Below are 56,996 nucleotides of genomic sequence, written 5' to 3' on the forward strand. Positions count from 1 at the left end.
CCCGCGCGGTAGCGGGCGAACGCGCGCAGCCGCTGGACCAGAAGGCCGAGCCGCTCGTCGTGCACCTGGGCCCGGCCGACGTGGATCGCGACGATGTCGGGATCGTCCCCGAGGTCGCCGTCCGGAAGTGGTCCGAGTTTGTCGACGGAATCGCGGAGTCGTGCGCAGCTGCGGCTGATCTCGGCGACCTCGGCGTCGAGGTCGACCCGAATCATCTTGTCGTCGAAGATGTCGTGGCGCCAGGAAGCACTCTGCTCGATGGCGGTTGCGGTCGAACAGGCGAAGTAGGCCAGTTTGCCGATCGGGTGTGCGCGCATCTCGTCGATCGTCGTCTGGTCGTCGTGGGACAGATGTGATTGGCGCAGCTGTCGCCGCAGCGTGCGCGGATAGTGGCCCTCGTCGCTGCGGACGGCCCAGTCGTCGACCTGGCCCGCGTTGCGATCCAGCAGGTCGGTGAGGTCGATGCGCCCGGGGTCGCCGCGCCAGGTGTCCACCGCGATGAACGCGAACCGGATGCTGGTCGCCTCACCGGGCCGCGGCCCACCGAGATGATTGATCCAGTAAGGTGTGTTGGTCGTTTTCGCCAGACCGGTCAGCCCGACCTCGGGTACCGGCCCGCGCTGCGGGTCGGGATCGTCGGACTCCGGCTCCGATCCAGACCGTGTCCCGACGCCGGTGTCGGCGCGGGGAAGTGCTGCTCTCCGGAATACTGCCGACCAGTCGATCGACCTGATCCACTCGGTGCCGACGAAGGCGAGCGCGGTCGTGGCGAAGAGCACCACAAAGCCGACGATCGCTGAGACGTACACCATCTTCCCCATTATCCCGATCGCGGAGACCGCGTGCCGAGAGTCGGCGCGACCGGACGGGATCGGGTGGTCAGCTGGTGGGTTGGTCGGCGTCGGTCTTGCCGGCGCGCGAACCGAGCATCGTCGCGGCCAGCGGAAGCAGCAGGACCGTGAGCGCGCCCGCCGTCACCAGGACCGATGCGTTGCCCTCCGACATGTGTCCGGCGGAGACCGCAACACCGGTGACCGCGACGATGATCGGCAATCCGGTCGCCGAGTACAGCGCTATCTGGACTCGCTTGCCGGTGGTAAACGGGGGCTCGTCGCCCGAGTTGCCGCGATCCCATCGGGTGGAGATGAACACCGGGAGACCGCGAACGATCAGGATCATCAGGATGAATGCGATGAGGAGTCCGGGTTTGCCCGCCACGGCGGAGACGTCGATCGCCATCCCCGAGGTGATGAAGAAGATCGGGATCAGTAGTCCGAACGCGAGACCGTCGAGCTTGTGTTCGAAGATCTCGTCGCCGTCGGGAAGGATGCGTCGCAGGATGAATCCGGCGGCGAACGCGCCGAGGATGGTGTCCAGGTCGAACGCGTAGGCCAGTGCCATCAGCCCGACGAGCAGCAACATGGTGATCCGCACGGTGGTCTGCGCGGTGGTCTGCGAACCCGCTGAGACCAGGGTCATCAGCCAGCGTTGGCGCTGAAGAAGTTTTTCGGTCAGGAGCCAGACCGACACCGCGGCAATTGCGAAGACGGCGAGCACGATTGCCGATTTCAACGATCCGCGGGCGCCCAGCAGTACTGCCATGGCGATCACCGGACCGAGTTCGCCGAATGCGCCGTGGTTCAGGACCGTCTGGCCCAGTCTCTGGTTCAACATCCCGGTGTCGCGCAGGATGGGCAGCAACGTGCCCAGAGCGGTCGAACACATGGCAATCGCCACCGCGCTTTCCGCAGTGACCAGGGTGGTCATGCCGATGCCGAACGTCACCGCGAAGGCCAGGGCCAGACAGCAGATCCACGTGTACAGCGCCCGGCGTCCTTCCTTGCCGGCGACCTCCGAGGTCTTGATCTCGTAGCCGGCGAGCAGGAAGAGCAAGCCGAGGCCGAGTTCGCGGAGCAGGTCGATCGCCGACCCGTCGGTGGCGAAATCGAGTACGTGGGGCCCGAGGAGGATGCCGCCCACCAGCAGGATGACAACCTCGGGGATGCGCTTTCCGGGGATGAGACCGGCGATCAGCGGGGCCAGCACCGCGATGAGCAGAATCCAGAACAGCGACGTGGCCACGGTCGCGGTCACATCAGCTCCCGGTCCGGCCGGTGGTCAACGTCTGCACCGCGGTGCGGATCCCGGCGGGGATGGCCACCGGTAAACGATCGTCCCGGTCGACGTACACGTGCACGAATCGGCCGGTGGCAGCGGGTTTGAGGCTGCCGTCGGCCTGCTCGGAGAAGATGGCCAGCGCGTAGACGACGCTGCGGTTGCCGAGTCGCTCGATCGAGATGCCGACCTGGAGCAGCTCCGGAAAGGTGAGCTCGCTCAGGAACTTGCACGATGTCTCGGCGACGATCCCGATCGCGGGCAGCTGCCGAATGTCGGTGCCGGTGGCCGACATCAACCACGCGTTCACCGCGGTGTCGAAGTACGAGTAGTACGTGACGTTGTTGACATGGCCGTAGTGGTCGTTGTCGTCCCAGCGGGTCGGCATCGGCCAGAGCACGGGATAGTCCTCGGGTACCGGGGTTCCGGGTGCGCTCACTGTTCAGCCTCTCTCGCGGCGAATGCCTCATCAGAGACTACGAGGTGCATAGTGGTGGGGTGCAGATGGTTCGGGGTTTTCGGAACGAGAAGGCGATGACTTGTTGATCCGGGGAGCGGTGCTCGAGGAGATCGGTCGACCAAGGCCGTATGCGGAATCGACCCCCATCGTCATCCGCGAGCTCGACCTGGACTCGCCGGGTCCGACCGAGCTGCTCGTGCAGATCGAGGCGGCCGGTGTCTGCCACTCGGATCTGAGTGTGGTGGACGGTAATCGCGTCCGACCCGTGCCGATGCTCCTCGGTCATGAAGCCGCGGGCATCGTCCGTCAGGTCGGCACCGACGTCACCGATTTTGCGGTCGGCCAAAGGGTCGTGATGTCTTTTCTTCCTCGCTGCGAGGACTGTGCGGGTTGCGCGGCCGACGGCCGATTGCCCTGCGGGCCCGGCAGTGCGGCGAACAACGCCGGTGAACTGCTCGGCGGCGGACGGCGGGTCAGCGACCACGGCCGGCCGGTGCACCATCATCTCGGGGTGTCCGGCTTTGCCGACCACGCTGTCGTGGACGCGGCGTCGGCAGTCGTTGTCGGGAACGATGTTCCACCCGATGTCGCGGCTGTGCTGGGTTGCGCGGTCCTGACGGGCGGTGGTGCGGTCCTCAATGCCGCCGATCCGGCCGAAGATGATTCGATCATGATCGTCGGACTCGGCGGGGTCGGGATGGCGGCACTGATCACCGCTGTTGCGCAACGCGTTTCGCGGATCATCGCCGTGGACATGTTGGACGAGAAATTGGAGTACGCCCGCAGGCTGGGCGCGCACGAATCGTATACGCCGCAAGCGGTCGCGGAGTCGGGGATCAAGGCGACGTACGTCATCGAATGTGCCGGCAGCGCGCGGGCCTTCGAAACCGCGTTCACCGCAACGGCACCCGGCGGGACCACGGTGACCGTCGGTCTGCCCGCGCCCGACGCCAGGTCGAGTATTTCGCCACTGACTCTCACAGCCGAGGCACGCACGGTGGTCGGGAGCTATCTGGGCTCGGCCGTTCCACGCCGGGACATCCCCAGGTATGCGCAGATGTGGCGCGACGGACTGCTGCCGGTGGAAGCGCTGATCTCTTCCCGGATCACCTTGTCGGACATCAACTCCGCGATGGATCAACTGGCCGACGGCAAGACCATCCGGCAGGTCATCCTCTTCGATTGACGTGGCCTCACCGTCGTCGGAACAGTTCGGCAGGCCGGCCGGTCTCTGCCGACGAGCGCTGTCCGGTGCCCTCGAGTTGGCTGATGAACCGGCGGCGGAAGGTGTCCTTGGGGAAGGTCTCGGAGAAGATCGTCTCGTACAGTCGCCGTAGCTCCAGCAGGGTGAACTGATCGGGCAGCAGGTGGTCGGGGTCGGGTCGCGGCGAATAGCGTTGTCGCAGATCGGCCACCGCGCGGGTGACCATCTCGCCGTGGTCGAAGGCCAACGGTTCGTCGGCCACACCGTCGGTGACCGTGACCAGCGCGGCGGTGGCCGGCAGCCGGTCGTGGGCGATGGCCGCGCTGTGCGCCATCGACAGAACCCATCCCCGGTCGTCACGGGACGGGGCGTCGTACATCCCGAGCTGGTGAAACGCGAGGTCGGTGATGCCGGCCTTGGTCTGCAGGGCCCGCGCGGCGGCATCCCGGAGCGTCTCGCCGGGGTGGAGGAAGGTGCCGGGCAGTGACAATCCGCGTTCGGAGTCCACGGTCACCACGCAGAGTTGGTCGTCCCGCACGGTCAGAACCGCCACATCGACCGCCACCGAAGGCCGTGGGTAGTCGTCCAGGGTCTTGCCCTCTGAATCTCGCCACGCCATGTCTTGCACATTAGCGCATCTGTGCGCTAATCTTTAGCTCAATGTTGAGCTAAGCAGAGGGCGAGGATCTGATGACGCGGATCGAACAACACCTGACCGAAGCGCAGCGGGATCGTGCCGCCGGCGTCCTCGCGGGGACCGCCGCCGGTGACGCCCTCGGTGCCGGCTACGAGTTCACCTATCCGACAGCGGATACACCGATATTCATGAAGGGCGGCGGGACATTCGACTGGGCGCCGGGGGAGTGGACGGACGACACGTCCATGGCGCTCTGCGTCGCCGAGGGGCTCTCGTTCGGGCACGCCGACCTCGACGCCATCGCTGCCGGATTCATGCGCTGGTATCGGTCGAATCCCCCGGACATCGGCAACCAGACGCGTACCGTCCTCTCGGCGCGTGCCACCGACGCTGCGGAGATGGCCGCCGCGGCCGCGAAGCTGTCCGGGCGCACCGGTGGCAACGGATCGCTGATGCGGACCGCGCCGGTGGCACTGGCTTTCCTCGATGACCTCGAGGCCTGCGTCGAAGCCGCCGGTGCCATCAGTGACCTCACGCATTGTGATGTCCGGGCCCGGGAGGCATGTCAGATGTGGAGTGCCGGCATCCGCGAGGCCGTCCTCACCGGCTCGGTCGGTGGCGTCCGCACGTTCCTGGACACCTCCCCGACATCGACCAGGGACTACTGGTCGCCCCTGCTGGACCTGGCCGAAACCGGCTCGCCCGCAGACTTTCCCAACAACGGCTGGGTCGTCCACGCCCTGCAGACGGCCTGGTGGGCGATCAATGCGGCCGATGGCGACCTGCCGCAGACCCTCGAACTATGTGTCCGGGCCGGTGATGACACCGACACCACCGCCGCGATCGCGGGCGGATTGGTCGGTGCCTGTGGTGGTATCTCCTCGATCCCCGCCGAATGGCTGGACCTGCTGCACGGGTACCCCGGGGCCAGGGCCGCGGATCTGCGCGCACTCACCGACCGGATCATCGACACGAACTCCCAGGAGGCAACACAATGACCGTCATCGACGTCACCCAGGGTGACATCACGAAAACCCGCGCGGACGCCATCGTCAACGCCGCGAACTCCTCGCTGCTCGGCGGTGGGGGTGTGGATGGCGCCATCCACCGCGCCGGTGGACCCGGGATTCTCGAGGAGTGCCGGTTCCTGCGCTCGACCACGCTGCCGAATGGTCTCGACGTCGGAGCCGTGGTGGCAACCGGTGCGGGGAACCTGCCCGCGCGGTGGGTGATCCACACCGTCGGGCCGCGATATTCCGCGAGTGAAGACCGATCGGCGCAATTGCGAAGTTGCTACCAGCGCAGCCTGCTGCTGGCCCGGTCGTTGGGGGCGTCGTCGATCGCGTTCCCGTTGATTTCGGGCGGGGCCTACGGATGGCCCGTCGCCGATGCGGTGGCCCAGCAGGTCCAAGCGGTGAAGACGGCCGATGTCAGCGTCGGCATCGTCACGCTCGTCGCGTTCTCCCGGGAGATCGCCGAACTCACCAGGCGGCTCGTCGGCTGAAGGTGAGGGGGGTCGACCGATCGCCCGCTCGGGTCCGGTACGGTCGGATGTGCGCTGCGTCACACGCGCGAAGTTCGAGGTGGCCGGTGTCGGACGGTCAGAGAAGGGGAGCCCACATGAAGCGATATGCAGTGCGCAAGAAGACCGATGAACTCGATCCCGAGCGGGATTTCGAGCAGATCAACCGGCTCTTGGCGACGGTCGAGTTTCCCTGGGATATCAACCACTCTCTGAGCTTTGCGCTGTTCCGCACCTACGCCGTGCCGTCGGTCGGTCAGTTGTTGTTCGACACCGGAGAGTTCACCGAACGGGTCCAGAAGCGTTACGACGACACCACGCTGCTGCTCGATGCGGTGCTCGAACACGGCTTCGACAGTGTGGAGGGGCGCAACGGAATTCGTCGGGTGAACCAGATGCACGGCAATTACGACATCTCCAACGACGACATGCGGTACGTCTTGGCGACTTTCGTGGTGACGCCGGTGCGGTGGATCGAACAGTATGGCCGGCGACGGCTGACCCACAACGAGGTGGTCGGTGCGACCAACTACTACCGCCGCCTGGGAAGGTTGATGGGGATCAAGGACGTTCCCGCCAACTACACCGAGTTCGCCCGGTTCCTCGACGAGTACGAGGCCACCCACTTCGCGTACAACGAGGGTGCCCGCAAGGTCGCTGATTCGACCCTGGATCTGATGACCACCTTCCCGCCGAATGACAGGGCGCCGAAGTGGTTGATCAACATCTTCGCCCGCTCGTTGATGGACGATCCGCTGCTCGACGCGTTCGGCTACCGGCATCCACCGCGTCCGGTCCGGGCGATCTCCCGGGCGGCGCTGAGAGCGCGCGGCCGTCTGGTGCGGTTCTTCCCGGTTCGCAAACAGCCGATCCACGCCCGCGACCTGCCCAACATCCGGTCGTATCCGGGTGGCTACCAACTCGCCGACCTGGGTACGTTCCCGCGCGGATGCCCGGTGGCACACAGTGATCCGGCCGAGGCGGTGTCGGCCGGTCAGTGACCCTCCAGGCCGTCGAATACCGGGCTGCCGAGGGCTATCAGCCCTCGGTGCCCGGTTATTTGACAGTTTTCAGGGACGTCAGACGAAGCCGGCGACCCGATGGGGCTGGTATGGCTCCTCGAGGTAGTCGACCTCGGCCTCGTCGAGAGTCAGATCCAATGCGCTCACCGCGTCGATGAGATGTGTGGGCCTGGTGACTCCCACGATCGGTGAGGTGGTGCGATCGGCCACCCAGGACAAGGCGACGGCGGCGGGGGCAACGCCGCGGGTGGCGGCGATCTCCAGTACGCGTTCCACGATCACCTTGTCGTCCTCGGAATACAGGGATGCACCGAATTCGTCGGTGGCGGTGCGGGCGGTTCGTTCGTCCCACGGCCGGGTCAGACGACCTCTGGCCAATGGGCTCCACGGAATCACGCCGATGCCCTCATCGGCGCAGAGGGGCAACATCTCTCGCTCTTCCTCGCGGTAGATGAGGTTGTAGTGGTCTTGCATGGAGACGAACCGAGTCCATCCGCCGCGTTCGGCGGTGTGCAGTGCTTTCGCGAATTGCCAGGCGTACATCGAGGACGCGCCGATGTAGCGGGCCTTGCCGGACTTCACCAGATCGTGCAGTGCTTCCATGGTCTCTTCGATCGGGGTCTGGTAGTCCCAGCGGTGAATCTGGTAGAGGTCGATGTAGTCGGTTCCCAGGCGGCGCAGGCTGTTGTCGACCTCGGCGAGAATTGCCTTGCGGGACAACCCGGCTCCGTAGGGTCCGGGGCGCATTCGGTTGAAGACCTTGGTCGCGACCACCACGTCTTCCCGTGATGCGAAGTCGGCCAGGGCCCTGCCGAGAATCTCCTCGCTGCTGCCGAGGGAGTACATGTTTGCGGTGTCGAACGTGGTGATCCCGGCCTCGAGGGCTGCCCTGATGATGCCGCGGCTCGCGTCTTCGTCGAGCGTCCAGGCGTGCGTGCCCTGGCCGGAGGCTCCAAAACTCATGCAGCCCAATGTCAGAGCCGAGATCGTGAGGCCGGAATTGCCGAGGTTCATGTACTCCATCAGGCCATTGTCCTGGATCGGGTCAGGGAACGCTGAGAAGTCCGTGCAATGCCACTCGGGCAAACCCTTCGGCCTGCGCTGCGTCGAACGGTGCCGACCCGGTGATCAGGCGCAATGCCATCGGGCCGAACAGGACGTCTGAAACCATTTGGATGTCGGTGCCGGGATGCACTTCTCCACGTTCGACTGCGCGCTCCCACAGCCTGGCGGTCAGCGCTCGCCGGCCGTCGAGGTAGTACCGCTTGAAGTAGTCCGCTCCGGCCTCGTCGTCGACACAGGCGGCCAGGAGCTGGGTGAACACCTTGCCCCTGGGGGTGGCGTAGAACATGCTGACGTTGCGTACATGCTCGGTGAGATCGTCGACGATGTTGCCCGTGTCCGGTGTGGGCAGGGCATCGCGGACCGAGAGGCTGAACGCCTCGGCGGCCACCGCGATCCGGCTGGGCCAATGCTTGTAGATCGTGGCCTTGCTGACCGTCGACCGTTCGGAGATCGCGTCGATGGTGGCGGCGTGAAGGCCGCCCTCGGCGAGCAATTCCTGGGTTGCGGCAAGCACATCGTTGTGGCATTTGATGCTGCGGGCGCTGGTCAGGGCCGTAGACCCGGTGGGGGTGCCCACTTCAGTACTACTCGACATCTTTCCCTGCTCCTTAAGGATCCAAAACTGAACTGAACTCGTAGTTCACCACGCGGATGCTCATTTTGTATACCAGAAATAGGGCGATGTGGTGCAGTTCTCAGAGGTGGCGGGCCCTTTTTGGAGGCTGCGCGCGCTAGCGGGTCATCTTGGAATCTTTGGCGGCCACAAGTGCTGATCCGCTGAGGGGGATCAGTGCCAGTGCCAGCACCGCCATCGACAGCGTCCAGGAACCGGTGATGTCGTGCAATGCGCCGATCGCCAGCGGGCCGACGGCGGCCAGGCAGTAGCCGACCGATTGGGCCATCCCGGAGACCTGGCTGGTCTGTACGGTGCTCGAACTCCGCAGCACCATGAACAGCAGGACCAGGCTGATGGCGGCGCCGGGGCCGCTGGCGATGAGCATCACCCAGAGAATGGTGAGCTCATCGGTGGTCACCAGACCGATGAATCCGATGGCGCAGACGGCGCAGAACGCCAGTGTCAGCACCCGCTGGTCACGGAATCGAACGGCGATGATCGGCGCGACGAGCGCCATCAGCAAGGCAGCAGTCTGGGCCAGGGCCAGCATGCCGCCGGCGGCGGCCTTGGAGGTCCCCCGGTCCATCAGGTACTCGGGCAGCCACGCGGTGAAGGTGTAGAAGATCAGTGATTGGGACGCCATGAAAACGGTTATGGCCCAGGCGATCTTGTTGCGCCACAGGGACGCGGGCAGGGGTGTGGTGCTGATCCGGTGGATGCGGGACAGCTGCGGGATCCACAACACCAGGCCGAGTGCGGCCAGGAGCGCCCAGCTGCCCAGCGCAACCCGCCAGTTCTCGTCGACGGCGGTGTAGATCGGCACCGTCAGGCCCGCCGCCAGCGCCGCGCCGCCGGACAGCGTCATCGAATACAGGCCGGTCATCAGGCCCGAGCGATGGGAGAAATCACGTTTGATCAGCGCCGGGAGTACGACGTTGCAGATGCCGATGGCAACACCGGCCAGCGCGGAGCCGACGAACAGCGCGAACATGTTGGGGACCATGCGCGCCACGATGGCGACGCAGAGCAGGGCCATGGCCGCGAAGATCGTGCGCTCGATGCCGAACCGCGCGGCGATCCGCGGTGCGATCGGCGCTACCAGGCCGAAGCAGAGCACGGGCAAGGTGGTGAGCAGTCCGGCCGCGGCGCTACCGAAGCCCTCCGACACCTTGATGTCGTCGATGAGTGGTCCGACGGCGACCACTGCCGGCCGTAGATTTGCCGAGACCACCATGATGCCCAGTGCCGTGAAGATCGCCGCGGTTCGCCGCGTCGAGCCGGCCTTGGGGGTTCGGTCCGAGCCGAGTGTCGTTGAGGGTGTGGATGTCATGACAGCACTTCGATCGATCGGTTGAGGTAGTGCTCGACGGCGGCGAGAGCGGCATTCGCGTCGCCCTTGCTGATCGCCTCGACCACCTCTGCGTGTCCGGTGGGGTGGGGATGGGCGTCGACGTCGGCGGCGATCAGCGTCGCGTGTGTCCTTCCCATGACCTCGGCCAGCCCGGCATACAACTCGGAGAGCAGTGAATTGCCCGCAGCGGCAACCAAAGCGGTGTGGAACGCGATGTCGGCGTCGATGTACCGCTGTAAGTTGTTGTCCTCAAAGGCCGTCCGCATCTCGACGAGGAGATCGCGGAGCGCCTGCACCTGATCGTCGGTGCGATTGTGCGCGGCCGACTGTACGGCCTCCCGCTCGAGTGCGCGGCGCACCTGCAACAACTCGAGGACCTCGCTGCTCGACACACAGCGGCCGATCGCGGCGGCCAGCAGATTTCGGCTGCGGACGTAGGTTCCGTCGCCGCGCCGGGGCTCGAGGAATCCGGCGTGCTCCAAGGCGCGAACGGCTTCCCGGATGGTGTTGCGTCCGACGCCGAGTTGCTCTACCAGTTCGGGTTCGGAGGGGATGCGCGACCCGACCGGCCAATCGCCGGTGCGGATGAGTTCCTGCATGCGCTCGACCACGACCTCACTGGTGCGGCGGGGACGCTCGATCTGCGTGGACATGGAAAGAACCTAACATCCCATGTTTCCGCACTCCGATGATGTGGGGTTATGGCGGCGTCCACCTGGGGAAATGGTCGCCAAAAGGGCACATCATCGGGGTGCGGAGGTGGGGCGTCAGTCGCCTTCGACGTTGCTGTCGAGGGAAAACATCGACAGGGCGGTGAAGATCGTGAGCCGGCGGTCGGGTTCATTCATGAACGGACCGGTGATCGCCTCGATCCGGGCGATCCGGCTGCGCAACGTGTTCGGATGCACGAACAGTTCGCGGGCGGATTCGGCGATGTTGCAATCGGTGGCCCGCAGGACCCGCAGGATGCGGCGCTGGTCGAGGCCATCCGGTGTCTCGTCGGCGACCGAGCCCAGGGTCTCGCCGACAAACTGCCGCCGGGCGTGCTCGGGGAGTTGATAGAGCACGCCGAGGACCCCGAGATCGCGGTAACCCGTGACGCGGTTGATCGCACCGATGCGACGGCCGACGGCCACCGCCCGGACCGCCTGCCGGAACGCCCCGGGGTAACTGCGCGCGTTGTCCACCGGTTCGCCGGCCCCGATCGCCAGCGGAACCTGCACCCCGCGGTACAGGGCCCGGGACAACGCATCGAAATCTGTTGTCGCCTTGATCATCACGACCAGCACGCCCTCGTTGACGATGGTGATCGCGTCGGCGTCGAACCGGGTGGCCACCGGCGCCAGAGCGGACTTCAGGTCGTGCAGGCCGCTCATGTCCACCGCGACACCGAAGGGCTCGATGGCCAGACAGACCACCGGATGGCGGGGGAACAGGGCAAGGCGGCGGCCTTTGCGGAGTCCGGCTTCACGCAGGACCAGGTCCTCACCGAGGATGTTCTTCAGATTGCGGGCGATTTCGATGGCGGCGTCATCGGATTCGGAGTTCCGCAGCTTGATGTGCAGGCGGACGACGGGCAACAGGGCTTCCAGCATCGCGGTCTCGCCGCGGGTGAGGGCGGTGTCCCTGGTGATCTCCAGCGCCGGGTTGTGCCCGGGTATGCCCGCCAGTGGGAACACGGCGAGCGGCGCCGCCGGACGGGGCAGCCCGGTGGACGACTCGCTCAGGCGGACCGTGGCGTGCAGTCGCACCCCGATCTCGGCGAGTAGGCCGTCGAGGTTGTCGGCGTGATGCAGGATCTGCAGCAGGTCGGATGCGGCCACCACCACCTCGTCGTTGATCGGCGCAGGCGGCTGGGGCACCAGCAGCCGTTGCAGGTGCGATGCCACGTCGACGCCGTTGTCGGGCACCGTGTTCCAGAGCAGACACACCTGCGCCCGGTCGGCCAGCGTGACCGCCCGCCTGGGGGGATTGACCTGCCGGGCCGGGTTCACCAGGATCGCGGCCGGCTTCCTCGCCACCAGCGGTTCGAGGACGGCCGGAAGGTCGGGGAGCGGATCACTCGGCCGCGCCGGTTTCCAATCGACAATGACCAGCACGCCGTCGAGCGAGATCAGTTCGCGGGCGGCCTCCGCGTCGACCACCGACGTCACCACGGCTTCCCATCGAGACGGTGGCGTCGCGATCTGGACGCCGGTCGCGACCGCCAATTCGGCGACCGTGGCCATCGGGCTCGACACGACTTTCCTCCTCCGTGGGCCAGGAACCTGGCTGTGAGGCAGAGTAGTCGGGTGCTCTCCATTCCGTCCGTCGACCTTTCCGAGGCCGCCCGTGGTTCCCGGTCGCGGGCCCGTCAGATCGAACTGCTGGACACGGCTTGTGCGCGCAGTGGTCACGCCTACCTGGTCGGCCACCAGATCCCGACGGCGCTGCTCTCCGACATGTACTCGGTGACCCGTCAGTTCTTCCTGCAGCCCGAGCTGGTGAAGGGGGCCGTGGCGCAACCGGCTCCGGATCAGGTGCGCGGCTGGTCGGGTTCGGGATCGGAGGGCATGACGTATTCCATCGGCGAGGAATCGCACGGCGACCTCAAGGAGAAAATGGACATCGGGGCTGTCGACGCCCCGGTGGTGGGTGAACCGGGGGCCGGACCGATGGCGTACCCGAACCTGTGGCCGACGGCGCCGGCAGGTTTCCGGCCGGTCTGGGAGCAGTACTACCGGCACATGCAGCGGGTCAGCGGCGAACTGATGTCGATGGCCGCGGAGGCTTTCGGCTTGTCGCCCGAACATTTCGTCCCCCGGTTCGACACCGAGCTGAGCATGCTGCGGGCCCTGTACTACCCGGCTCAGGCCGAACCCCCGCTGCCGCATCAGTCGCGGGCCGGGATCCACACCGACTACGGTGCGTTCACGGTCCTGTCCGGCGAATCGACACCGGGCGGCCTGGAGGTGCTCGGCCCGCACGGTGAGTGGCTCGAGGTGTCGACGACGCCGGCCACGCTGGTGGTCCTGGTGGGCGACCTGCTGGCGGAATGGACGGACGATCATTGGCCCGCCACGCTCAACCGGACGGCCAACCCGCCGCGGTCGGTGGCGCTGGACAGCGCTCGACTGGAGTTCGCGTTCTATCAGCATCCCAACGCCGACGTCGCGGTGTCGCCGCTGCGGGGCGGTGATCAGCAGATCACCGACGCGTTGATCGCCGGCCGTCATCTCACCGACAAGTACACGAGGCAGACGACCTTCGGCCGACGCACCCGTCGGTGACCCGGGCGCCGAGCTTTGTTACCGGAACGATCACGCGTGAGTCGGTTGCGTAATCGAGTGTTACGCAGATGTTTCCCTTGACCGCAGGTGACATCGACGCCGCGGATCTGTGAGCACCCGGAGCTCTTGTTGGTCGTCCCCACCGCGCCCCAGACTTGAGGGGAGACGACGACAGGGAGCGAGAACACATGTCTGTGGTGCCGGTGATCGACATTTCTGCGCTGTACGGCGACGACAACGAGGCGAAGGCGGCGGTGGCCGCCGAACTCGACCGCGCCTGCCGCGAGATCGGGTTCTTCCAGATCAAGAACCATGGGATCGCGCCGGACATCATCGACGCGATGTACCAGAGCGCCGACACCTTCTTCGGTCTGCCCGAGGACGAGAAGCGTCGGGTCGCGCAACCCAGCCCGGATACGGTCCGCGGGTACTCATCGATCGGTGAGCAGGCGTTCTCGTACAGCGAGGACGTCCATCAGCCGCGGGATCTGCACGAGAAGTTCGACGTGGGACCCGTCGACTTCGACAGTTCCGATCCGTATTTCTCGAAAGAGAACGCCGGACCCCACTTTCTACCCAACCAGTGGCCCGAGAAACCCGCGGACATGGAGCAGGCCTGGACCACCTACTTCCGCGCGATGAATGAACTGTCGCGCAAGCTGATGAGTGCCTTCGCGCTCGGACTCGGCCTGAACCCCGACTTCTTCGTCGACACCATCGACAAGGACATCTCGATGCTCCGCGCCATCAACTACCCACACCTGACCACACCCCCGCAGCCGGGCCAGATGCGGGCCGGCGCGCACTCCGACTACGGCAGCCTGACCATCGTCCGGCAGGAGGAGGCGCCCGGCGGGCTGGAGGTCTTCACCAAGGACGGCGACTGGATCCCGGTGCCGGTGGTGCCCGACGCACTGGTGGTCAACATCGGAGACCTGATGGCGCAGTGGACCAATGATCTGTGGACCTCCACCCGGCACCGGGTCCGGACCCCGCATCCCGACGCCGAGGGCAACACCCGCCGGATGTCGCTGGTGTTCTTCCACCAGCCCAACTACGACGCCATGATCGAATGCCTGCCCACCTGTGTCGCCGAGGGTGAGCAGCCGCGATACGCACCGATCAGCTCCGGTGATCACCTCACCGCGAAGTTCGCCAAAACGATTGTGCTGAGCCCGTCCTGATGTCCGCCGGTGCGGTTGGGCCGTTCGAGATCGAGCTCCGCCGGACGGGTGCGGTGGTGAGGGTACCGCCCGATCGCACCGCGCTGGCCGTGGTGCGGGAGGCGGTGCCGACCGCCGAGTTCCACTGCCTGCAAGGGGAGTGCGGTGCCTGCGTGGCCACCGTGCTGGACGGGGTTCCCGACCATCGGGACACCGTGCTCTCCGAACGGGCCAGATCGGCCGGAAAACGAATCATCCTGTGTGTCAGCAGGTCGCAGACACCGCGCCTGGTGCTCGACCTCTAGAGAAGTGAGTAGCCCTATGACAGTTGGTCTGTCTTTCGCCAGTGTGATGGCCGAGGATTTTGTGGGCCTGGCCGAGTTCTACCAACAGCTCCTCGGTCTCGATGAGGTGATGGAGCTCCGGTCAGACCACTTCCGGGGCCTGAACATCGGTGAGACCATCCTCGGATTCAGTGCGCACACCGCCTACGACATGCTCAATCTGGTTGCCCCCGAGCCACCGAACGCCGGCGTCAGCAGCTTCCTGACCTTCGAGATGGCCGACGACGCCCAGGTCGATCGACTCACCGCCGCGGCTGTCGCGGCCGGAGCGACCTGCGTCAAGGAACCGTCCCGCACCTACTACGGCGCCTGGCAGTCGGTGCTCCTCGACCCCGAGGGCAACGCCTTCCGCCTCAATCACCTCGAACTCGAATCCCACAGCTGAGCAACCGAGCTCGGCACTTGATCACGGACGCATTGCCTCGACAGCGGAGTCGAACCCCCTCCCATCACCTCTCCTCACGCACGCCCGTGCGCTGAAAGGAACCACCACATGTCCCTATTCGAGTGGCAGGTCAAGACCGGTGACTCCGTTGTCGCACCGCATGAACGGCTGAGTTGGCCACGGACCGTGGGCATCGGCCTGCAACACGTGGTCGCCATGTTCGGCGCCACGTTCCTGGTCCCGGTCCTCACCGGGTTCCCGCCGGCCACCACGCTGCTGTTCTCCGGCATCGGCACGATCCTGTTCCTGCTCATCACCCGTAACCGCCTGCCCAGCTACCTGGGATCGAGCTTTGCGGTGATCGCGCCCACCATCGCCGCCTCCACCTCGCACGGCCCGTCCGGCGCGCTCGGTGGCATCGTGGTGGTCGGTGCGTTGCTGACGATCATCGGCGTCGTCGTGCATTTCGTCGGGATCGGCTGGATCGAAAAGCTGATGCCCCCGGTGGTCACCGGATCGATCGTCGCCCTGGTGGGCTTCAACCTGGCGCCCGTGGCCAAGAGCAACTTCGAGACCGAGCCCGTCACCGCATTCATCGTGCTGGCGATGCTGGTGTTGTCGCTGGTGCTCTTTCGTGGACTGCTCGGCCGATTGGCGATCTTCCTGAGCGTGGTGATCGGCTACTTCATCGCACTGGCACGGGGCGAGGTCGACACCGATCCCATCGGTGCCGCCGACTGGGTCGGGCTGCCCGATTTCACCGCCCCGACCTTCCACCTGTCGGTTCTGCCGATGTTCATCCCGGTGGTCCTGGTCCTGGTCGTCGAGAACATCGGCCACGTCAAATCCATCAACACCATGACCGGCATCAACAACGATCATCGGATCGGAAAGGCCCTGGCCGCAGACGGTCTGGCCACGGTGCTCGCCGGCAGTGGCGGCGGTTCGGCCACCACCACCTACGCCGAGAACATCGGTGTCATGGCAGCGACCAAGGTCTACTCGACCGCTGCCTACTGGGTTGCCGGTGCGGCCGCCATCCTGCTCGGCCTCTCGCCCAAGGTCGGTGCGGTCATCGCCTCCATCCCGCCGGGCGTCCTCGGTGGCGTCACCGTCGCCCTCTACGGCCTGGTCGGAATCCTCGGTGTGCACATCTGGGTGACCAACAAGGTCGACTTCTCCCAGCCCATCAACCAGTTCACCGCGGCCATCGCCTTGGTTGTCGGTATCGCCGACTTCGCTTGGACCATCGGCGATCTCAGCTTCGGCGGGATCGCGCTCGGTGCGATCTCCGCGGTGGTGGTCTATCACGTGATGCGCGTGATCGGCACCTGGCGCGGCACCGTGGAGGTAGATTCCACGACAGAGACCACCGAGCCGGTCGACCCGACCGCCGTCGGCTCCGGCAACGTGGTCAGTGGGCCGGACAAGGATCCGGACGAAGAACTCGCAGGAAAGCAGGGAAGCTGATGGAAACAACCCTCATCCGTGGTGGCACGGTGGTTTCGGCCACCGGCCGGCAGCTCATCGATGTGCTGATCGACGGTGAGACCATTGTTGCGCTCATCGAGCCGGGCGCCGCGACATTCGGCACCGACCTCGCAGCCAACGTCGACACGGTGATCGACGCCACCGGCAAGTACGTGATCCCCGGTGGGGTCGATGCCCACACCCACATGCAGATGCCGTTCGGTGGGACCGAGGCCTCGGACACCTTCGAAACCGGCACGCGCGCGGCGGCATTCGGCGGGACGACCACGATTGTCGACTTCGCCATCCAGACCCCGGGTGAACAACTGCAGGACACCCTGGCGTTGTGGCACCAGAAGGCCGGCGGTCGCAGCGCCATCGACTACGGCTTCCACCAGATCATCGGGGACGTGAACGACCAATCCATCTCCGCGATGGGCGAATTGATCAACGAAGGTGTCACCAGTTTCAAACTGTTCATGGCCTATCCCGGTGTCTACTACTCCAACGACGGTCAGATCCTGCGGGCGATGCAACGCGCCGCCGACACCGGCGCGCTGATGATGATGCACGCGGAGAACGGCATCGCCATCGACGAACTGGTCTCGCAGCACCTCAAGCGCGGTGAGACATCGCCGTACTACCACGGGGTCTCGCGGCCGTGGCAGCTCGAAGAGGAGGCCACGCACCGGGCGATCATGCTGGCCGATGTCACCGGTGCGCCGCTGTACGTGGTGCACGTGTCGGCGCGGCAGGCACTCGAACAGATCGCCACCGCGCGTGGCCGGGGCGCGAACGTGTTCGCCGAGACGTGCCCGCAATATCTGTACCTCTCACTCGAAGAACAGCTCGGCGCACCGGGATTCGAGGGTGCGAAGTGGGTCTGTTCGACACCGCTGCGGTCGCGGGCCGAGGGACATCAGGACGAGTTGTGGAAGTTCATCCGGACCGGCGACGTCGCCGGGGTCGCCACCGACCACTGCCCGTTCTGCATGGTCGATCAGAAAGAACTCGGTATCGCCGACTTCTCCAAGATCCCCAATGGGATCGGTGGCGTCGAGCACCGGATGGACCTGATGTATCAGGGCGTGGTGGACGGGCGGATCAGCCTCGAGAAATGGGTCGAGGTCTGCTGCACCACCCCGGCCCGCATGTTCGGCATGTACCCGCGCAAGGGTGTCATCTCACCGGGCGCCGATGCCGACGTCGTCATCTACGATCCGGCCGGGCACACCAGCATCGGCCTGGGCAAAAGCCATCACATGAACATGGACTACTCGGCGTGGGAGGGGTACGAGATCGACGGTGCGGTGCAGACAGTGCTCTCGCGCGGCTCCGTGATCGTCGACGCCGGTGAGTACCTCGGAAAGAAGACCGACGGACGGTTTGTGCGGCGCGAACTCTCGCAGAACCTCATCTAGAGCCGCCGCCAGAACGAGACGACGAATACAATCGAGAAGGAGCACGACATGGACTTCGGTGTTGTCATGCAATGCAATCCGCCCGCATCGCGAGTGGTCGAACTCGCCGTCGCGGCCGAGAACCGGGGCTTCACGTACGTGTGGACGTTCGACTCGCATGTGCTGTGGCAAGAGCCGAACGTGATCTACAGCCAGATCCTGGCGGCGACGCGCAACGTGATCGTCGGGCCGATGGTGACGAATCCGCTGACCCGGGACGCCACCGTCACGGCCTCGACGTTCGCAACACTGAACTCGATGTTCGGCAACCGGACCGTCTGCGGCATCGGCCGTGGTGACTCGGCGGTCCGCGTGCTCTCGGGCAAACCGTCCACGCTGGCGACCCTGCGCGAGAGCATCAATGTCATCAAGGAATTGGGCAATGGCCGCAACGTCACCATCAACGACACCGACATCCGGTTCCCGTGGGCGGCTCGTTCCCGGCTGGACGTCTACGGTGCCGGATACGGACCCAAGGCGCTCGACCTGATCGGTGAGGTCGCCGACGGTTTCATCCTGCAACTGGCGGATCCGGCCATCGTCGAGTGGACGGTGAAGCGGGTCAAGGCCGCCGCCGAAGCTGCCGGACGTGACCCCGATGAGGTGAAGATCGTGGTCGCGGCCCCCGCCTATGTCGGCGATGACGTTGTGCACCAACGTGATCAGTGCCGGTGGTTCGGCGGGATGGTGGGCAACCACGTCGCGGATCTGGTGGAGAAATACGGCGATGGTTCCGAGGTGCCGGCCGCGCTGACCGACTACATCAAGAACCGGCAGGGCTACGACTACAACGAGCACGGCCGGGTCGGCAACAGCCACGCCGACTTCGTGCCCGACGACATCGTCGATCGGTTCTGCCTGCTGGGCACGCCGGAACAGCACATTGCCCGGCTCGAGGAGCTACGCGACCTCGGCGTCGACCAGTTCTCGATCTACCTGCAGCACGACGGCAAAGACCAGACCCTGGAAGCGTACGGGGAGAAGATCATCCCGGCCATGGCGCCGACGCTCGCCGCCCGCTCGTAACCACCCCGGACGAAAGGATCTTCGATGAGTTCTTCAGAATCAGCGCGGGGCAGCGCAGTTCGAGTCGCCGCCGACCCGGCCACGGACAGCGCCTTCATCGACGACTTCACCACCATGTCGACCTTCGGTGCGACCGCGGCGGGCGGGGTCGAGCGCCAGGCCGCCACCGAAGCCGACGGTGCCAATCGCCGATGGCTGGCCGGGTGGCTGACCGAGCGTGGTTTCACGGTGGCGTACGACCGGATCGGCAACATGTTCGGACTGTACGAACTGGTGCCCGGCGCACCGTACGTGCTGTCCGGATCCCACCTGGACAGCCAGCCGCGTGGCGGTCGCTACGACGGTGCCTACGGTGTCCTGGCCGCGGCGCACGCGATGGACCGGCTCCGGCAGTACTACCTCGACCATCCTGATGAAGCCGTGTACAACCTGGCCGTCGTGAACTGGTTCAACGAAGAGGGATCACGCTTCAAGCCGTCGATGCAGGGCAGCGGTGTGTTCACCGGCAAGCTCGACCTGTCCGAAGCGCTCGCCACCACCGACGTCGCCGGCGCCTCGGTCGCCGACGCGCTCGGTGAACTGGACATGCTGGGGGACAAGGACGTCTTCACCACCGGTGAGCATCACACACCCGGCGGCCTGCAGGTCGCCTCGTATGCCGAGATCCACATCGAGCAGGGCCGCGAACTCGACAAGGCCGGTGTCCTGATGGGTGTGGTGCCGTCGACCTGGGGTGCCAACAAGTACGAGATCTCGGTCATCGGGTCGCAGGCGCACACCGGTGCCACGGCCATCGCCGACCGGCAGGACGCGCTCTACGGAGCCGCGAAAGCTGTTGTCGCGCTGCGCGAGTTGGCCGACGATTACGGTGAGGATCTGCATACGTCCTGCGGGCAGCTGACGGTGTATCCGAACTCGCCGGTGGTGGTGGCCCGTGAGGTCCACATGCATCTGGATCTGCGGTCGCCGTCCGATGAATTGCTCGCCGAGGCCGACGTGAAGCTCAACCGGGCGTTCGCGGAGATCGAGGTCGCGGCCGACGTCGAGATCGAGCGGCGGTTCGCCCACACCTGGAAGGGACATACCTACCAGCCCGAGGGGGTGGCGCTGGCCGAGAATGTCATCGACGCGCTCGGGCACAGCCACATGCAGGTGCGGACCCGGGCCGGACATGACTCGACGAACATGAAAGACCTGGTCCCGACGGTGATGCTGTTCATACCCAGCGTCGACGGTGTCTCTCACGCGGAGAATGAATACACTCACGACGCCGACCTCACGGCCGGCGTGGACGTTCTGACCGAGACCGTCGGTCGCATGGTGGAAGGTGCCCTCTGATGGCAGATGACAACACGGCCTTCGGCGGCGATTCGCCGTTTGCCGACGCCGCCGAGCTGGAAGCGGCCAAGACGGCCGGCCGTACCGCGTACGAGCTGGACCGGGCGCATGTGTTCCACTCCTGGTCGGCGCAGGCGCAGCTGAATCCGATGACCATCCTGGGTGCGTCGGGGTCGTATGTCTGGGACGGTGAGGGCAACCGCCTGATCGATTTCTCGTCGCAGATGGTCAACACCAACATCGGTCATCAGCACCCCAAAGTCGTTGCGGCGATTGCCGAACAGGCGAACAAGCTCTGCACCGTCGCGCCCGCACACGTCAACGAGGCGCGTTCGGAGGCTGCGCGCCTGATCGCCGAGCGGACCCCCGGTGATCTCGACAAGGTGTTCTTCACCAACGGCGGCGCCGACGCGGTGGAACACGCCGTGCGGATGGCGCGACTGCACACCGGCCGGCGCAAGGTGCTCACCGGCTACCGTTCGTATCACGGGGGTACCGATACCGCGATCAACATGACCGGCGACCCGCGGCGCTGGCCCAACGACTACGGGTCGGCGGGGGTGGTCCACTTCTTCGGACCGTTCCTGTATCGCAGCCGGTTCCACGCCGAGAACGAACAGCAGGAATGTGAGCGTGCGCTCGAACATCTCGAGTCGGTGATCTCGATGGAGGGGCCGCAGACAATCGCAGCTGTTGTGCTGGAGCCGGTTCCGGGTACCGCGGGCATCATGGTGCCGCCCGCCGGCTACCTTGCCGGAGTGCGTGAGCTGTGCGACCGTTTCGGGATCGTGATGATCGCCGACGAGGTGATGGCCGGATTCGGCCGGACCGGAAAGTGGTTCTCCATCAACCATTCCGAGGTCATCCCTGACCTGATCACCTTCGCCAAGGGGGTCAACTCGGGATACGTCCCGCTCGGTGGCGTGGCCATCAGCAACGAGATCGCCCAGACCTTCGCAGATCGGCCGTACCCCGGCGGCCTGACCTATTCCGGTCATCCGCTGGCCACCGCGGCCGCGGTCGCGACGATCAACGCGATGACCGACGAGCGCATCGTGGAGAATGCCGCGACGATCGGATCCGACGTCCTGGGACCTGGTTTGGAGAAGCTCGCCGCCCAGCATCCCAGCGTCGGGGAGGTCCGGGGTGTCGGCGTCTTCTGGGCCGTGGAACTGGTCAAGAATCCGGCGACGCGGGAGCCACTGGCGCCCTACGGGGGTTCGAGCCCGGCGATGACCGAGGTGTTGGCCACCTGCAAGAAGGGTGGCCTGCTGCCCTTTGCCAACTTCAACCGGATACATATGGTGCCGCCGTGCACGGTCACCGCTGATGAGGTCGCCGAAGGCCTCGAGATCCTCGACGCGGCGCTGACCGTGGCCGACTCGTTCGTCGAGTAGCGCAGAGGTTTCCCTACCGGCGGTGACTGTGCCCGCCAGGACTAGTGTGGTCCTGGCGGGCACAGTGGTCCGCGGACTGGGAAGGCCGGAGGCACCGATGCCGAAACGAAGTGCGGGGATCCTGCTGTTCCGTCGTTCCGAGGCGGAGGCGGGCGTCGACGTCGAGGTGTTGATCGCGCATCCGGGCGGACCGTTGTGGGCGCGTAAGGATTCCGGCGCCTGGTCGATACCCAAAGGGCTGTACGACGAAGGCGAGGAACCGCTCGCCGCGGCCTACCGGGAATTCGTCGAGGAAGTCGGTCTCACGGTTCCCGAGGGAGAGGTCATCGAACTCGGGGAGATCAAGCAACCGAGTGGAAAGCTGGTGACCGCCTTCGCGATCGAGGCGGACCTCGACATCACCGATGCCGTGAGCAACACCTTTGAGATGGAATGGCCACGCGGGTCGGGCCGGATGCAGACCTATCCCGAGATCGACCGGGTGGCGTGGTGTGATCTCGAGACGGCCGGGGACAAACTGCTCAAGGGCCAGCGTCCGTTTCTCGACCGTCTTCTCGACCACCTCGGTTAGACCGCGTCTGTCGGGAGCAGGTCAGGCGAAGCGCAGCACCTCGGCCTCGTCGAGACGGGGGAGTCGATCGAACCAGGCATCTTTGCCCGGATGGCCGATGTTCACCAGGAGCGTCGACTTCCAGCGGCCGTCGCCGAAGAACTCCGAATCGACACCGGCAGAATCGAATCCGGCCATCGGGCCGGCGGTCAGGCCCACGGAGCGCACGGCGAGGATGAAGTATCCGGCCTGCAAGGTGCTGCCGAACGTGCCCATCGAGTTGCGGGCGTCCTCGTTGGCGTCGAGCATGTCCTTCATCTCGGGCCGGAAAGGCAGCACCGTCGGGATGTGTTCGTGGAACGCCGAATCCATCGCGAGCACAGCGGTCACCGGTGCGCTGCGGACCTTCTCGACGTTGCCTTCGGCAACATGGGGCAGCAGGCGCGCCTTGGCTTCGTCGCTGCGGACATAGAGCACGCGCAGCGGCTGGGTGTTTGCGGCGGTGGGCGGCCACTTGGCGAGATCCCAGACCTCTTTGAGTACCTCGTCGCTCACCGGCTCGGAGCTGAAGGTGTTGGCCGTGCGGGCGTTGCGGAAGAGGAGTGCGCGCGCGTCGGCGTCGAGGGTGTGGATTGTGTCGGGCATGAATCAAGCTCCTGTTTGTAGAGGGACTACGAAAATAGAAGCACTTATGCATGACTTTGGCAACCGGTAGGCTGGCCCAATGCCCAGGGAAGTCGAGATCACGCACGAGCCGCGTGCCTGTGATGGCGCGTTGCGATCGGCGTTCACCCTGCTCGGTAAACGATGGAACGGGGTCCTGCTGGGCACCCTGATGCACGGCCCGGCAGGCTTCGCTGAACTACGGACCGCGATCGGCGGGATCAGCGACTCGATGTTGTCCTCGCGGCTGGTCGAATTGGCGGACGCGGGTGTGATCGAGCGGCAGGTCGAGCCCGGCCCGCCGGTGTCGGTGTCCTACCGTCTGACCCCGTCGGGTGAAGCCCTGCTGCCCATACTCGATGAACTCGGCGCGTGGGCGTCGAAGAATCTGGAAACGCAGGATCCCGCCTAGCGGCTGTCGAGGGTCCGGGAGATCTTGCGTAACAACGTGATCAGTGTCGACCGCTCATCCGGACTCAGGCTTCCCAGCATCGCGGTGTCGCGGGCCAGGCGCCGAGGGAACTGGATGTCGACGAGTTCGCGTCCGGCATCGGTCAATTCGAGCAGGACAACCCGGCCGTCCCGTTCGGACTTCTTGCGCTGCAACAAACCCAGGTCGCGCAGGCGTTCGCTGAGTTTGGTGATGGAAGCCCCGCTGAGCATGGTCGTCGACACGACCTCGCTGGCGCGGAGGGGGCGGTCCGACCGGGCGAGTGCACCCAGTACGTCGAACTCCGAGCGGGTGATCGAGTGCGATTCCAGGTCGAGGTCGAGTTGGTGTGCGAGCACGGTGGCGATGCGATTGACGCGGGCGACCACCTCGATGGGCTGGGTATCGAGGTCGGGATAGGCGCGCGCCCATTCCTGGCTCACGCGTTCGACGACGTCGGGCGGGTTCGGGTCGGGGCTCACGGTGTCATCGTAAGGCATGTTCAAGATTTACTTCATCAGTAAAATAGGTGTAAATTACATCGGGTGGCGACAACAGACACTCTCTCCGACCACGTCGTGCGCAGGCGACAGGCGTTGGCGCATTCGGTGACCCCGCGGACCTGGCGTGATGCGGCGCTCACGCTCAACCGCACCAATGCGGCGGTGTGGGTGCCCATCCGGGTGGGTCTGGCGATCGCTGTGGTCCTGGTCGTCGGGGGCCTCATCGGCCGTACCGATGTTGCCGGATTCGCCGCGCTCGGTGCGTTGACCTCGGCTTTCTGCCGCGCTGATGCGTACCGCATCCGTCTGCCAAAACTGGTGGTCACGGCCGGGACATTGGCTGGGTTCGTGGTGTTGGGTGGCATTCTGGGCGCGACCGGCGCATCGGTGCCGATTCAGATCGTCGGGCTGTCGGTGGCGTCCGCGGTCGCGGTGTTGATCCTGGGGGCCGCTCGCGTGGTCGGCCCGGGGCCGGTCGTGATGCTGTTCGCCGCGGCGGGTGCGGTGACCTTTGCGTCCTCTGTGGGCGACGTCGTGACGGCAACGGTCGCCGCGGTACTCGGTGCGATCGTCGGGATCGGTGCCTCGTTGGCGCCATGGTCGTTCGAGTGGGCCCGGGACATCGGCAATGCAGGCGGATCGCGGGGGACCCTGCGGGCCGACCTGCGCCGCGTCGGCGATCGGGATCTGCTGGTGTCCGCGGCGCGCATCGCCATCGCCTGCGGTCTCGCGGCCGGTGCTGCCGCCGGTGTCGGTCTGTCGCATCCGATGTGGGCCGCGATGGGCGCGATGGCGACGTTGCAGGGCCTGAACTTTCACCACACCGTCCATCGGGGAGTGCAGCGACTGATCGGAAATGTCGTCGGCGCCATGATCGCAGCCGCGCTGCTGGCGCTGCCCCTGGGATATTGGGGTGCGGTGGTGCTCATCGTGCTGCTGCAGACCGCCGCCGAGATTCTGGTCGCGGTGAACTACGGACTGTGTTCGATGGCCGTCACCCCGATGGCCTTGCTTCTCACCGCCCTCGGTGCCGGGCTGACCTCCGACGTTGCCCTGGACCGGGTGGCGGACACCGCGCTCGGGGTCGTTTTCGGAATCATCGTGGGCGCCTTGACGATTGCGCGCCATGACACCGCCCATCATGCGCCCGGGGTGGCTACCGGGCGCTGATGCCGGTGGTCAACAGCTGGGCGAGTTCGAGATAGGCCTGTGAATCATCGAGCCCGAGAGTGCTTTTGATCGTGCGCTGTTGGATCCGGACCATGACCGACGATGCCACGTCGGCGACAAATGCCGCGTGGACATCGCGGACGTCACCGGCGGCAACACCGTCGTTGATCAGCTCATGGACGCGATCCGCTGCGGCCCGGGTGTTGCGCTCGTAGATGTCGCGGGCCGGTGGGAAGCCGGCCAGGTCTTCCATGAACTGTTCATCGGCGGGCTGCAGTGCGACCCCGACCGCGGTCAGGTACGCGGTTAACCGTTCGGTCGTCCCGGTGGCGCCGGCCACTGCCGCCTCGACTTCGGTGGTCGCGGCCCGGAAGAAATGCACCGTCACTTCGCGGACCAACTCATCTTTGCTGCCGGCGAGTGTGTACAGCGTCGACTTGGAGCAGTGCAGGCGCGCCGCGATCTGGTCCAGGGTCAGGTGGGCGAAACCCTCACGGAGGAACAGTGCCACCAGTTCGTCGAACAGCTGCGCGCGGCGAGCGGTCGCGTGGGCCGGGGAAACGGTCGGAACCATGGGCTGATGGTACTGCGCGAGGGCGTGGAGTACTGTCGTCGGTACTGAAGGGCGCGGCGCAGTACTGTCGTCGGGCCTGACCGATTGCCTGTTCCGACGATCGAAAGGCGTGCGCGATGCCCGTCAACCGGCTGCTGCCCACCGAAGAAGCCCGCGACCTGGTCCAGCTGGCGAGCGACGTCGCGGACAAGACACTCAAACCCATCGTCGACGAATACGAGAAGGCCGAGAAGTACCCGGCCGAGGCGTTCAAGGTGCTGGGCCAGACCGGGCTGCTGAGCCTGCCGTACCCCGAGGAGTGGGGTGGTGGTGGTCAGCCGTACGAGGTCTACCTGCAGGTGCTCGAAGAGCTCGCGGCGCGCTGGGCGGCGGTGGCGGTCGCGGTGAGTGTGCACAGCCTCTCGTGCCATCCGCTGATGGCATTCGGCACCGACGAGCAGAAACAGCGCTGGCTGCCCGAGATGCTCGGCGGCGAGAAGATCGGCGCCTACAGCCTCTCGGAACCGCAGGCCGGCTCCGATGCCGCGGCCCTGGCCTGCAAGGCCACCGCCACCGACGGCGGGTACGAGATCAACGGATCGAAGGCGTGGATCACCCACGGTGGCGTCGCCGACTTCTACAACCTGTTCGCCCGCACCGGCGACGGGTCGAAGGGCATTTCGTGCTTCCTCGTCCCCGATGACACCGAGGGTCTGAGCTTCGGGAAACCGGAAGAGAAGATGGGCCTGACTGCGGTTCCGACCACGTCGGCGAGCTATGACAACGCGTTTGTCCCCGAGGACCGCCGCATCGGCGCCGAAGGCCAGGGTCTCCAGATCGCCTTCAGTGCACTGGATTCGGGTCGGCTCGGCATCGCGGCGGTTGCTGTCGGTATCGCGCAGGCCGCGTTGGACGAGGCCGTCGCCTATGCGCAGGAGCGGCAGACGTTCGGCAAGAAGATCATCGACCACCAGGGCCTGGGCTTCCTGCTCGCCGACATGGCCGCCGCGGTGGACTCGGCGCGCGCGACGTACATCGACGCCGCACGTCGTCGCGATGCCGGTGTGCCGTATTCGCGCAATGCCTCGGTGGCCAAGCTGATCGCCACCGATGCGGCGATGAAGGTGACCACCGATGCGGTCCAGGTGTTCGGCGGCTACGGCTACACCAAGGATTTCCGCGTCGAACGTCTGATGCGAGAAGCCAAGATCACCCAGATCTTCGAGGGCACCAACCAGATCCAGCGTCTGGTGATCAGCCGGTCGCTCGCCACGTAATCGCAAACGAGCCACATACACGAAGACGAGCCACAAATATGTGGCTCGTCTTCGTATATGTGGCTCGTCTGCGATTGGACGGCAGTCAGACGGGGAGTCCGACATGGGCGCGGCGGTAGACCAGTGCGGCGGCACCCACCAGCGGCGCGGTGTCGGGTAGGCCCGCATCGATGACCTGGACCCGCGAAATGTACCGCAACGGATGCCGTTCGACGATTCGGCGGATCATGGTGATCAGGTCGGGTGTGACCTGCGCGAATCCGCCACCGATGGCCACCACATCGATTTCGACCAATGCTGCGGCACTGCATATCGCCTGACCCAACGCCTCGGACGCCCGGGCGATGGCCTGGCCGGCGATGTCGTCGCCGTTGCGATACGCCCGCGCCAGGTCTTCGCCGGTCCGTCCCGTCCAGCCTTGGGTGTTGGCCCAGGCGACGGTGTGTGGTCCGGAAGCCACGGACTCGAGGGTGGTGCGGCTGCCGATACTGAGTTCGCCGGTGAAACCGGACAATTGGATCTGGCCGATGTGTCCGCTGTTACCGGCCAGCACTCGTCCGTCGACGATGAAACCGCCGCCGATTCCGGTGGAGACGACCATGCCCAAGAGGTTCTCTTCTCCCGCCGCATTGCCGATCCATTGGGCCGCCAGGACGATCGCCACGCCGTCGCGATGGAAGTGGATGGGTATGTCGCCCAAGGGCTCTCGTACACGGTCGGCGACCAGATCTCGTAGGGGATAGTTGCGCCACTGGGGAATGTTGATGGGGGAGAGTGTCCCGGCGGCTTCGTCGACCGGTCCGGCCGCTGCGATTCCGACGCCGACCACGTCGGCGGAGCCCGGCACGTTCGCGAGTGCGTGATCGACCACATCCAAGACTGCTGTGGCAAGGTCGGTGGGAGAGGAATGCGGGCCCGTGAGGGCTCGACTTCGGCTCTCGGATAAGACATTTCCGTCCGGGTCGACCAGTGCTGCCTCCACTTTCGTACCGCCGAGGTCGACCGCCAGGACCAGATCTTCTACCACCACCTCAGCCTAATGGCCCTACCCTCCCCAAACGAGCCGCCTCTACGAAGACGAGCCACAAATTTGTGGCTCGTCTTCGTATTACCGGCTCGTTTGGGGCGGGCAGGGGTTGTGCACACCCCGGGAAATTGTCCACAATCTCGTCGCCGCGGGACCGGGTCCAGGGGGTGATGGGTCAACATCGGAAGGATGGGGGAACACGAACTGAATGCAGATGGCCTGGTCTTGCGTCGTACGGCGCTTTCGGCCGGCCACAACGACCACTCGCTGCACGCGGCCGTCAAGGCGGGGACACTCGAGCGGGTCTATCGGGGGCTTTATCTGCCGAGTTGTCCGCCGGGTGAGGTGGTGAGTCGGGAAGAGCGTGAGCGCAGATACCGCTTCAAGGTTCTCGGAGCGGTTGATGCAGGTGGGGATACCAAAGCGGTCAGTCACTGGTCGGCGGCGGCCCTACTGGGCATGCCGACGTTCGACGGCGATCTCGACCGGGTCCATTTCACCGTCAATCGGGCCGAGGGCGGGCACGGACGCGCGCGGGCGTGCCGGATCCATGCGACGCCGTGGGAACCGGACGAGGTCATCAGCCTGCCTGGACTGCTGGTGACCACGCTTGCGCGTACGGCTGTCGACATCAGCCGGCTGGGCAGTTTCGAACAGGCGCTCTGTATATGCGACGCGGCCCTTCGGATGGGTGCGTCCCGCGCAGAATTGGAGATGGTGCTTGCGCGGGCAGGCCGACGCAAGGGTGTGGGCAACGCCAGACGGGCGGTATCGCTGGCCGACGGTGCGTCGGAAAGCGTCGGCGAGTCGCTGTCGCGCGCCCGGATGTACGCCATGTCCGACGTCCCGGTGCCGCAGCTGCAGCCGGAGATCTACGATTCCGACGGTGAACAGGTGGCGCGCACCGATTTTCGGATCAGAGACCACCTGCTCGGCGAGTTCGACGGCAAAGGAAAGTACATCCGACATCTTCGTCCCGGCGAAACGACTGCGGATGCGGTGTACCGCGAGAAGCGTCGCGAAGAACGCCTCAACGAACTCGGGTTTGTGGTCTCACGCTGGGGCTGGGATGACCTGATTCACCCGGAACGGTTGCACGGTATCCTACGAAATGGCCTGCGGCGGGCCGGATTCGGTTGACCCATCCCGCCGCAAACGAGCCACCTTTACGAAGACGAGCCACAAATTTGTGGCTCGTCTTCGTATTACCGGCTCGTTTGCGGTGGGGGTGGGCGGGGTGGGGTGCGGTGAGGGTCAGAGGCGTTCGATGATGGTGGCGTTGGCCATCCCGCCGGCTTCACACATGGTCTGCAGGGCGTAACGGCCGCCGGACTGCTGTAGGGCATTGACCATGGTCGTCATGATGCGGGCACCGCTCGCGCCGAGGGGATGGCCGAGGGCGATCGCGCCGCCGTTGACGTTGGTCTTGGACAGGTCGGCGCCGGTGTCCTTGGCCCAGGCCAGGACAACGGGGGAGAACGCCTCGTTGACCTCGAACAGGTCGATGTCGGAGATGCTCAGGCCGGCTGTGGAGAGCACCTTTTCCGTTGCCGGGATGACGCCGGTGAGCATGTAGAGCGGATCGGAGCCGACCACCGAGAAGCTGTGCAGTCGGGCCAACGGGGTGAGGCCGAGTTCTGCGGCCTTGGCGGCGCTCATGATCAGCACCGCGGCGCTGCCGTCGGAGAGCGGGCTCGAGTTGGCCGCGGTGATCTGCCATTCGATCTGCGGGAAGCGCTCGAGCATCGCCGGCTGATAGAAGGCAGGCTTGAGGGTGGCCAACTGCTCGACGGTGCCGCCCGGGCGGATCATCTCATCGGTGCGCAACCCGGCCAGCGGCGCGATCTCGCGATCGAACTTTCCCGCCTTGGTCGCCGCCACCGCCTTGTCGTGGCTCGACAACGCGAACTCGTCGAGTTCGGTCCGGGAAAAGCCCCAGTCGGCCGCGATCAGCTCGGCGGCCAATCCCTGGGAGATCAGTCCGTCCGAGTACCGCTGCGAGAATCCCACGCCGGACGCGTCGACGCCGGGCCGGACATCGGACGCCATCGGCACTCGGCTCATCGATTCGACACCGGCCGCGACCACCACGTCCTGCACACCCGACATGACGGCCTGAGCGGCAAACGAGATCGCCTGCTGACTCGAACCGCACTGCCGGTTGATGGTGGTGCCCGGGACCGATTCCGGGAAGCCGGCGGTCAGTGCGGCCTTGCGGCTGATGTTCTGGCCCTGTTCATCGGCCTGGGTGACCGCACCGGCGATGACGTCGTCGATCAACGCCGGGTCGATGCCGGTCTGTTCGACGAGTGCCCGCAGGCTGTGGGCGAGCATGTCGACCGGGTGAACGTCGTGGAGTCCACCGGCGCCGACGGTCACACCGTCGACGACGCGACCGGGCTTGCCCTTTCCGATCGGAGTTCGTACCGCACCGACGATTACTGCATCAACGATCTGGGGCATGATCTTCTCCTTGGCTGACTAGTATCTATACAAGTCAGGTATACGCCGAAATATTCCACCGTGCCGACTCTTGATCGACGCATGTTGGTGGATCGATGAATTGGGACACGTGGCCGGTAGTGTGTCGAGGGTGGTGCGCCTACCGAATCCGATGACCGGTCCCAGGCTCTTGGCCGGTGCGGCAACAGCCGGCGCGGCGGTCGCGGCCGCCGGCGTCACAGCCGGGACGGAGGTGTACCGGGCAATGGGGGCGTCGAAAGATCTTGTGCTCCCGCATATCAGTGGCTCCCGGCATCAAACCGGCGGCACCTTTGCCAACCTCGAACCACCGCGGCCCGTCGACGGTGACAAAGCAGCGGCACTGGCAATGCTCCGCCGCGGTGATGTCGGCAAACCGCGCGCCCGCCTGGAGTTCGATGCCTCGCCGTTGCCCGCCGAGGTCGCCGACCTCGCCGCCACCTGGTTTGGTCATGCCTCGGTCCTCGTGGAGCTGGACGGATATCGCATCCTCACCGATCCGGTGTGGAGCAAGCGCTGCTCACCGTCGAGCGTGGTGGGACCTGCCCGGTTGCACCCCGTGCCGCACACGCTCGAGGAATTGCCCGCCATCGACGTCGTCCTGATCAGCCACGACCACTACGACCATCTCGACACCGCCACGGTCCGCACACTCGCCCGAACCCATCCGGAGGCGGTGTTCGTGGTGCCGATCGGAGTCGGTGCACACCTGCAGTACTGGGGCATCGACGCCTTCCGGATCCGCGAGGCCGATTGGGGCGAGTCGGTGACCATCGGTGCCCTCTCCTTCAACTGTTGCTCCGCCCGGCATTTCTCCGGCCGGGGGCTGCAGCGCAACACCACGCAGTGGGCCAGTTGGGCGGTGACCGGGCCACGGAACAGTTTCTTCTTCTCGGGTGACACCGGCATCAGCGATTCCTTCGAGCAGGTCGGCGCCGACCATGGTCCCTTCGGGCTGTCGCTGATCGCGATCGGTGCCTACGACCGGCTCTGGCCCGACATCCATCTCAACCCGGAGGAAGCGGCGGACGTGCACCGAATGCTCAATCGCACCAACCTGTCCGAGTCGCTGCTGCTGCCCATCCACTGGGCCACATTCAATCTCGCGCTGCACGAGTGGGCTGATCCGGTGCAGCGACTGCTGCCGGCGGCGCAGGAATTGCACATCCCGGTGATCACCCCGATGCCCGGCGCCCGTTTTGATGTCCCCTCTCGCAGTGGACACGGTTTTCAGACCCAGGATTGGTGGGAGGCCGCGGCATGACCGCGATCAACGAGAAACATCTGGCCTCAGGACTGAACGCCGCGCAGGTCGCCGACCGGGTGGCCGCGGGACAGGTCAATGTCCAGCCGGACCGGTCGGGCCGAAGCGTGGCAGACATCGTCCGCGCGAACATCTTCACCCGGATCAACGCGATCCTCGGTGTGCTGTTCATCATCGTGATGAGCACCGGTTCGATCATCAACGGCGCCTTCGGTTTGCTGATCATCGCCAACAGCGGCATCGGCATCATCCAGGAGGTTCGCGCAAAGAAGACGCTCGACGCGCTGGCGATCGTCGGCCAGACCCGGCCGATGGTCCGTCGCGATGGTGTTGCCACCGAGATCGATCCGGGCGAGGTGGTGATCGACGACATCATCGAACTCGGTCCCGGCGACCAGATCGTGGTCGACGGCGAGACCATCGAATCGGCGTCCCTCGACATCGACGAGTCGTTGCTGACCGGTGAAGCCGATGCGGTGGACAAAGCCGTCGGGGATCCGATCATGTCGGGCAGCTTCGTGGTCGCCGGCTCCGGTGCGTACCGCGCGACGAAGGTCGGCCGCGATGCCTATGCCGCGCAATTGGCCGAAGAGGCCAGCAAGTTCACGCTGGTCAACTCCGAACTGCGCAACGGCATCGACAAGATCCTGAAGATCATCACTTATCTGCTCATCCCGGCGGGTGTGCTGACCATTGTCAACCAGTTGTTCATCAGCGACAACGGCATCAAGGCGAGCCTGCTCGGAATGGTTGCGGCACTGGTCCCGATGGTGCCCGAAGGCCTGGTACTGATGACCTCGATCGCCTTCGCGGTCGGTGTGGTCCGGCTCGGCAAGCGACAGTGCCTGGTCAACGAACTGCCCGCCATCGAGGGCCTGGCCCGGGTCAATGTGGTCTGCGCGGACAAGACCGGCACACTGACCGAGAACGGGATGCGGTTGTCGGAACTGGTTCCGGTACAGGGGGACCGGGCCGAACTGGGGCAGGCCCTGGCCGCGCTGGCGGCGCACGACCCGCGTCCGAACGCGAGTGTCCAGGCCATGGCCGAGGCTTTCGGTGACGCCCCGGCCTGGACACCCGGCAGCGTCGCCCCGTTCAGCTCGGCGAAGAAGTGGAGTGGGATCTCCTTCTCCGACAGCGCTTCGGGTGAACCTCGTGGCAACTGGCTGCTCGGTGCGCCGGACATGTTGCTGCCGGCCGAGGGCGAAATCGCGGCCCAGGCAGACGAACTGGGTTCCGGTGGCCTGCGGGTGTTGTTGCTGGCCTCCACCGATGTGCCGGTCGACACCGACTCGCCCGACGAGCTGTCCGCGCCCGGTGAGGTCACCCCGCGCGCACTGATCGCGCTCGAGCAGCGGGTCCGGCCGGATGCCCGCGAGACCCTGGACTACTTTGCGTCGCAGAACGTCTCGGTCAAGGTCATCTCCGGGGACAACGCGATCTCGGTGGGTGCGGTGGCCGGGTCGCTGGGTCTGGGAACACCCGACGACGCGGTCGACGCCCGCAAACTACCGACCGATACCGCCGAACTCGCCGACGTCGTCAGCTCGCACACCACGTTCGGCCGGGTCCGGCCGGATCAGAAGCGGGCGATGGTCGGCGCGTTGCAGTCTCGCGGAAACACGGTCGCCATGACCGGCGACGGCGTCAACGACGTGCTGGCACTCAAGGACGCCGATATCGGTGTGGCGATGGGCGCAGGTAGCTCGGCCAGCCGCGCGGTGGCGCAGATCGTCCTGCTGGACAACAAGTTCGCCACACTGCCTTATGTGGTCGGTGAGGGCCGGCGGGTGATCGGCAACATCGAACGTGTCTCCACGTTGTTCTTGACGAAGACCGTGTACGCGGTGTTGCTGGCCATCACCATCGGGGTCGCCGGGGTGCTGGGCAAGATCTTCGGCTTCACGCCGATGTCCTACCCGTTCCAGCCCATCCACGTCACGATCGCCGCCTGGTTCACCATCGGTGTGCCGGCCTTCGTGTTGTCGCTGGCCCCCAACAACGAACGGGCCCGGACGGGCTTCGTCGGCCGGGTGCTCCGGCTGGCGGTCCCGTCGGGAATCGTGGTCGCGGTCTGTACCTTCGTGGCCTACGCGTTGGTCTATCCGGGTGGATCCGGGGTCGAACTCGGTGCCAAGGATTCGGTGGAACTGCCGCCGGATCAGATGCAGGCCGCGACCACCGCCCTGATCACGATGATCGCTGTCTCGATGTGGGTACTCGCGGTGATCGCGCGGCCCTACAACTGGTGGAAGATCGTGTTGCTGACCGTATCTGTGCTCATGTACGTGCTGATCTTCTCGTTGCCGTTCACCCAGGAGATGTTCAAACTGGATCCGACCGACTGGGGCAAGACGACCGTCGGGTTGGTGACGGCCGCCGTCGGGATCGTCGCGGTGGAGGTTCTGTGGCGACTGAACCCCGTCTTCGCTGCGTGGTCCAGTAAGCTGAAACTCAAATCAAATGACACAAATACCGCCGAGAACGTCTCCGGCGCCGCAGAAAGGTAAGACCGAACATGGATATCAAGGGTCTGATCAACAAGGGCAAGCAGACGCTGAGCAAGAACACCAAGGTCATCGACCAGGGTGCCGACGCCGTCAACAAGGCGACCAAGGGCAAGTACTCCGCCCAGGTCCGGAAGGGCGCGGACGCCGCGAAGAAGTTCGCGCAGGATGGCGGTTCGAACCCGGACCAGCCGAAGTCCCACTAGGACGGACCTGACGGTGGGCAGACGACGCGGCGAATAGAAGAACTTGAGACGCGCCCGGAGACCGGCGGTCCGGTGGGCCGGAGGTCTGCTGATGTCCGGTGTTCTGGTCCTCACGGCCTGTTCGAGCGGCGGAGACGATGGTGTGAATCCATCGTCTTCGCCGTCTTTGTCTGAATCATCGACAGTCCCGCCGCCACCACCACCGGCCCTGGCCGACCGCGGCGCGGTATTGACGCAACGACCGTTCCAGGGCAGCAGCGTACTGGCCGACGCCGGCCGGATGCTGCGAGTCGTCTACCGCTCGACGGCCGGATATGCCGGCGGTTTCGGCACCGACGTTTCCGGGGTGATCGCCGTGCCGGCCGGTGTTCCGCCACCCGGTGGGTGGCCGGTCGTCGCGCTCGGCCACGGCACCACCGGAACCGACGTGAAGTGCGGTCCGTCCGATTATCCCGACCTGCTCGGCGAGGACGGCAACGTCGCGCGTCTGCTGGCTCGCGGATACGTGGTCGCCGCGAGTGACTACCAGGGACTCGGGACCAGTGTCGAGAGCCCGCGAACGCATCCCTATCTGGAACCGAACACTGCGGCGTACAACATGATCGATGCGGTGCGCGCAGCCCGCAACGTGGTTCCCGAAGCCTCCCGCACCTGGGCCGCAATGGGCGCATCTCAAGGTGGACAGGCCGCGTGGGCGGCTGCCGAGCACGCCGATGATTACGGACAGGGGCTTGACTTCGTCGGTTCGGCGGCGCTCGCACCGGCCGCCGATCTGTCTCCGATCACCGATGCGGGCCTCGATCTGGCCTACACCGACGCTCAGAAGATCTTCATCCCCAACCTTGTCGCGGGACTGCGTGAGGTGCACCCCGATCTCGATCCCGACGACTACATGCGCGGCGGCCTGGCCGCCGGGGCCGAGGCATTCACCTCGTGTGGCCCCACCTCGATGGCGGACAAGTTCTCCGCCGCCACGGACATCGAACCCGGTGACGCCAGGATCGCCGACGAAGAGGCACTCGCGCGGCTCCGGGGGATCCTGAGCTCCGATGCGCTGCCCGCCGAACCGGCCGACGGCCCACTGTTCGTGGCCTACGGGGACAAGGACTCGATCATCCTGTCCGCCTGGACAACTGCCGCCCTGGAGCGCGCCTGTGCGCAGGGCGACGTGATCGAGATCGTTCGCAAGCCCGAGGGCGGACACACCAATCTGGGTGTCACCGATGACGCCGTCGCATGGATCGCCGATCGGTTCGCCGGGCAACCCGCACCCGACACGTGCCCGGCGTGAGCGGTGAAGCCGGCGCCGGACCGCTAACGTCAGCGCCATGGCAAAGGTGAAGGACACGATAGAGGTAGGTGTGACGCCGGAGGCGACCTGGGAGCGGGTGCTGGATCTGTCGAGCTACGACGAATGGTTGACGCTCCACGAAGCCTGGCGCAGTCCGCTTCCTGGCCCGGATGAGATCGGCAAGGGCCTCAAGATGTCCTCTGTCATCGCCTCCCGGGGTACCCGGGTCAGGTTCGACTGGAAAGTCGACGCCTTCGATCCGCCCCATCGCGTCAGCCTGAAGGGCTCCGGTAAGGGGGGCGTCAAGGTGACGCTGATCCTCGCGGTGGACCCGGCACCGCAAGGCTCGAAACTGACCTTCGAGATAGAGCTCGGCGGGTTGGCCATGATCGGTCCGGTCGGCAAGATCACGGCCAAGGTCGTCAAGAGTGAGATCGAGTCGTCGCTGAAGAAATTTCACGATCTGTACGCCTGAGTGAAGATCCCTGGCACATTGCCGATTTCGGTTCCCAAATGATTGGCAACGCCTGGCGGTGACTGTGTATAGAATCCGGCGAACCTCGAAACAAGGGCGGTAACGGATGGGGCGGCATGGGGTCGACGGTAACGCTGAAGGCCAGTTCGGATTCAGCGGACACCGAGATGGCGACCGGGGGCACGGAACAGCGTGGATATTGGGGGCGCTGGTCATCGTGGCGCTGCTCGTCGCCGGTGTGATCCTGTGGCGCACGGTCGGGGATGGATCAGCGTCGGATTGCGACTCGCGGGAGTCGGTCGCGGTCATCGCGGATCCCTCGATGGCGGCCACCATCAAGCCACTCGCGGGTACCGCGTCGGGCGGCTCCTGTTACGACTTCACGGTGACGGCGGTCAGTGGTGCCAACGTTGCCGGGCAGCTCACCAAGGGCGAGGCGGCACCGGACCTCTGGATCGCCGATTCAACGACCCGGGCCCGCACGGTCACCGATCAGGCCCGCGTCGGCAACGATGTGATCGCCCCGTCAGTTGCTGCCAGTCCGGTTGTGGTGGCAGGAAAAGACGTTCCGCCCCTGCAGAACTGGGTCGAGGTGATGAAGTTGCCGGGGCTGCGGCTGGGCAATCCGATCGACTCGAGTACCGGTGACGCCCCGATCATCGGCGCGCTGGCCGCCGAGCAGGCCGGTGCCATCGACCGCAAGGCGTTCACCGACGCGATGACCCTGCTCGCGTTGCAGCAGGGCAACACGCGGGTCGGTGGAGACGCCGACGGAGACCGGCTCGCGCTCGCCGGGGTGGGCGACTTCCCGACCGTGGTCAGTGAACAGCATTTCATCGAATATCAGGTCGCTGATCCCACCAGCGCACTGTCGGCGTCCGTCCCGTCCGACGGCACGGTCGTCCTCGATTTCCCGATGCTCAACACGGCGTCGGCGGCCCGCAAGGACACGGCGGCCAAGGCCGGGCACGAGTTGCTCGAGGCGATCACGTCCGACAACGGCGCCCAGACCCTGGCCGCCGCCGGATTCCGCACCGGCGTCGACGCACCGTCGCCTGAGGGAGGCGTTGGCGATGTGACCGTTCTCACATCTGCTGATCCGGAGCGTGAGGCGAAAGCGTTGCGGCAGTGGGCGGTGCTCGGTGTGCCGATTCGCACCCTGGTGGTCGAGGACGCCTCCGGGTCGATGGCGGCTCCCGCGGGCAACTCGACCCGGGCCCAGATGCTGGTCGAAGCCAGTCAGAACGGACTGAGGCTGTTCCCCAACACCACGGCGATGGGTACCTGGCTGTTCTCCATCAACATGGGCGGGCGGGGGCAGGACTGGCTGCCGCTGGTGCCGATCGAACGCCTCGACACCGTCGGCGACGACGGGCGGACGCACCGCGAACGTGTGGAGGCCGAGCTCCTGACGTTCCCGGGCCGGGTGGGTGGCGCGACGGGTCTCTACGACACGACCCTGGCCGCGTACAAGGAGGTGCAGGACACGTATGACCCGAACTTCTCGAACAGCGTCATCCTGCTCACCGACGGACAGAACGAGGACGATGACTCCATCACTCTCGATGAACTCCTGGCCGAATTGAAAAGACTCGAGGACCCGGCTCGACCGGTGCTGATCCTGACCATCGGCATCACCGAGGACGCCGACGCGGCATCGCTGAAGAAGATCGCCGATGCCACTGGTGGCACCAGCTATATCGCCAAGACCCCGGCGGACATCTCGACGGTGTTCGTCGACGCGGTTGCCGCCCGGATCGAGGCCGCCGGCCGGTGACAGCAGGCGGACTACTGCCACGGAATAGGTGAGACTAACCTAACAAAATCGGTCAAAGCGGACCGTGGGCCGGATTGATACGGCACTATCGAGATCATGAGTCTCAAGGCGGCGTCTACCCGCACCCGAATTGTCAACGCAGGCAAGGCCGCCTCAGTTGTTGCTGCAGCAACCATGGTCGTCGCGGCATGTGGCGGCGACAGCGACGACACGGCCGCTCCGGCTGCGGACTCGACTGCCGCCGAAACCGTCGCCGCGGGTGGGTCCGCTCCGGTGGCGGATGGGCAGTCGCCGTACCTTGATGGTGAGTACGCCGCGATCGGCGACTATCAGTCTCCGGGCGGCAAGCAGGAGATCGGCGTCACGGTCACGTTGTCGAACTCGGTCATCACCGCATTGGCGCTCGACACCAGCAACACGACCGGTCCATCGGCGGATTTCCAGGGGAAGTTCAAGACCGGCGTGAGCGACCAGGGCCTCGTTGTCGGCAAGAGCATCGACGAATTGAGCGTGAGCAAGGTGTCGGGATCCTCTTTGACCTCCATCGGATTCAATGATGCGATTGATCAGATCAAGACCGAGGCGACAGCGTAAAAGGGCCCGTGGGTATGCCTGAGAACTGAGAGTCTCCTGAAAAACGGGATTCAAACGGACCACGGTCAATTTTCAGGGAGCACAATGGAAGCCATGACCTCGACATCATCGTCAGCAGTGAAGAATCGAATTGTCAACGCAGGCAAGGTTGCTGCGGTCATCGCGGCCACCGGCGCCGTGATCGCCGCCTGTGGCGATGACGGTGACAGCGGCTCGTCGGCCATCACAACCACCGCCGCAACCGGCGACTCCGCGGTCGCCGAAACGTCGACGGCGGCGGAATCCGGTACTGGGGCATCGCCGTACGCCGACGGCGAATACAGCGCCTTCGGTAGCTACCAATCGCCGGGTGGTCGGCAAGAGGTCGGCGTGACCGTCACGTTGTCGAACTCGGTGATCACCGCACTGACGCTCGATACCAGTCAGACCAAGGGCACGTCCGCGGAGTTCCAGGGCAAGTTCGCCGGCGGCATCGACGATCTGGTGGTCGGAAAGAGCATCGATGAGCTCGATGTGAGCAAGGTGTCGGGATCATCGCTCACCTCAGGCGGTTTCAACGACGCCATCGAGCAGATCAAAACCGAAGCCCAGGGCTGACGCCTCCACGACGGTGACAAATCCGACGGTCTGGGAGTTCGAGGCACTCGGCACGGCGTGGGACGTGACCTTGCCGGTGCCCATCCCTGATGACCTCAGGGCCGAGATCACGCACGAGCTCAACCGAATCGATCAGGTGTGGTCGCGGTTTCGCGCGGACTCGACGGTCGCCCGGATGGCATCGCGCGCCGGCCGGTATCCGATTGCCTCGACCGATCAGCCGATGATCGACCTGTATCGCGAACTCTACGAGCTCACCGACGGCAAAGTGACACCGTTCGTCGGCCAGACGCTCGACGACGCCGGATATGACGGCGATTATTCGCTGCGGCCGGCGGAACATGTTGCCGCCGTCCCGTTGTGGGACGACATACTGGCCAGTTGGTCCGGTGGGCTGGAACTCGTCAGGCCTGCCCTGATCGATGTGGGTGCCACCGGTAAGGGATTTGCCGTCGACCGGGTCGCCGGTCTGATCGCCGCCCGCGGGTTCGAGAGTTATCTCGTCAACGGCAGCGGCGACATCGCGGCCGGATCACAATGGCACCGAATCGCGTTGGAGCATCCGGTCGATCCGACCAAAGCCATCGGCACGGTGGTGATCGAGGGCAACGCGATCTGCGGATCGGCGAGCAATCGCCGGGCGTGGGCCCAGTGGCATCACATCATCGATCCGACCACCTCAGCACCCACCCGAGAAGTCCTGGCCACCTGGGCCATTGCCGACGACGCGATGACCGCCGACGGCCTGTCGACCGCGTTGTTCTTCTGTCCACCTCAGAAACTCTTGAGCCGCTATCGGTTTGACTATGTGGTGGTGCGGGCGAACGGCACCGTGGAACATTCGCATGCGCGAGAACTGGAGTTGTTTCTGTGAGGTACCTACGGCTTGTCGACCGGCTCTCGATGTACCGGTTCGTGTTGCTCGCCCTGGTGGTGCTGGCCGTCTACTCGATTGCCGTGGCGGCAACCGACGTCGACTTCCAATACACCGCAACAGAGTTGGTCGGTTCGCTGGCGATCCTGGTGGTCGTCTGTGCCGCTGTCACATACCTGTGCGCGGCGATCGTCCGGGTACCACCGGGTAGTGAATCCTGGCTGATCACCGCATTGATCCTGTTCTTCATCTTCCCGGGTCTGACCGACTCGGATACCGCCTGGGGTCTGGTGCTGGCCGCGGCCATCGCGAGTGCGTCGAAGTATGTGCTGGCGATCAGACGTCGGCACATCGTGAATCCGGCCGTGGTGGGCGCGGTGGTCAGCTACCTGTTCGCGTACTTCTCGGTCGGCTACTTCGCGTACCCGATCTGGTGGGTGGCCGCGGACGCCTTGCTGATCCCGATGATCGTGATCGGCGTAGCGGTCGTCTGGAAGCTCCGCGACTGGTGGATGTCCGGCATCTTCCTGCTCGCCTCGGTGATCACGATCATCGTGGTGGCGCTCGACGACGGAACGCCGGTCGGCGATGCCCTCGATCTGGGTTTCCAGTCGACACCGTTGCTGTTCGTTGCGGCGATCATGCTCACCGAACCGTTGACCTCACCGGCCACCCGCATCGCGCAGGGGATCTACGCGGCCGGCGTCGGCGTGCTCATGTACTGGGGTCAGACGTTCGAGATCACCTCCGACTACACCCTGGCCTTTGTCCCGGAGATCGCCCTGCTCGCGGGCAGCCTGTTCACCTTCATCGTCGCCCGCCGCTGGCGGCGTCCGGTGTTGACGGTCACCTCGGTGCAACCGATCGGTGTCGACACCTACGAGGTGCTCGCGTCGCCGGGGCTGCGTTTCCGGCCCGGCCAGTGGGCTCAGATCTCGGCGCCGACCTGGAATCCGGCACCCGACAAGCAGGGCACGCGACGAGTGTTCTCGCTCGCCGGTGCGCCGGGCGAATCCGCCACCCGCTTCGGCTTCACCGCCGCAGGCAACGTCTCGGCGTTCAAGCAGCGGCTGATCGAAGGTGGATCCGGCGCGAAGTTGTACATCGACGAGGTCGGCGGCGACTTCACGTTGCCCCGCACGCTGTCGGCGCCCATGGTGTTCATCGCGGGTGGTATCGGGATCACCCCGTTCCGATCGATGCTCGCCGATCTGCTGGACCGCGGCGCGGACCTTTCGAAGGTCTCGATGATCTATGCGGCCAACGGCGGCGATCGGCTGGTGTACACCGATGTTCTCGACGCGGCCCGTGCGGCCGGCGCCACGGTCGTGACCGTCACCGGTGGATTGGTCGGCGCCAACGACATCGCCGCTGTGGCGCATCCCGGATCGCACTACTACCTCTCGGGTCCGCCGGCGATGCTCGACGCCCTCAAACCGATGCTGCTGCGTGCCGAACCCGGACTGCGGTGGCAGCCCTGGCGTCTGCACACCGACCGATTCATCGGGTACTGACCACCCGAGTTCTTCGAATTCGCCACCCCAGCTCGATGCAACAGTGTATCTATATATGTTGCATTGACTTGTTGCGATGAACAGACGGCGGCACTGACCGGACGTGCCGCCAGTCGAATGCAGGGGGTTTCCCATGGCGAATCCGGGTGTGCCCCGTCGTGCGGTATTGCGTGGCATGGCGGCAGGTTCAGCAGCGCTGGCAGGAGCGGCCGCGGCCGGACGGTGGGGTCTCGGGCCGGCCCACGCCGCGCCCGCCGCGCGCCGGGTGGCGGTGCTCGGCGGGGGAATCGCCGGGCTGACCGCCGCGCACGAATTGGCCGAGCGCGGATATGAGGTCACCGTCTACGAGCGGCGCGCGCTCGGCGGCAAGGCCCGGAGCATGGGCGCCACCACCATGCCGGTCGCCGGCGGTCGCCGGCCGCTGCCCGGCGAGCACGGATTCCGGTTCTTCCCCGGCTTCTATCAAGCGGTCCCGGACACCATGCGGCGAATACCGTTCCCCGGCAACCCGAATGGGGTCCGGGACAACCTCGTGCCGGCGCTCACAGCGACCGGGGTCTACGAGGGCCCCGAGATCACTGCGCCGTTCGCGCTGGATTTCAATGCGATCGGGTTGGCAGCGCATCCGGAGCGCTTGGCGAAGACGATGCTCGGTGGATTGATATACGCCCCACGGCTGCCATATCTGGATCTGCTGGGCTTGGCCCAGCGCCTGCTGGTGTACTTCACCAGTTGTGATGAACGCCGTTACGGACAATACGAATACCAGTCGTTTGCCCAGTTTGCTCGTGGCGTCAACGCGCATCCGAGCTATATGTGGGTCATCTCCACCGTCACCCGGACCCTGGTCGCGGCCAAGGAGAACATCGCCAGTGCCCGCACCATGTGCAACATGGCCGAGGCCTTCCTGCTGAACCTGATCAACCGTGGCGCGCAAGGCTTTCCGGACATGGTGCTCAACGCGCCCACCAACGAGGCCTGGATGGAGCCGTGGGTGGCGCATCTGACCGATCTCGGTGTCCGCTTCGAGGTCGGCAGCACGATCGCGTCGCTCACCACCGATGGTGGGCGGATCCGCTCGGCACGAATCGTGGGTGCCGACGGGAGGCCGGGGGAGGTGGAGGCGGACTGGTTCGTCGTCGCGGTGCCGCCGGAGCGGGTGCTGCCACTGCTGGGGTCGGAGATCCTGCGTCTGGATCCGTCGCTGGAGCGCCTCGCCAAGCTGTACGTGGACTGGATGACCGGTATCCAGTTCTACCTCGACGTCAACGAGCCGATCGCGCCCGGACACATCGGTTTCATCGAGTCGCCGTGGCGGCTCACCGGCATCCAGCAGGGCCAGTTCTGGCCCGGCCGCGACATCGCCCGCGATTACGGCGACGGCACCGTCCGCGACATCCTCTCGATCGACATCTCCGAATGGAACGCACCGGGTTCGCTGACCGGCAAGACGGCGAAGCAATGCAGTCCGCAGGAGATCGCGCGGGAGACCTGGCACCAGGTCGTCACCACCCAATCCGGACGACTGCTGTTGCCGGACAAGCTGACCGATGCGAATCTGCGCGGTTGGTACCTCGATCCGGGTATCGGCTGGAACCCGCAGACGGGGGTGATCAGCAATGAGGATCCGCTGCTGATCAACACGGCCGGGTCATGGGACAACCGGCCGAACGCCCCGACGGCGATCCCCAATCTGTTCCTGGCCGGTGATTACTGCCGTAGCCAAATCGACCTGGCCACGATGGAAAGCGCGAACGAGGGTGGCCGCAATGCGGCGAACGCGGTGCTGGACGCCTCGGGTTCGAACGCGCCGCGGGCCCGGTTGTGGCCGCACGTGACCATCGCCGAGTTCGACGGTGCCCGTCGGCTGGACCAGGACCGTTGGCGCGCAGGCCAACCCAACGTGCTCGACCTCCCGTGACTTCGGGGCCCGAACTCCCGAGGAGGTGGCAGGTCTTCGACCGTTGCCCGCGATGCAACAGAATTTGTAGGGTTGTCACATGACGCCGGAGCGCGATGAAGTGGACGAGAAGATCTTGGATGCCACCCTCGAGCGGATCCTGCAGGTCGGGATCCGCCGGGCCAGTCTCGAGGACATCGCGCGCCGGGTGGGGATGAATCGAGCCACCATCCACCGCCGCTTCATCGGCAAGGACAACCTGATCGAAGCGGTCATCGAACGGGAAACCCGCCGCATGCTCGCCGAGGTCACCGCGATCGCCACGACGGCACCGGGTATCGATGCCCAGATCGAGGACACCATGCTGCATGTGTTGCTGCAGACCAGGATCCACACCCTGGTCACGCAGTTGCTGCGGGTGGCACCGGAGGAGGCGCTGAGCTTCTACACCGTCCAGGGCGAGCGGCTGGTCGGGATCGGTATCGACTACATCGTCGGGATGCTCAACCACGCGCAGCAGGCCGGCCTGATCGATCGCTACGATCCGCGTCCGGTCGCCGAACTCGTTGCGAGGCTGTCGCATTCACTGATGCTCACCCCGGGCAGCGGGGGAAGTGTGGACTTCTCCGATACCGAACAGGCCCGCGCATTCGTTCGTACTGCCATCGTGCCGCTCATCAAACACGGCATCGTCTCATCGCCGGAGGAGGACCCTGATGACAACGTCCCAGGCCGTTCCCACGCGCCATCCCGACCGACCCCGTAAGGCACCCGGGCTCGGACCCCTCGCCGTGCTGTTCGGGATCGGAGAGCCCTCCGAACAGCGCTGGCAGGAGCTGGGCAGGTCACTGCTCGTCGGTGACGAACCGATGGACCGGCTGGTCGAGTGGATGGTCGCCGAAGGCATGGCGTCGACCCGTCCGCTGTTCGAGCAGGCGGTCCGGTCCGGTATCGACAGCGTCCCGCACGCGCCGATGCCGTTGCGGTCGTTCTTCGAGATGGTCGAGGACACCCCGGACTGGGTTGATGTCGGCCAATTGCGCCTCGGCGAACGGGTCTTTCGCTCGGGTGGCGCCGACTCGGTCTATTTTGCCCGAGACGTGTCGTTCCTCGGCGGATACCTGGCCTCCGGTTTCAACAAGACACTGATCCGCACGGGCGCACTGGAAACCGGGCCGGCCCGGCGGTTCGCCGAGACGCTGCAATGGGCCATGGACATCTCCGATGACCACGGCATGGACAAGTTCGGGCCGGGTTACCGCTCGACCCTGCACGTACGTCTGATCCATTCCCTCGTCCGCCGTCATGTCGCCGACATGCCCGACTGGCGCAGCGAGGACTGGGGACTACCGATCAACCAGACCGACATGGCGGCCACCCTGATGGGGGCGCTACTCGCACCATTTGTCGGCGGGATGGCCTTCGGCCTCATTCCCACCCCCGGCGAAGCGGCAGCCGCGGCCCACCTGTCCCGCTATGTCGGCTGGCTCATCGGTGTCGAGGATCAGTGGTTGCCGCACAGCTTCGGTGACGGCGTCGCGTTGCTGCATCATTGCCTCGGCGCCATCACCAACCCCGACGAGACCACACGTCGGCTGGCCCTGCCCATGCTCGACGATCCGCTGAACTGGGACTACCCGAACCTGGCCGGACTGCGCGGCCGCATCGCCCGAGCCCAGCACCTCTCGGTGACCAGTGCGTTCCTGGGACCCAGGGCGATGAAGACCCTCGGACTGCCGGCCTGGGTACCACCGTGGTACCCGGCGCTGCGGATCCCGGTGAACCTGGCGCGCAGTGCCTGGTTCCGGGTGACACCGGGCGGTGCGGAACGCGCCGCGGTGCGGGGCCGCCGCGAACAAGAGGCATTCCTGCGACGGCTCATCGGCGACACCGACGCCGCCGTCGGACAATCGGCGTCTGAGCAGCCGGCCGGGTGACCGAGAGCCGTTCAATCGGGCGAGACGAGGGCCCGTAGGAAGAACATCAGATTGGCGGGGCGCTCGGCCAGCCGGCGCATGAAGTATCCGTACCACTGGGAACCGAACGGGACGTACACCCGGATCCGGCGCCCGGCCCGGGCCAGGCGCTTCTGCTCGGAACCCCGTACGCCATAGAGCATCTGGTATTCCCACATGTCGGTGCTGCGACGGGAGTCGGCGGCCATCTGCTCGGCGGCTGCGATCATCACCGGGTCGTGGCCGGCGACCATCGGATAGCCGTCGCCCTCCATCAAGACCTTCAGACAGCGCAGGTACGCAGCGTCGACGTCACGAGAGCTCTGGTGGGCCACGCTCGCAGGTTCGGCGTAGGCGCCCTTGCACAACCGGATTCGTGAACCCGGCCCGGCGAACTCGTGGCAGTCCTCCTCGGTGCGGCGCAGACAGGACTGCAGAACGGTGCCCAGATCGGGGAAGTCGGTGCGCAATTCGCGGACGATCCGCAGGGTTGAGTCCGTGGTGGTGTGATCCTCGGCGTCGACGGTCACCCACACCCCGGCCGCGGTGGCGGCGGAGGTGATCCGGTGGGCGTTCTCCAGGGCGATTTTCTCTCCATGTCGGGGCAGAGCGCTTCCCAGCGAAGACAACTTCAGTGATATCTCCATCGGATGTCCTGACGATGCCGAATTATGTTCTGCTGCATCGATTCCGGAGAGCATCCCGACCAGTTGCAGATACGCGGACACGGTGAGTTCGGCCTGTGCCTCGTCGGTGGTGTCCTCGCCGAGATAGTCGACGGAGATCATCCGGCCGGCGCCGAGCAGGGCCCGGCCCGCCTCGATGACATCGGTGTGGGTCTGGCCCGCAACGAAGCGCTGCACAACGTTTCGGGTGATCGGTAGCCGTTCGCCGGCCCGTTTGATCCGCTCGCTGCGCCCTGCCGAGAGGAGGATGGCGCGGCTTGCGGTCGCCAGCGGGCCGCTCATCGGTCATCGTCGGGGTCGTCGGCCATGTGCGGATAGGCCGCCGAGGTCGCCGGGATGAACGTCTCCTTGATGGTCCGGGTCGAGGTCCAGCGCATCAGATTCTGTTTGGATCCGGCCTTGTCGTTGGTGCCCGAGGCGCGCCCGCCACCAAAGGGCTGTTGTCCGACGACCGCGCCCGTGGGCTTGTCATTGATGTAGAAGTTGCCTGCGGCGTTGCGGAGCCCGGACAAGGCGGCACCGACCGCGGCTCGGTCGTCGGCGATGACCGCGCCGGTCAGTGCGTAGCGGGCGGTCGAATCGACCTGCTGCAGAATTGAACCGAACTCGTCGTCCGGGTAGACATGAACCGCCAGGATCGGCCCGAAATATTCCGTGCTGAACGCCTCGTCGGTGGGATCATCGCCCAGCAGCACCGTGGGTCGCACGAAGTAACCCTCCGAATCGTCGTGGTCGCCACCGGCCGCGATCGTCAATGTGGACACCGACTTGGCCCGCTCGACGGCTGCTGACGATTTGTCGAAGGCGCGCTGGTCGATGACTGCGCCACCGAAATTGGTCAGGTCCCGCACATCGCCGTAGCTCAGGTCGTTCGCTTCGGCGAGGAAGTCGTCGCCCATCGTGTCCCACACCGAGCGCGGGATGTAGGCCCGCGATGCGGCCGAACACTTCTGGCCCTGATACTCGAACGCGCCCCGGATCAGCGCGGTCTTCAGTACGTCGGGGTCGGCCGAAACATGCGCGAGGACAAAGTCTTTGCCACCGGTCTCGCCGACCAGCCGGGGGTAGCCCCGGTAGCGGTCGATGTTCGACCCGACCTCACGCCACAGCCGCTGAAAGGTCTTCGTCGAACCGGTGAAATGGATTCCGGCCAGATTCGGATCACGCAGGGCCACATCGCTGACCGCGATTCCGTCACCGGTGACGAGATTGATGACACCCGGGGGCAATCCCGCCACCTCGAGCAGCTTCATCGTCAGATACGCCGAAAAGGTCTGTGTGGGTGCCGGTTTCCAGACCACCGTGTTGCCCATCAACATGGGGGCGGTGGGCAGGTTTGCGGCGATGGCGGTGAAGTTGAACGGCGTGATGGCGTAGACGAACCCCTCGAGGGGTCGGTGATCGAGTCGATTCCACACCCCGGGGCTCGAGACCGGCTGTTCGGCGAGTATCTCGCGGGCGAATCCGACGTTGAACCGCCAGAAGTCGACCAGTTCGCAGGGTGCGTCGATCTCGGCCTGCTGCACCGTTTTCGACTGTCCGAGCATGGTGGCGGCCGCGATCTTCTCGCGCCAGGGCCCGGACATCAGATCCGCGGCCCGCAGCAGGATCGCGGCGCGGGCATCGAAATCGGTCGCCGCCCACGCCGGTGCGGCCGCCAGGGCTGCGTCCACTGCGGCCCGGGCATCGTCGTGGGTGGCGTTGGTGAAGGTGCCCAGAACCTCGTGGTGGGCGTGGGGTTGCACCACCGGGGTCGGCGCACCGGCGCCGGTGACGTGGGCTCCGTTGATCACATGGGGCAGGTCGATCGGGCCGTCGGCGGTGAGAGTGTTCAGTTCGCTGATGATCCGTTGGCGTTCGGGCGATCCCGGGGCGTAGGTGTGCACGGGTTCGTTGTGTGCGCGTGGGGGTGTGGTGATGGTGTCCATCTACCCATCACAGCCGGGCTGTGCTGCGGAAACGATAGCCGACAGGCCAAAGAGTGTGTTTATCCTTGGTCCAGCTGAACAAGGGAGATGGCGATGTCCCAGCCCGGTTTACCGCCTTCGGTCACGCTGGGGCGTCTACTGCTGGCGTTGGACGGCACGCTGGTGACGCTGGTGGAGGCGCCGCAGGGTCTGGATCGGCCGGTGTCGTCGATGGCTTTGCTCGACGACGATGATCTTCACCTCGGCGTCGGCCGTGCGGCCCGCCGGGCCGACCTTGCACTGCTGGTCGGTATCGGTGCCGAACGGGTGATCACCTGGCTGGCAACGCTCGGGGCGCGGCCCCCCAGCGCGATCCTGGTCAAGTCGCCCACGGCAACGCTGGTACGCCGGGCGGCGGGTGCGGGCGTCGCGGTGGTCGCCGTCGATCCGCACGCCCGCTGGGAGCGGATCTACAACCTGATCGGGAGGGTGCTGGAGCAGGCGCGCGCCGGAACCGCGGAATCGATGGCCAGCGGTACCGCCGGCGATCTGTTCGCGCTGGCGCAGGCAGTCGCGGACCGGACCGGCGGACTGGTCAGCATCGAGGACGCCGACTCGCATGTGCTGGCCTACAGCACCTCCGGCGAGCACGCCGACGAATTGCGGCGCCTGTCGATCCTTGGCAGGGAAGGTCCACCGGAGATGCTCGACTGGCTGCGACAGTGGGGTGTTTTCGGTGCTCTGCGGGCCGGGACGGACGTGGTGTCGGTGGCCCGACGCGACGACCTCGGGCTCCGTCACCGACTGGCGGTCGGGATCCGGGGAGCCGGCGGCACGACGTATCTGGGAACCCTGTGGTTGCAACAGGCCGACGCCGACCTGGCGGTGGACTCCGCGGAGGTGATCGCCGGTGCATCCGCCGTCGCCGCCCGCATCATCGCGCAGTCGGCGGCGATGCCGTCCGTGCACGGCGAGCAGGTTCAGCGCTTGCTCGGGTTCCGGGGTGAGGGGGTGGACGTCACCTACCTTGCTCAGGCGCTGAACATTCCGGATGAGGGCCCGGTGGTTGTCGTCGGCCTGGCGGCCCGGGGACACGACGAGGGTCCGGGGGAGCAGAACCTGCCGGCGTTCACCTTGCACGCCAGCGCCTTTCGGCCCGACTCGGTGACCGCGGCGGTCGGCGGACGGGTCTACGTACTGTTCCCGCAGACGAGCGGGGGGCCCGCGACGGTGCAGTGGGCACACCAGACCGTCGCGGCAGCCGAACGCAGGTTCGGTGTCCGGATCCGGGCGGTGCTCGCCGAAGGCGCCGGGGTGGCCGATGCGGCCAGATTGCGCGGCGAGGTGGACCGGGTGATCGACGCCGCGCGCCGGGAAGGCACGCTCATCGACCCGGTCACCACCATCGAGCAGTCGCGGACGCCGGTGTTGCTCGGTGAGATCGTCGGATTGCTGGCCGCCAACCCCGGATTGGTCGATCCCCGGGTGACCGCACTGCGCGACTACGACGCCGCGCACGGGACCGAGTTGATGAGGAGCCTGCGGGCCTACCTGGACGCATTCGGCGATGTCCGGGCGGCGGCGGGCGAGTTGCACATCCACCCGAACACACTGCGGTACCGGTTGCGTCGAACCCGGGAATTGACGGGCCTGGATCTGTCCGATGCCGCGTCCCGGCTGGTCGTGGCCCTGGCCCTGCGCATCTGATCCGCGCGGACCCCCGGTCTGCAGATGACAAGAGCCCCCGAGCGTTCGCTCGAGGGCTCTTGCGGCGATCTGTCAGAGAGGCGACGTGCGAGGTCAGCTCCTGGGGAACTGCTCGGTGTTGTCGGTGACCGAGACCGGGGCCGGGGTCGGGCGCCGGAGCAGCAGGATCACACCTGCGATGAGGAGCAGTCCGCCGACGGTTCCGAGGATCGCCGGAAGGATCACCCCACCGAGGCGAAGCTGATCGACGTAACCGGAAGCCTTGTCCGACTGCCGTTCGACGGTGGCCTCGTCCCACTCCATGGTCGCGGCGAATGCGTCCATCTCGAATTCGCGGATCGGCGCGGCCAGATCAGGATCTTCCCAGCCCGGAGACTTGAAGTACTGACGCTGCTCTTCCATGCCCTTGAGGATGGTGCCGGTCTGCGGTTCCACCCAGACGTGGCGGGTGGCCTTGGCGAAACGGTCCATCACGATCTTCTCGCCTGCCGGAACACCTTGGATACCCCACCAACTGGCCGGCATCTCCAGCGAGGTGCCCAGTGCGGGCTCCCCGTTCGGCGTCGGAAGTGTCACCTGATCGACCTCGGGAACATCGCTCACGAAGTGGTATGCGGTGAGGCCGTTGATCTCTTCTTCCTCGACGAACGTGGCGGTGACGTCCTGTCGGGAATTGGAGTCGTAGTAGATCTGGTCGGTCTTCTCGACGTCGAAGCCGAACTTGTACTGGTATCCCTCGCGAGGCGCTTCGACGAAGTTGTCGGTGTCCTCGATGGTCACCGTGCCTTCGGGCGCCTGGACGGTGTGGATGCGAGCGATGTTGCCATTCGGCTTGCTGGTGTCGCGATCGACAGACACGACGTCGACGTTCGAGGTGAGAACGGCATCTTCACAGGTGAGCTTGGCGTTGGCCGCCCCTGCGGTCGGTTCGTAGGTCTCGTCGCCGTCGCGGATCAGATCGATCATCACGGTCTGCCCGGACTGCAGTGTTGCCTGATCGGAGTTCGACGGGTTGATGATGATGCTGCGACGCTGCTGCGTCAGATGCGCATCAAGGACCTGTGCCTTCGGTTCGCTGACCGAACAGCGGTTGAAGACGCGTGCCGGGGTGTTGTTGTCATCGGTCAGTCCTGCCGGAACCGACGTCGCCACAGAGGTGATATCGAGGTCCAGAGGAACCACTTTGAGCTTGGGAACCAGCCACAACGGTACTGCGATTGCGGCGGTCACCAGGGCGATTCCGATGAAGATCAACGCCGGTGCCAAAATTTTCTTGATGTCATACCCCTCTCGAACGGCGACAAGCGAGTTAAGTATTACAGCAGTCATTGGAATGGTTACGCTTGGTTGCCGATTCCGGCATACCTCGCATCCCGCTCGGGGCGGGTACGGCGTTTCTTTGTGCCCGAACCCCGGTGTCGCCGACCGCGCAGGTAATGTCGTGACGCGAAGCGCCTTAGTAGCTCAGGGGATAGAGCAACCCTCTCCTAAAGGGTAGGTCGCAGGTTCGAATCCTGCCTAGGGCACCACTGCCTCCGCGGCCGGGTATCGCAGCAGTTCAGGACGGCAATCAACGGCTACGTACCCCGGGCATCTCCCGGGCCCACTCACCTGACTACCGCGCGGTGATGGCTCGGCGGCAGGGCGCGTTGGCAACGATGAGCCAGGCGGATCGGCCGCGCGCGAATAGTTGATGAACTCGATCGAATTCCAGATCTGACCTTGGTGATCAATTATGCTGAATTCGCCCGGCTGGTCGGGGGTCGATCGACTGGGATATTCGGTCCGCAGTGATCGACGGGGACCGGGTGCTCGAGAAGGTGCTGGCCAACCTGGCCTATGTGATGTGAGCGGGCAGCGAATCCTGGGTAGGGAAGATGCGACGACTGTTGGCGGTGATCCTCCCGCTGATATGTGCCATCGCGATTCCGGCCGCACCGGCGGCCGGCCAGGATCCCGGACTCGGGCCGGGCTTTCTCTGGGGCGTGGGGTCGGCCGGGTTTCAGTCCGAGGGCTCCTCTCCGGACAGCAACTGGTTGCGGTATTCGAACAGCGGTCGCGTCGACGAGCAGGTGGGCACCTCGGTCGATTTTCGGAATCGGTTCGAAGAGGACATCAACAACGCCAAGGCCATGGGCGTGAGCGTCTATCGGTTCAGCGTCGAGTGGGCGCGCATCGAGCCCTCGCCGGGCGTCTGGGATCAGCGCGAGCTCGAATACTACGACCGCGTGATGCACTACATCCTGCTGGCGGGGATGACGCCGATGATCACGTTGGACCATTGGGTGTACCCGGGGTGGGTCGCCGACCGCGGTGGCTGGAACAACCCGGAGATGGCGCAGAGCTGGCTCACGAACGCGCGCAAGGTCGTTGACCGCTATGCCCGGTTCGATCCCATCTGGGTCACCATCAACGAGCCGATGGTCTACACCTACCTCAAAGAACTGTCCTTCGGCGGTGTGGAAGCCCGAAACGTTCCGTTGATGCTCGATCAGCTGGTCCGAGTGCATCGCGACATCTACGACCACATCCACTCGATTCAGCCCGACGCCTGGGTGACGTCGAACTCGGCTTATCTGCCGACCGTTCAGCCGGCGCTCGATGCGATGTTCCTCGACCGGATCGCTGACAAGCAGGACTTCGTCGGCATCGACTATTACTACTCGGTGGCGACAACCGACCTGAACACCTACAACGCCGCGTCCGAGCAATTCTGGAAAGCGTCGTCGTCGGCCGATGGCCTCTACTACGCGTTGCGTTACTACGCACGGAAGTTCCCCGGTATGCCCCTGTACATCGTCGAGAACGGCATCCCCACCGAGAACGGGCAGGCCCGCCCCGACGAGTACCGCCGAGAAGACCAACTGCGCGACGCGGCCTACTGGATCGCCCGGGCCCGGGCCGACGGGATGAACGTTGTCGGCTACAACTACTGGTCGATCACCGACAACTACGAGTGGGGCAGCTACACACCACGTTTCGGTCTGTACCAGGTGGATGCGACCTCGGATCCGAGCCTGACCCGCAGGCCCACCCCGGCCGTCGCCGCCTATTCCGAGATCATCGCCAACGCCGGCGTTCCGGCCAGTTATCGGCCCACCCGCCCGGCGGATTTTTGTTCTCTCGTGGATGCGCCGACGAGCTGCAGTCAGCCGGTACGTTGAACGAATCGTTGTCCCGACCGGACTCCGATTCATGGGCTCCTGCCGTGCCGGCCAGGTTCTCCTGGGCCGAACGTTCGGCCTCGGCGGACCCGAACATCGCCACGGCAACCGCGCCGAGAACCGCGAACGTGAATCCGGCGAGGGCAACCCATTGCATGCCCGGCACCGTCGAGTCACCGAGCCAGAGCACCCCGACGATCCCGGGCGCCGTGGTTTCCCCGACAACCAGTGCCGCCGTCGACCCGTTCACCTCACCGAGCTGTAACGCCACGGTGTGCAGATAGAACCCTGCCGCACCGGCGATGGCGATCACCCAGGCGGCGGGATCGGTCAGCATGGTCGGCAGCGACAGAGGGTCGATGCCGTCGAGGATGCGCACGCCTATCACGACCGCACCGAACAGCAGGCCTGCCGAGGCACCGGCGGCAACCGACCCCGCTCGTCCCATCTTGCGAACCGTGAACAGGGACAGCAACACCAACACGATGGTGATCGCCAGTAGCGCCCAGTGCAACGAGGGTGGCGTCGAATATTCGGTCAGCGGCTGCGACGCGGAACCCAGGAGCAGCAGCGACAGCAGGACCGTGCCCATCGCGATGTAGTCGCGGGTGTGCAGCTTGATCCCGAGGAGCCGGACCCCGAGGACGGCCGTGACGATGAGGTTGCCGGCGACGATGGTCTGCGACAGGAACAGGGGCAGCATCCGGGCTGCGCCCGCCCCGGCCACGAAGCCCAGGACGTCGAATACCGCACCGGCGACGAAGACGCCGGTCATCGCGGTGGCCACGGTGGACCGCCAGGACGGGGACCCGGCCGCCGTGGACATCCGCTCATCACCGGCGTTCGCGCGTGCCGCCTGCCGTGCTCCGAGGGCCTGCATCACCGACGACAGGCCATAGCCCACCGCCGCGAGTACGGCCAAGCCCACTCCGAGCAACATTCGACTACCCCTTCGCGTGCACTTCTTGGGTGCACTTCTTGGGTGCAACACATCCAGGATGCTCAGGTATTTCCCAGGTTCGCCACTGATTTTTCCGGCTTCGCCACTGATTTTGCGTTGTTCGACCGACGCCGGGGGTGTGCTGGTGCTCTCCGGGAGAACCTGGACCTAGGGTTGAGCGATGAGCAAAACCGTGTTGATCACCGGCGTATCGAGCGGAATCGGCGCCGAAGTCGCCCGGCAGATGGTTGCCCGCGGACTGACGGTTCTGGGGACGAGCCGACATCCCGCTGCCATCGAGAATCCGATCCCCGGGGTGACCTACCTGGAACTCGACCAGAACGACCCGGCCAGTATCGCGCGGTGCGCCGACCATGCCGGTGCGGTCGACATCCTGATCAACAACGCCGGGCAGTCGCAGATGGGTCCACTCGAGGACACCCCGATGGAGGCCATCGAAAAACTGTTCGCCACCAATGTGTTCGGCCCGATCGCACTGACGAAGGCGATCCTCCCCGGGATGCGGGTGCGCCGGAGCGGCACCATCGTCATGGTCGGCTCGATGCTCTCCAGTTTCCCGCTGGCCTTCCGCTCGTCGTACGGTGCCACCAAGTCGGCGCTCAAGGCGTTCGCGGACGGCAGTCGACGCGAACTCGCGCCGTTCGGCGTGGCGATCTGCACGGTGGAACCGGGCACCATCGCCACCGGTATCGGTGATCGGCGGGAGTACTTCATCGCCGACGACTCGCCCTATCGCAGTGACTACGACACGGTCGCCGCGGCCACCCGCCGCAACGAGGATGCCGGTCTGGCCGTCGGGCCGATGGCGGAGGTGATCGTCGAGGCGGCGCTGGCGAAGGATCCGAAGCCGTTGTACGCCAAGGGGAACCGGGCGCCCATCGTCTTCGCGTTGCGCCGCCTGCTGCCGCGCCGCACCATCGGCGACATCACCGGCAGATTCCACGGACTCCCGAAGGCCAGGCCCTGACGACATGCGCACGCTACTGGTCATCGGCATCGGGCCGGGCGATCCACGTCAGATCACCATCGAGGCCATCGATGCGATGAAATCCGTCGACGCATTCTTTGTCCTCGACAAGGCGCCCGAACGCGGCGTGGCGGTCAAGCAGTCGCTGGTGGGTCTGCGCAAGGAGATCTGCGACCGCTACCTCGACGGGGGCTACCGGTTTGTCGAAGTCCCCGATCCAGCCCGGGACCGAAGTCCGGACGACTACGCGGCCGAGGTCCGGCGCTGGCACGATGCTCGCGCCGATCTGATCGAGCAGGCGCTGGCCGGGGAGCTGTCCGAAGACGGTGTCGGCGGAATCCTGGTCTGGGGTGATCCGGCGCTGTACGACAGCACATTGCGCATCGTCGACACGATCGTCGCGCGCGGGCGCCTGGAGCTCGACTACCGGGTGATCCCGGGCATCACGAGTTTTGCCTCGTTGACCGCTGCGCACAAGATCCTGCTCAACCGCATCGGTGAGCCCATCCACATCACCACCGGACGTCGACTGGCCGATACCCCGGCCGGGGCCGCGGCCAACCAGGTGGTGATGCTCGACGCCGATTGCACCTTTTTCCAGACGGCCGCGCCCGACGATCAGATCTGGTGGGGCGCCTACCTCGGGACGCCGGACCAGCTCCTGATCTCCGGCACCGTCGGTGAGGTCGGTGAGCAGATCCGGGAAACCAGGAACGCCGCCCGGGCGGACCACGGCTGGATCATGGACATCTACCTGCTCCGCAAACCCCGATGATGTGGCCTTTTGGCGGAGCCCACCTGGGCTTTTACTCGCCAAAAGTTGCTCCTATGTCAAGCGGCGGCGGTCTGAATGGCTCGTGGTTGGGGCGCAGTGTCGGTGATCAGGCGTTGATAGACGGTGCGGACCAGGCGGCGTCGGAGTGCTCGGAGGGCTGCGGTGGTGGAGTCGCCGGCGGCGCGGCGTTTGCGGTAGTAGGTGTAGCCGTCGCTGTCTTCGAGTCGGGTTTGGGTCAGGGCGATGCGGTGCAGGGCGGTGGTGAGTTGTCGGTTGCCGCAGCGCGGTAGCCGGACGCGGCCGGCGGTGTTGCCGGACCAGACCGGGATGGGGGCGGTGCCGGCGTAGTTGGCGTAGGCGTCGGCCGAGTGGAAGCGGGCGATGCCGGCGGTTTCGCCGACGATTTTGGCTGCGGTGAGTTCCCCGCAGCCGGGTAGCTGTAGTAGCGAGGGAACCAGTTCGCGGACTCGTTTGCCGATCTCGGTGGCCGTGGTGTTGATCCGGGTGGTCAGGGAGATGATCTCGTCGAGTTCTTCGCGGGCGATGTCGGCCAGCAGTCCGGTCTCGGTGGCCAGCTGTGCGGCGAGGATCTGTTGGTGTTTGTGCATGCTCAGCGAGCGTGGTTTGGGGGCGTAGGCGGGGTTGATTTCATGGACTCGCCACAGCAGTCGGTTGATTGTTGAGGTGCGTTGTGCGACAAACACTTCGCGTCGATCGACTAGTAGACGTATCTCGCGGGATCGGGGGTCGGCGCCGGCGGCGGGCAGGTTCGGTTCGCGCAGCACTGCCCGCGCGACGGCCAGAGCGTCGATGGGATCTGATTTGCCGCGGGTACGTGCCGAGGCACGGGTGTGGGCCATCATTTTGGTGGGTACCCGCACGGCGGTCTGGCCGGCGGTGAGTAGGTCGCGTTCGAGGCGGGTCGACATCTGTCGGCAGTCTTCGATGCCCCAGAGCAGGTCGGTACCGAACTGGGTGTGGGCCCATCGCATCGCGGCATGATGGCCGGCGGTGGTGGCCGGGGCGGTGAGTTGGCCTAGCTTTTTGCCGACGGGATCGACGGCAACAAATGTGTGTGAGCTCTTGTGTACATCGACTCCAACTACAACCATGGTGGTTGCCTCCTGATTTCAGAAACAGGGACCAGGGACGGTTGGGCCGGTCGGTGGGCAATCCTCAGTTGGGGGCGTTGCCACGCTCCTATCAAGCCACATCGGCCGGTCCTTCCCACCTGGTGTTGGCATAACTTTTGCAAGACCAGACATGCGCATCAATGCGATGCCGGCAGGCACATCAAGAGCCAAACACCAGGTGACCAGGACCCAACCACCGCTCAGGCGGCAACACAAGAGTCACACTGAGGGCACATCATCGGGG

Annotated in this window: 54 protein-coding genes and 1 tRNA gene (1 of these 55 only partly in view); 36 read left to right on the forward strand and 19 right to left on the reverse strand. The window is 65.6% G+C overall.

Translation table 11 applies throughout. The features are described 5' to 3' along the window. From AC51GR_RS23380 to AC51GR_RS23390, 3 genes are all read right to left on the reverse strand, one after another. Positions 1-812, reverse strand: partial view of a hypothetical protein gene (locus tag AC51GR_RS23380; protein WP_496327053.1) — the 5' portion only. 217 nt of this gene lie to the left of the window's left edge; only the first 812 of its 1,029 coding nucleotides appear in the window; the start codon lies at positions 810-812; its stop codon lies off the left edge, out of view. 67 nt (positions 813-879) lie between these two features. After that, positions 880-2,094, reverse strand: coding sequence for a cation:proton antiporter (locus tag AC51GR_RS23385; RefSeq protein WP_496327054.1), 1,215 nt, complete (start codon positions 2,092-2,094; stop codon positions 880-882). A 1-nt stretch (position 2,095) separates the two neighbouring features. Then, complete coding sequence (locus tag AC51GR_RS23390; protein WP_496327106.1) at positions 2,096-2,503, reverse strand: acyl-CoA thioesterase; 408 nt, start codon at positions 2,501-2,503, stop codon at positions 2,096-2,098. 151 nt (positions 2,504-2,654) lie between these two features. Between AC51GR_RS23390 and AC51GR_RS23395 the strand changes: the two genes are divergently transcribed. Beyond that, complete coding sequence (locus AC51GR_RS23395; protein WP_496327055.1) at positions 2,655-3,761, forward strand: alcohol dehydrogenase catalytic domain-containing protein; 1,107 nt, start codon at positions 2,655-2,657, stop codon at positions 3,759-3,761. A gap of 7 nt (positions 3,762-3,768) precedes the next feature. On the opposite strand, the gene AC51GR_RS23400 is transcribed toward AC51GR_RS23395, so the two are convergent. After that, positions 3,769-4,398, reverse strand: coding sequence for an NUDIX hydrolase (locus AC51GR_RS23400; RefSeq protein ID WP_496327056.1), 630 nt, complete (start codon positions 4,396-4,398; stop codon positions 3,769-3,771). Positions 4,399-4,469: 71 nt separating this feature from the next. On the opposite strand from AC51GR_RS23400, the gene AC51GR_RS23405 reads away from it, so the two are divergent. From AC51GR_RS23405 to AC51GR_RS23415, 3 genes are all read left to right on the forward strand, one after another. Further along, a complete protein-coding gene (locus AC51GR_RS23405; protein WP_496327057.1) occupies positions 4,470-5,414 on the forward strand; it encodes an ADP-ribosylglycohydrolase family protein in 945 nt (314 codons plus the stop codon). Next, positions 5,411-5,920 (forward strand): O-acetyl-ADP-ribose deacetylase, encoded by a 510-nt coding sequence (locus tag AC51GR_RS23410; protein WP_496327058.1) that lies wholly within the window; start codon positions 5,411-5,413, stop codon positions 5,918-5,920. Before AC51GR_RS23405 ends, AC51GR_RS23410 begins: the two co-directional genes overlap by 4 nt. 116 nt (positions 5,921-6,036) lie before the next feature. Beyond that, positions 6,037-6,939: an oxygenase MpaB family protein gene (locus tag AC51GR_RS23415; RefSeq protein ID WP_496327059.1), complete on the forward strand. Its 903-nt coding sequence runs from the start codon at positions 6,037-6,039 to the stop codon at positions 6,937-6,939. Between the two features lie 78 nt (positions 6,940-7,017). Here AC51GR_RS23415 and AC51GR_RS23420 read toward each other — a convergent pair whose 3' ends face one another. The 5 genes from AC51GR_RS23420 to AC51GR_RS23440 form a co-directional block, all read right to left on the reverse strand. Beyond that, entirely contained in the window at positions 7,018-7,983 is a 966-nt protein-coding gene (locus tag AC51GR_RS23420) for an aldo/keto reductase (RefSeq protein WP_496327060.1), read from the reverse strand. Positions 7,984-8,005: 22 nt separating this feature from the next. Then, positions 8,006-8,620: a TetR/AcrR family transcriptional regulator gene (locus AC51GR_RS23425; protein ID WP_496327061.1), complete on the reverse strand. Its 615-nt coding sequence runs from the start codon at positions 8,618-8,620 to the stop codon at positions 8,006-8,008. Between the two features lie 136 nt (positions 8,621-8,756). Next, the gene (locus AC51GR_RS23430) at positions 8,757-9,971 is read right to left on the reverse strand and encodes a CynX/NimT family MFS transporter (protein WP_496327062.1); all 1,215 of its coding nucleotides are present in this window, start codon (positions 9,969-9,971) and stop codon (positions 8,757-8,759) included. Next, positions 9,968-10,645, reverse strand: a complete 678-nt coding sequence (locus AC51GR_RS23435) for a FadR/GntR family transcriptional regulator (RefSeq protein WP_496327063.1) — start codon at positions 10,643-10,645, stop codon at positions 9,968-9,970. The genes AC51GR_RS23430 and AC51GR_RS23435 overlap by 4 nt, the downstream gene beginning before the upstream one ends. 114 nt (positions 10,646-10,759) lie before the next feature. Continuing rightward, positions 10,760-12,232 carry a PucR family transcriptional regulator gene (locus AC51GR_RS23440; RefSeq protein ID WP_496327064.1) on the reverse strand — a complete coding sequence of 491 codons (1,473 nt, stop codon included), beginning with the start codon at positions 12,230-12,232 and terminating at the stop codon, positions 10,760-10,762. A gap of 33 nt (positions 12,233-12,265) precedes the next feature. On the opposite strand from AC51GR_RS23440, the gene AC51GR_RS23445 reads away from it, so the two are divergent. The 10 genes from AC51GR_RS23445 to AC51GR_RS23490 all read left to right on the forward strand — a co-directional run bounded on the left by AC51GR_RS23445 (position 12,266) and on the right by AC51GR_RS23490 (position 22,415). After that, positions 12,266-13,261: an isopenicillin N synthase family dioxygenase gene (locus AC51GR_RS23445; protein WP_496327065.1), complete on the forward strand. Its 996-nt coding sequence runs from the start codon at positions 12,266-12,268 to the stop codon at positions 13,259-13,261. A gap of 188 nt (positions 13,262-13,449) precedes the next feature. Then, positions 13,450-14,445, forward strand: coding sequence for an isopenicillin N synthase family dioxygenase (locus AC51GR_RS23450; RefSeq protein WP_496327066.1), 996 nt, complete (start codon positions 13,450-13,452; stop codon positions 14,443-14,445). Then, positions 14,445-14,729 (forward strand): 2Fe-2S iron-sulfur cluster-binding protein, encoded by a 285-nt coding sequence (locus tag AC51GR_RS23455; RefSeq protein WP_496327067.1) that lies wholly within the window; start codon positions 14,445-14,447, stop codon positions 14,727-14,729. Before AC51GR_RS23450 ends, AC51GR_RS23455 begins: the two co-directional genes overlap by 1 nt. 16 nt (positions 14,730-14,745) lie before the next feature. Then, positions 14,746-15,153: a VOC family protein gene (locus AC51GR_RS23460; protein WP_496327068.1), complete on the forward strand. Its 408-nt coding sequence runs from the start codon at positions 14,746-14,748 to the stop codon at positions 15,151-15,153. A gap of 108 nt (positions 15,154-15,261) precedes the next feature. Then, positions 15,262-16,623 carry a uracil-xanthine permease family protein gene (locus AC51GR_RS23465; protein ID WP_496327069.1) on the forward strand — a complete coding sequence of 454 codons (1,362 nt, stop codon included), beginning with the start codon at positions 15,262-15,264 and terminating at the stop codon, positions 16,621-16,623. After that, complete coding sequence (gene hydA / locus AC51GR_RS23470; protein ID WP_496327070.1) at positions 16,623-18,044, forward strand: dihydropyrimidinase; 1,422 nt, start codon at positions 16,623-16,625, stop codon at positions 18,042-18,044. Before AC51GR_RS23465 ends, hydA begins: the two co-directional genes overlap by 1 nt. A 48-nt stretch (positions 18,045-18,092) precedes the next feature. After that, positions 18,093-19,109 carry a TIGR03842 family LLM class F420-dependent oxidoreductase gene (locus AC51GR_RS23475; protein WP_496327071.1) on the forward strand — a complete coding sequence of 339 codons (1,017 nt, stop codon included), beginning with the start codon at positions 18,093-18,095 and terminating at the stop codon, positions 19,107-19,109. Positions 19,110-19,133: 24 nt separating this feature from the next. Continuing rightward, positions 19,134-20,447 carry a M20 family metallo-hydrolase gene (locus AC51GR_RS23480; RefSeq protein ID WP_496327072.1) on the forward strand — a complete coding sequence of 438 codons (1,314 nt, stop codon included), beginning with the start codon at positions 19,134-19,136 and terminating at the stop codon, positions 20,445-20,447. Continuing rightward, a complete protein-coding gene (locus AC51GR_RS23485) occupies positions 20,447-21,844 on the forward strand; it encodes an aspartate aminotransferase family protein (protein WP_496327073.1) in 1,398 nt (465 codons plus the stop codon). Before AC51GR_RS23480 ends, AC51GR_RS23485 begins: the two co-directional genes overlap by 1 nt. Positions 21,845-21,941: 97 nt before the next feature. Then, positions 21,942-22,415, forward strand: a complete 474-nt coding sequence (locus AC51GR_RS23490; RefSeq protein WP_496327074.1) for an NUDIX hydrolase — start codon at positions 21,942-21,944, stop codon at positions 22,413-22,415. A 21-nt stretch (positions 22,416-22,436) separates the two neighbouring features. On the opposite strand, the gene AC51GR_RS23495 is transcribed toward AC51GR_RS23490, so the two are convergent. Next, positions 22,437-23,039: a malonic semialdehyde reductase gene (locus AC51GR_RS23495; protein ID WP_496327075.1), complete on the reverse strand. Its 603-nt coding sequence runs from the start codon at positions 23,037-23,039 to the stop codon at positions 22,437-22,439. Between the two features lie 79 nt (positions 23,040-23,118). Here AC51GR_RS23495 and AC51GR_RS23500 point away from each other — a divergent pair, with 79 nt between their 5' ends. Further along, complete coding sequence (locus AC51GR_RS23500) at positions 23,119-23,469, forward strand: winged helix-turn-helix transcriptional regulator (RefSeq protein WP_496327076.1); 351 nt, start codon at positions 23,119-23,121, stop codon at positions 23,467-23,469. Here AC51GR_RS23500 and AC51GR_RS23505 read toward each other — a convergent pair. Next, positions 23,466-23,987, reverse strand: a complete 522-nt coding sequence (locus tag AC51GR_RS23505; RefSeq protein WP_496327077.1) for a MarR family winged helix-turn-helix transcriptional regulator — start codon at positions 23,985-23,987, stop codon at positions 23,466-23,468. The two genes, AC51GR_RS23500 and AC51GR_RS23505, sit on opposite strands and share 4 nt — an antisense overlap. Before the next feature lie 45 nt (positions 23,988-24,032). On the opposite strand from AC51GR_RS23505, the gene AC51GR_RS23510 reads away from it, so the two are divergent. Then, complete coding sequence (locus tag AC51GR_RS23510; protein WP_496327078.1) at positions 24,033-25,160, forward strand: FUSC family protein; 1,128 nt, start codon at positions 24,033-24,035, stop codon at positions 25,158-25,160. Here AC51GR_RS23510 and AC51GR_RS23515 read toward each other — a convergent pair. Continuing rightward, positions 25,147-25,734: a TetR/AcrR family transcriptional regulator gene (locus AC51GR_RS23515; RefSeq protein WP_496327079.1), complete on the reverse strand. Its 588-nt coding sequence runs from the start codon at positions 25,732-25,734 to the stop codon at positions 25,147-25,149. The genes AC51GR_RS23510 and AC51GR_RS23515 overlap by 14 nt on opposite strands. A gap of 116 nt (positions 25,735-25,850) precedes the next feature. Here AC51GR_RS23515 and AC51GR_RS23520 point away from each other — a divergent pair, with 116 nt between their 5' ends. Next, positions 25,851-26,990: an acyl-CoA dehydrogenase family protein gene (locus AC51GR_RS23520; RefSeq protein WP_496327080.1), complete on the forward strand. Its 1,140-nt coding sequence runs from the start codon at positions 25,851-25,853 to the stop codon at positions 26,988-26,990. Positions 26,991-27,075: 85 nt separating this feature from the next. On the opposite strand, the gene AC51GR_RS23525 is transcribed toward AC51GR_RS23520, so the two are convergent. Next, positions 27,076-28,017 carry an ROK family protein gene (locus AC51GR_RS23525; RefSeq protein WP_496327081.1) on the reverse strand — a complete coding sequence of 314 codons (942 nt, stop codon included), beginning with the start codon at positions 28,015-28,017 and terminating at the stop codon, positions 27,076-27,078. A gap of 189 nt (positions 28,018-28,206) precedes the next feature. Between AC51GR_RS23525 and AC51GR_RS23530 the strand changes: the two genes are divergently transcribed. After that, positions 28,207-29,157, forward strand: coding sequence for a hypothetical protein (locus AC51GR_RS23530; protein ID WP_496327082.1), 951 nt, complete (start codon positions 28,207-28,209; stop codon positions 29,155-29,157). Between the two features lie 114 nt (positions 29,158-29,271). On the opposite strand, the gene AC51GR_RS23535 is transcribed toward AC51GR_RS23530, so the two are convergent. Continuing rightward, entirely contained in the window at positions 29,272-30,480 is a 1,209-nt protein-coding gene (locus AC51GR_RS23535; RefSeq protein WP_496327083.1) for a thiolase family protein, read from the reverse strand. A gap of 151 nt (positions 30,481-30,631) precedes the next feature. Here AC51GR_RS23535 and AC51GR_RS23540 point away from each other — a divergent pair, with 151 nt between their 5' ends. The 13 genes from AC51GR_RS23540 to AC51GR_RS23600 all read left to right on the forward strand — a co-directional run bounded on the left by AC51GR_RS23540 (position 30,632) and on the right by AC51GR_RS23600 (position 45,434). Further along, a complete protein-coding gene (locus AC51GR_RS23540) occupies positions 30,632-31,762 on the forward strand; it encodes an MBL fold metallo-hydrolase (protein WP_496327107.1) in 1,131 nt (376 codons plus the stop codon). Further along, entirely contained in the window at positions 31,759-34,272 is a 2,514-nt protein-coding gene (locus tag AC51GR_RS23545) for an HAD-IC family P-type ATPase (protein ID WP_496327084.1), read from the forward strand. The genes AC51GR_RS23540 and AC51GR_RS23545 overlap by 4 nt, the downstream gene beginning before the upstream one ends. An 8-nt stretch (positions 34,273-34,280) precedes the next feature. Further along, positions 34,281-34,475 (forward strand): antitoxin, encoded by a 195-nt coding sequence (locus AC51GR_RS23550; RefSeq protein WP_496327085.1) that lies wholly within the window; start codon positions 34,281-34,283, stop codon positions 34,473-34,475. Positions 34,476-34,641: 166 nt separating this feature from the next. Next, positions 34,642-35,766, forward strand: a complete 1,125-nt coding sequence (locus AC51GR_RS23555) for a lipase family protein (protein WP_496327086.1) — start codon at positions 34,642-34,644, stop codon at positions 35,764-35,766. 37 nt (positions 35,767-35,803) lie between these two features. After that, on the forward strand, positions 35,804-36,241 hold the full coding sequence (locus AC51GR_RS23560) for a type II toxin-antitoxin system Rv0910 family toxin (RefSeq protein ID WP_496327087.1): 438 nt from the start codon (positions 35,804-35,806) through the stop codon (positions 36,239-36,241). 106 nt (positions 36,242-36,347) lie between these two features. After that, entirely contained in the window at positions 36,348-38,018 is a 1,671-nt protein-coding gene (locus AC51GR_RS23565) for a substrate-binding domain-containing protein (RefSeq protein WP_496327088.1), read from the forward strand. A 96-nt stretch (positions 38,019-38,114) separates the two neighbouring features. Beyond that, a complete protein-coding gene (locus tag AC51GR_RS23570) occupies positions 38,115-38,612 on the forward strand; it encodes an FMN-binding protein (protein ID WP_496327089.1) in 498 nt (165 codons plus the stop codon). A 93-nt stretch (positions 38,613-38,705) separates the two neighbouring features. Further along, complete coding sequence (locus tag AC51GR_RS23575) at positions 38,706-39,209, forward strand: FMN-binding protein (RefSeq protein ID WP_496327090.1); 504 nt, start codon at positions 38,706-38,708, stop codon at positions 39,207-39,209. Positions 39,210-39,222: 13 nt separating this feature from the next. Further along, positions 39,223-40,083, forward strand: a complete 861-nt coding sequence (locus tag AC51GR_RS23580) for an FAD:protein FMN transferase (RefSeq protein ID WP_496327091.1) — start codon at positions 39,223-39,225, stop codon at positions 40,081-40,083. Next, the gene (locus tag AC51GR_RS23585) at positions 40,080-41,597 is read left to right on the forward strand and encodes an oxidoreductase (protein WP_496327092.1); all 1,518 of its coding nucleotides are present in this window, start codon (positions 40,080-40,082) and stop codon (positions 41,595-41,597) included. The genes AC51GR_RS23580 and AC51GR_RS23585 overlap by 4 nt, the downstream gene beginning before the upstream one ends. A 133-nt stretch (positions 41,598-41,730) precedes the next feature. Beyond that, a complete protein-coding gene (locus tag AC51GR_RS23590) occupies positions 41,731-43,518 on the forward strand; it encodes a hydroxysqualene dehydroxylase (protein WP_496327093.1) in 1,788 nt (595 codons plus the stop codon). 79 nt (positions 43,519-43,597) lie between these two features. Continuing rightward, the gene (locus AC51GR_RS23595) at positions 43,598-44,263 is read left to right on the forward strand and encodes a TetR/AcrR family transcriptional regulator (RefSeq protein WP_496327094.1); all 666 of its coding nucleotides are present in this window, start codon (positions 43,598-43,600) and stop codon (positions 44,261-44,263) included. Then, positions 44,214-45,434: an oxygenase MpaB family protein gene (locus tag AC51GR_RS23600; RefSeq protein ID WP_496327095.1), complete on the forward strand. Its 1,221-nt coding sequence runs from the start codon at positions 44,214-44,216 to the stop codon at positions 45,432-45,434. Before AC51GR_RS23595 ends, AC51GR_RS23600 begins: the two co-directional genes overlap by 50 nt. 11 nt (positions 45,435-45,445) lie before the next feature. On the opposite strand, the gene AC51GR_RS23605 is transcribed toward AC51GR_RS23600, so the two are convergent. After that, the gene (locus AC51GR_RS23605) at positions 45,446-46,420 is read right to left on the reverse strand and encodes a proline dehydrogenase family protein (RefSeq protein ID WP_496327096.1); all 975 of its coding nucleotides are present in this window, start codon (positions 46,418-46,420) and stop codon (positions 45,446-45,448) included. Continuing rightward, a complete protein-coding gene (gene pruA / locus AC51GR_RS23610) occupies positions 46,417-48,066 on the reverse strand; it encodes an L-glutamate gamma-semialdehyde dehydrogenase (protein WP_496327097.1) in 1,650 nt (549 codons plus the stop codon). Before pruA ends, AC51GR_RS23605 begins: the two co-directional genes overlap by 4 nt. Positions 48,067-48,159: 93 nt before the next feature. Between pruA and AC51GR_RS23615 the strand changes: the two genes are divergently transcribed. Beyond that, positions 48,160-49,752 carry a PucR family transcriptional regulator gene (locus AC51GR_RS23615; protein ID WP_496327098.1) on the forward strand — a complete coding sequence of 531 codons (1,593 nt, stop codon included), beginning with the start codon at positions 48,160-48,162 and terminating at the stop codon, positions 49,750-49,752. A gap of 93 nt (positions 49,753-49,845) precedes the next feature. On the opposite strand, the gene pgfA is transcribed toward AC51GR_RS23615, so the two are convergent. Next, positions 49,846-51,018 carry a cell envelope lipid trafficking protein PgfA gene (pgfA, locus tag AC51GR_RS23620; RefSeq protein WP_496327099.1) on the reverse strand — a complete coding sequence of 391 codons (1,173 nt, stop codon included), beginning with the start codon at positions 51,016-51,018 and terminating at the stop codon, positions 49,846-49,848. Positions 51,019-51,205: 187 nt separating this feature from the next. Between pgfA and AC51GR_RS23625 the strand changes: the two genes are divergently transcribed. Together AC51GR_RS23625 and AC51GR_RS23630 are read left to right on the forward strand one after the other, a co-directional pair. Continuing rightward, a tRNA-Arg gene (locus AC51GR_RS23625) sits at positions 51,206-51,281 on the forward strand. 348 nt (positions 51,282-51,629) lie between these two features. Continuing rightward, entirely contained in the window at positions 51,630-52,916 is a 1,287-nt protein-coding gene (locus AC51GR_RS23630; protein ID WP_496327100.1) for a family 1 glycosylhydrolase, read from the forward strand. On the opposite strand, the gene AC51GR_RS23635 is transcribed toward AC51GR_RS23630, so the two are convergent. Then, entirely contained in the window at positions 52,813-53,856 is a 1,044-nt protein-coding gene (locus AC51GR_RS23635; protein ID WP_496327101.1) for a hypothetical protein, read from the reverse strand. The two genes, AC51GR_RS23630 and AC51GR_RS23635, sit on opposite strands and share 104 nt — an antisense overlap. A 181-nt stretch (positions 53,857-54,037) precedes the next feature. On the opposite strand from AC51GR_RS23635, the gene AC51GR_RS23640 reads away from it, so the two are divergent. Continuing rightward, on the forward strand, positions 54,038-54,844 hold the full coding sequence (locus AC51GR_RS23640) for an SDR family oxidoreductase (protein ID WP_496327102.1): 807 nt from the start codon (positions 54,038-54,040) through the stop codon (positions 54,842-54,844). 4 nt (positions 54,845-54,848) lie between these two features. After that, on the forward strand, positions 54,849-55,619 hold the full coding sequence (gene cobF / locus AC51GR_RS23645) for a precorrin-6A synthase (deacetylating) (protein ID WP_496327103.1): 771 nt from the start codon (positions 54,849-54,851) through the stop codon (positions 55,617-55,619). Positions 55,620-55,675: 56 nt separating this feature from the next. Here cobF and AC51GR_RS23650 read toward each other — a convergent pair whose 3' ends face one another. Further along, positions 55,676-56,731, reverse strand: coding sequence for an IS110 family RNA-guided transposase (locus tag AC51GR_RS23650; protein WP_496323328.1), 1,056 nt, complete (start codon positions 56,729-56,731; stop codon positions 55,676-55,678). Positions 56,732-56,996: the final 265 nt, after the last annotated feature.

This window comes from Williamsia sp. z71, assembly GCF_059553375.1.

Excerpts from the sequence above, each read along its gene's own strand:
- AC51GR_RS23400 (WP_496327056.1), bottom strand. The coding sequence starts at position 4,398 with ATGGCGTGGCGAGATTCAGAGGGCAAGACCCTGGACGACTACCCACGG.
- AC51GR_RS23520 (WP_496327080.1), top strand. The coding sequence starts at position 25,851 with ATGCCCGTCAACCGGCTGCTGCCCACCGAAGAAGCCCGCGACCTGGTC.
- AC51GR_RS23465 (WP_496327069.1), top strand. The coding sequence starts at position 15,262 with ATGTCCCTATTCGAGTGGCAGGTCAAGACCGGTGACTCCGTTGTCGCA.
- AC51GR_RS23650 (WP_496323328.1), bottom strand. The coding sequence starts at position 56,731 with ATGGTTGTAGTTGGAGTCGATGTACACAAGAGCTCACACACATTTGTT.
- AC51GR_RS23590 (WP_496327093.1), top strand. The coding sequence starts at position 41,731 with ATGGCGAATCCGGGTGTGCCCCGTCGTGCGGTATTGCGTGGCATGGCG.
- AC51GR_RS23640 (WP_496327102.1), top strand. The coding sequence starts at position 54,038 with ATGAGCAAAACCGTGTTGATCACCGGCGTATCGAGCGGAATCGGCGCC.
- AC51GR_RS23595 (WP_496327094.1), top strand. The coding sequence starts at position 43,598 with ATGACGCCGGAGCGCGATGAAGTGGACGAGAAGATCTTGGATGCCACC.
- AC51GR_RS23450 (WP_496327066.1), top strand. The coding sequence starts at position 13,450 with ATGTCTGTGGTGCCGGTGATCGACATTTCTGCGCTGTACGGCGACGAC.
- AC51GR_RS23530 (WP_496327082.1), top strand. The coding sequence starts at position 28,207 with ATGGGGGAACACGAACTGAATGCAGATGGCCTGGTCTTGCGTCGTACG.
- AC51GR_RS23480 (WP_496327072.1), top strand. The coding sequence starts at position 19,134 with ATGAGTTCTTCAGAATCAGCGCGGGGCAGCGCAGTTCGAGTCGCCGCC.
- AC51GR_RS23420 (WP_496327060.1), bottom strand. The coding sequence starts at position 7,983 with ATGGAGTACATGAACCTCGGCAATTCCGGCCTCACGATCTCGGCTCTG.
- AC51GR_RS23425 (WP_496327061.1), bottom strand. The coding sequence starts at position 8,620 with ATGTCGAGTAGTACTGAAGTGGGCACCCCCACCGGGTCTACGGCCCTG.
- AC51GR_RS23415 (WP_496327059.1), top strand. The coding sequence starts at position 6,037 with ATGAAGCGATATGCAGTGCGCAAGAAGACCGATGAACTCGATCCCGAG.
- AC51GR_RS23405 (WP_496327057.1), top strand. The coding sequence starts at position 4,470 with ATGACGCGGATCGAACAACACCTGACCGAAGCGCAGCGGGATCGTGCC.
- AC51GR_RS23515 (WP_496327079.1), bottom strand. The coding sequence starts at position 25,734 with ATGGTTCCGACCGTTTCCCCGGCCCACGCGACCGCTCGCCGCGCGCAG.
- AC51GR_RS23540 (WP_496327107.1), top strand. The coding sequence starts at position 30,632 with ATGACCGGTCCCAGGCTCTTGGCCGGTGCGGCAACAGCCGGCGCGGCG.
- AC51GR_RS23635 (WP_496327101.1), bottom strand. The coding sequence starts at position 53,856 with ATGTTGCTCGGAGTGGGCTTGGCCGTACTCGCGGCGGTGGGCTATGGC.
- AC51GR_RS23535 (WP_496327083.1), bottom strand. The coding sequence starts at position 30,480 with ATGCCCCAGATCGTTGATGCAGTAATCGTCGGTGCGGTACGAACTCCG.
- AC51GR_RS23505 (WP_496327077.1), bottom strand. The coding sequence starts at position 23,987 with ATGCCTTACGATGACACCGTGAGCCCCGACCCGAACCCGCCCGACGTC.
- AC51GR_RS23485 (WP_496327073.1), top strand. The coding sequence starts at position 20,447 with ATGGCAGATGACAACACGGCCTTCGGCGGCGATTCGCCGTTTGCCGAC.
- AC51GR_RS23500 (WP_496327076.1), top strand. The coding sequence starts at position 23,119 with ATGCCCAGGGAAGTCGAGATCACGCACGAGCCGCGTGCCTGTGATGGC.
- AC51GR_RS23475 (WP_496327071.1), top strand. The coding sequence starts at position 18,093 with ATGGACTTCGGTGTTGTCATGCAATGCAATCCGCCCGCATCGCGAGTG.
- AC51GR_RS23490 (WP_496327074.1), top strand. The coding sequence starts at position 21,942 with ATGCCGAAACGAAGTGCGGGGATCCTGCTGTTCCGTCGTTCCGAGGCG.
- AC51GR_RS23460 (WP_496327068.1), top strand. The coding sequence starts at position 14,746 with ATGACAGTTGGTCTGTCTTTCGCCAGTGTGATGGCCGAGGATTTTGTG.
- AC51GR_RS23605 (WP_496327096.1), bottom strand. The coding sequence starts at position 46,420 with ATGAGCGGCCCGCTGGCGACCGCAAGCCGCGCCATCCTCCTCTCGGCA.
- AC51GR_RS23565 (WP_496327088.1), top strand. The coding sequence starts at position 36,348 with ATGGGGCGGCATGGGGTCGACGGTAACGCTGAAGGCCAGTTCGGATTC.
- AC51GR_RS23560 (WP_496327087.1), top strand. The coding sequence starts at position 35,804 with ATGGCAAAGGTGAAGGACACGATAGAGGTAGGTGTGACGCCGGAGGCG.
- AC51GR_RS23430 (WP_496327062.1), bottom strand. The coding sequence starts at position 9,971 with ATGACATCCACACCCTCAACGACACTCGGCTCGGACCGAACCCCCAAG.
- AC51GR_RS23545 (WP_496327084.1), top strand. The coding sequence starts at position 31,759 with ATGACCGCGATCAACGAGAAACATCTGGCCTCAGGACTGAACGCCGCG.
- AC51GR_RS23600 (WP_496327095.1), top strand. The coding sequence starts at position 44,214 with ATGACAACGTCCCAGGCCGTTCCCACGCGCCATCCCGACCGACCCCGT.
- hydA (WP_496327070.1), top strand. The coding sequence starts at position 16,623 with ATGGAAACAACCCTCATCCGTGGTGGCACGGTGGTTTCGGCCACCGGC.
- AC51GR_RS23630 (WP_496327100.1), top strand. The coding sequence starts at position 51,630 with ATGCGACGACTGTTGGCGGTGATCCTCCCGCTGATATGTGCCATCGCG.
- AC51GR_RS23550 (WP_496327085.1), top strand. The coding sequence starts at position 34,281 with ATGGATATCAAGGGTCTGATCAACAAGGGCAAGCAGACGCTGAGCAAG.
- AC51GR_RS23455 (WP_496327067.1), top strand. The coding sequence starts at position 14,445 with ATGTCCGCCGGTGCGGTTGGGCCGTTCGAGATCGAGCTCCGCCGGACG.
- AC51GR_RS23570 (WP_496327089.1), top strand. The coding sequence starts at position 38,115 with ATGAGTCTCAAGGCGGCGTCTACCCGCACCCGAATTGTCAACGCAGGC.
- cobF (WP_496327103.1), top strand. The coding sequence starts at position 54,849 with ATGCGCACGCTACTGGTCATCGGCATCGGGCCGGGCGATCCACGTCAG.
- AC51GR_RS23615 (WP_496327098.1), top strand. The coding sequence starts at position 48,160 with ATGTCCCAGCCCGGTTTACCGCCTTCGGTCACGCTGGGGCGTCTACTG.
- pruA (WP_496327097.1), bottom strand. The coding sequence starts at position 48,066 with ATGGACACCATCACCACACCCCCACGCGCACACAACGAACCCGTGCAC.
- AC51GR_RS23575 (WP_496327090.1), top strand. The coding sequence starts at position 38,706 with ATGACCTCGACATCATCGTCAGCAGTGAAGAATCGAATTGTCAACGCA.
- AC51GR_RS23390 (WP_496327106.1), bottom strand. The coding sequence starts at position 2,503 with ATGCCGACCCGCTGGGACGACAACGACCACTACGGCCATGTCAACAAC.
- AC51GR_RS23435 (WP_496327063.1), bottom strand. The coding sequence starts at position 10,645 with ATGTCCACGCAGATCGAGCGTCCCCGCCGCACCAGTGAGGTCGTGGTC.
- AC51GR_RS23410 (WP_496327058.1), top strand. The coding sequence starts at position 5,411 with ATGACCGTCATCGACGTCACCCAGGGTGACATCACGAAAACCCGCGCG.
- AC51GR_RS23495 (WP_496327075.1), bottom strand. The coding sequence starts at position 23,039 with ATGCCCGACACAATCCACACCCTCGACGCCGACGCGCGCGCACTCCTC.